General features: G+C 65.5%; 42 protein-coding genes, 4 pseudogenes and 1 riboswitch. Of the genes and pseudogenes, 20 read left to right on the top strand and 26 right to left on the bottom strand.

All coding sequences use genetic code 11. From position 1 onward, the window contains the following. Positions 1–370: 370 nt before the first annotated feature. The 4 genes from WS75_RS18895 to fae form a co-directional block, all read right to left on the bottom strand. Positions 371–1,705: an MFS transporter gene (locus WS75_RS18895; protein ID WP_257129409.1), complete on the bottom strand. Its 1,335-nt coding sequence runs from the start codon at positions 1,703–1,705 to the stop codon at positions 371–373. A 167-nt stretch (positions 1,706–1,872) separates the two neighbouring features. Continuing rightward, complete coding sequence (locus tag WS75_RS18890; RefSeq protein ID WP_059682045.1) at positions 1,873–3,324, bottom strand: NAD-dependent succinate-semialdehyde dehydrogenase; 1,452 nt, start codon at positions 3,322–3,324, stop codon at positions 1,873–1,875. A gap of 30 nt (positions 3,325–3,354) precedes the next feature. Then, entirely contained in the window at positions 3,355–4,377 is a 1,023-nt protein-coding gene (locus WS75_RS18885; protein ID WP_059682043.1) for an aldo/keto reductase, read from the bottom strand. Positions 4,378–4,417: 40 nt separating this feature from the next. Beyond that, positions 4,418–4,942, bottom strand: a complete 525-nt coding sequence (gene fae, locus WS75_RS18880) for a formaldehyde-activating enzyme (RefSeq protein WP_059682040.1) — start codon at positions 4,940–4,942, stop codon at positions 4,418–4,420. Positions 4,943–5,370: 428 nt separating this feature from the next. Here fae and WS75_RS18875 point away from each other — a divergent pair, with 428 nt between their 5' ends. The 3 genes from WS75_RS18875 (at position 5,371) to WS75_RS18865 (ending at position 7,550) form a co-directional block, all read left to right on the top strand. Beyond that, positions 5,371–6,282, top strand: coding sequence for a LysR family transcriptional regulator (locus WS75_RS18875; RefSeq protein ID WP_059682037.1), 912 nt, complete (start codon positions 5,371–5,373; stop codon positions 6,280–6,282). A gap of 209 nt (positions 6,283–6,491) precedes the next feature. Further along, the gene (locus tag WS75_RS18870; protein WP_059682035.1) at positions 6,492–6,842 is read left to right on the top strand and encodes a hypothetical protein; all 351 of its coding nucleotides are present in this window, start codon (positions 6,492–6,494) and stop codon (positions 6,840–6,842) included. A 147-nt stretch (positions 6,843–6,989) separates the two neighbouring features. Then, positions 6,990–7,550, top strand: coding sequence for a hypothetical protein (locus tag WS75_RS18865; RefSeq protein WP_059682032.1), 561 nt, complete (start codon positions 6,990–6,992; stop codon positions 7,548–7,550). Here WS75_RS18865 and WS75_RS18860 read toward each other — a convergent pair whose 3' ends face one another. Then, entirely contained in the window at positions 7,551–8,426 is an 876-nt protein-coding gene (locus WS75_RS18860) for a LysR family transcriptional regulator (protein ID WP_059605089.1), read from the bottom strand. It lies immediately after the preceding gene. Between the two features lie 160 nt (positions 8,427–8,586). Between WS75_RS18860 and WS75_RS18855 the strand changes: the two genes are divergently transcribed. Both WS75_RS18855 and WS75_RS18850 read left to right on the top strand, forming a co-directional pair. Continuing rightward, the gene (locus WS75_RS18855) at positions 8,587–9,906 is read left to right on the top strand and encodes a DUF3422 family protein (protein ID WP_059682029.1); all 1,320 of its coding nucleotides are present in this window, start codon (positions 8,587–8,589) and stop codon (positions 9,904–9,906) included. Between the two features lie 43 nt (positions 9,907–9,949). Continuing rightward, positions 9,950–10,153 (top strand): hypothetical protein, encoded by a 204-nt coding sequence (locus WS75_RS18850; protein WP_059682058.1) that lies wholly within the window; start codon positions 9,950–9,952, stop codon positions 10,151–10,153. Positions 10,154–10,229: 76 nt separating this feature from the next. Here WS75_RS18850 and WS75_RS18845 read toward each other — a convergent pair whose 3' ends face one another. The 8 genes from WS75_RS18845 to WS75_RS18810 all read right to left on the bottom strand — a co-directional run bounded on the left by WS75_RS18845 (position 10,230) and on the right by WS75_RS18810 (position 18,484). Beyond that, positions 10,230–12,242 carry a phospholipase effector Tle1 domain-containing protein gene (locus WS75_RS18845; RefSeq protein ID WP_059682027.1) on the bottom strand — a complete coding sequence of 671 codons (2,013 nt, stop codon included), beginning with the start codon at positions 12,240–12,242 and terminating at the stop codon, positions 10,230–10,232. 15 nt (positions 12,243–12,257) lie between these two features. Next, on the bottom strand, positions 12,258–12,713 hold the full coding sequence (locus tag WS75_RS18840) for a DUF3304 domain-containing protein (RefSeq protein ID WP_059682024.1): 456 nt from the start codon (positions 12,711–12,713) through the stop codon (positions 12,258–12,260). Positions 12,714–12,730: 17 nt separating this feature from the next. Continuing rightward, positions 12,731–12,985 carry a hypothetical protein gene (locus WS75_RS18835; RefSeq protein ID WP_306453407.1) on the bottom strand — a complete coding sequence of 85 codons (255 nt, stop codon included), beginning with the start codon at positions 12,983–12,985 and terminating at the stop codon, positions 12,731–12,733. Between the two features lie 425 nt (positions 12,986–13,410). Further along, a complete protein-coding gene (locus WS75_RS18830; protein ID WP_059682020.1) occupies positions 13,411–13,866 on the bottom strand; it encodes a DUF3304 domain-containing protein in 456 nt (151 codons plus the stop codon). Between the two features lie 149 nt (positions 13,867–14,015). Next, positions 14,016–14,471: a DUF3304 domain-containing protein gene (locus WS75_RS18825; RefSeq protein WP_059682017.1), complete on the bottom strand. Its 456-nt coding sequence runs from the start codon at positions 14,469–14,471 to the stop codon at positions 14,016–14,018. Next, the gene (locus WS75_RS18820; RefSeq protein WP_082729653.1) at positions 14,465–14,869 is read right to left on the bottom strand and encodes a DUF3304 domain-containing protein; all 405 of its coding nucleotides are present in this window, start codon (positions 14,867–14,869) and stop codon (positions 14,465–14,467) included. Before WS75_RS18820 ends, WS75_RS18825 begins: the two co-directional genes overlap by 7 nt. Before the next feature lie 16 nt (positions 14,870–14,885). Beyond that, positions 14,886–15,917, bottom strand: a complete 1,032-nt coding sequence (locus WS75_RS18815; protein ID WP_257129407.1) for a DUF4123 domain-containing protein — start codon at positions 15,915–15,917, stop codon at positions 14,886–14,888. Positions 15,918–15,931: 14 nt separating this feature from the next. Continuing rightward, the gene (locus WS75_RS18810; protein ID WP_059682012.1) at positions 15,932–18,484 is read right to left on the bottom strand and encodes a type VI secretion system Vgr family protein; all 2,553 of its coding nucleotides are present in this window, start codon (positions 18,482–18,484) and stop codon (positions 15,932–15,934) included. 167 nt (positions 18,485–18,651) lie between these two features. Between WS75_RS18810 and WS75_RS34635 the strand changes: the two are divergent. Both WS75_RS34635 and WS75_RS18800 read left to right on the top strand, forming a co-directional pair. Further along, a pseudogene (locus tag WS75_RS34635) lies at positions 18,652–18,930 on the top strand (putrescine ABC transporter permease PotI); the annotation flags it as partial. A gap of 62 nt (positions 18,931–18,992) precedes the next feature. Continuing rightward, positions 18,993–19,427, top strand: a complete 435-nt coding sequence (locus WS75_RS18800) for a GNAT family N-acetyltransferase (protein ID WP_059682009.1) — start codon at positions 18,993–18,995, stop codon at positions 19,425–19,427. Between the two features lie 16 nt (positions 19,428–19,443). On the opposite strand, the gene WS75_RS18795 is transcribed toward WS75_RS18800, so the two are convergent. Next, positions 19,444–20,340, bottom strand: a complete 897-nt coding sequence (locus WS75_RS18795; protein WP_059682052.1) for a LysR family transcriptional regulator — start codon at positions 20,338–20,340, stop codon at positions 19,444–19,446. A gap of 122 nt (positions 20,341–20,462) precedes the next feature. Here WS75_RS18795 and tam point away from each other — a divergent pair, with 122 nt between their 5' ends. Continuing rightward, complete coding sequence (gene tam / locus WS75_RS18790) at positions 20,463–21,248, top strand: trans-aconitate 2-methyltransferase (protein ID WP_059682006.1); 786 nt, start codon at positions 20,463–20,465, stop codon at positions 21,246–21,248. Positions 21,249–21,289: 41 nt separating this feature from the next. Here the strand turns inward: tam and WS75_RS18785 are convergent, their stop codons facing one another. The 3 genes from WS75_RS18785 to WS75_RS35110 all read right to left on the bottom strand — a co-directional run bounded on the left by WS75_RS18785 (position 21,290) and on the right by WS75_RS35110 (position 25,598). Next, a complete protein-coding gene (locus WS75_RS18785) occupies positions 21,290–21,880 on the bottom strand; it encodes a GNAT family N-acetyltransferase (protein ID WP_059682004.1) in 591 nt (196 codons plus the stop codon). Positions 21,881–22,483: 603 nt separating this feature from the next. Further along, on the bottom strand, positions 22,484–24,934 hold the full coding sequence (locus WS75_RS18780; RefSeq protein ID WP_059682002.1) for a phosphocholine-specific phospholipase C: 2,451 nt from the start codon (positions 24,932–24,934) through the stop codon (positions 22,484–22,486). 361 nt (positions 24,935–25,295) lie between these two features. Further along, entirely contained in the window at positions 25,296–25,598 is a 303-nt protein-coding gene (locus WS75_RS35110; RefSeq protein ID WP_059681999.1) for a glycine betaine ABC transporter substrate-binding protein, read from the bottom strand. Positions 25,599–25,740: 142 nt separating this feature from the next. Here WS75_RS35110 and WS75_RS18770 point away from each other — a divergent pair, with 142 nt between their 5' ends. Beyond that, positions 25,741–26,553, top strand: a complete 813-nt coding sequence (locus tag WS75_RS18770) for a class I SAM-dependent methyltransferase (protein ID WP_059681997.1) — start codon at positions 25,741–25,743, stop codon at positions 26,551–26,553. A gap of 157 nt (positions 26,554–26,710) precedes the next feature. Further along, positions 26,711–27,115, top strand: a complete 405-nt coding sequence (locus WS75_RS18765; RefSeq protein WP_059681995.1) for a nuclear transport factor 2 family protein — start codon at positions 26,711–26,713, stop codon at positions 27,113–27,115. 72 nt (positions 27,116–27,187) lie between these two features. Here WS75_RS18765 and WS75_RS18760 read toward each other — a convergent pair whose 3' ends face one another. The 3 genes from WS75_RS18760 to WS75_RS18750 form a co-directional block, all read right to left on the bottom strand. Beyond that, positions 27,188–28,669: an aldehyde dehydrogenase family protein gene (locus tag WS75_RS18760; RefSeq protein WP_059681993.1), complete on the bottom strand. Its 1,482-nt coding sequence runs from the start codon at positions 28,667–28,669 to the stop codon at positions 27,188–27,190. Positions 28,670–28,691: 22 nt separating this feature from the next. Further along, positions 28,692–29,642 carry an agmatinase gene (speB, locus tag WS75_RS18755; RefSeq protein ID WP_059681990.1) on the bottom strand — a complete coding sequence of 317 codons (951 nt, stop codon included), beginning with the start codon at positions 29,640–29,642 and terminating at the stop codon, positions 28,692–28,694. 165 nt (positions 29,643–29,807) lie between these two features. After that, positions 29,808–30,698 carry a helix-turn-helix transcriptional regulator gene (locus WS75_RS18750; RefSeq protein ID WP_059681988.1) on the bottom strand — a complete coding sequence of 297 codons (891 nt, stop codon included), beginning with the start codon at positions 30,696–30,698 and terminating at the stop codon, positions 29,808–29,810. A 196-nt stretch (positions 30,699–30,894) separates the two neighbouring features. Here WS75_RS18750 and WS75_RS18745 point away from each other — a divergent pair, with 196 nt between their 5' ends. The 3 genes from WS75_RS18745 to WS75_RS18735 all read left to right on the top strand — a co-directional run bounded on the left by WS75_RS18745 (position 30,895) and on the right by WS75_RS18735 (position 34,004). Further along, on the top strand, positions 30,895–31,239 hold the full coding sequence (locus WS75_RS18745) for a cupin domain-containing protein (protein WP_059681985.1): 345 nt from the start codon (positions 30,895–30,897) through the stop codon (positions 31,237–31,239). Between the two features lie 240 nt (positions 31,240–31,479). Next, positions 31,480–32,946, top strand: coding sequence for an NAD(P)/FAD-dependent oxidoreductase (locus WS75_RS18740; protein WP_059682050.1), 1,467 nt, complete (start codon positions 31,480–31,482; stop codon positions 32,944–32,946). A gap of 137 nt (positions 32,947–33,083) precedes the next feature. Beyond that, a complete protein-coding gene (locus WS75_RS18735) occupies positions 33,084–34,004 on the top strand; it encodes a LysR family transcriptional regulator (RefSeq protein ID WP_059681983.1) in 921 nt (306 codons plus the stop codon). Positions 34,005–34,031: 27 nt separating this feature from the next. Here WS75_RS18735 and WS75_RS18730 read toward each other — a convergent pair. The 3 genes and pseudogenes from WS75_RS18730 to WS75_RS18720 form a co-directional block, all read right to left on the bottom strand. Then, positions 34,032–34,208 (bottom strand): annotated as a pseudogene (locus WS75_RS18730) (MFS transporter); the annotation flags it as partial. A gap of 17 nt (positions 34,209–34,225) precedes the next feature. Beyond that, positions 34,226–34,594 (bottom strand): hypothetical protein, encoded by a 369-nt coding sequence (locus tag WS75_RS18725; RefSeq protein WP_059681977.1) that lies wholly within the window; start codon positions 34,592–34,594, stop codon positions 34,226–34,228. A 21-nt stretch (positions 34,595–34,615) separates the two neighbouring features. Continuing rightward, the gene (locus WS75_RS18720; RefSeq protein ID WP_059681975.1) at positions 34,616–34,972 is read right to left on the bottom strand and encodes a winged helix-turn-helix transcriptional regulator; all 357 of its coding nucleotides are present in this window, start codon (positions 34,970–34,972) and stop codon (positions 34,616–34,618) included. Positions 34,973–35,109: 137 nt separating this feature from the next. Here WS75_RS18720 and gstA point away from each other — a divergent pair, with 137 nt between their 5' ends. Then, a complete protein-coding gene (gene gstA / locus WS75_RS18715; protein ID WP_059681972.1) occupies positions 35,110–35,748 on the top strand; it encodes a glutathione transferase GstA in 639 nt (212 codons plus the stop codon). A gap of 18 nt (positions 35,749–35,766) precedes the next feature. On the opposite strand, the gene WS75_RS18710 is transcribed toward gstA, so the two are convergent. After that, the gene (locus WS75_RS18710; protein ID WP_059681970.1) at positions 35,767–36,777 is read right to left on the bottom strand and encodes a sodium:calcium antiporter; all 1,011 of its coding nucleotides are present in this window, start codon (positions 36,775–36,777) and stop codon (positions 35,767–35,769) included. A 108-nt stretch (positions 36,778–36,885) separates the two neighbouring features. Next, positions 36,886–37,044: riboswitch (yybP-ykoY riboswitch) on the bottom strand. A gap of 16 nt (positions 37,045–37,060) precedes the next feature. Beyond that, a pseudogene (locus tag WS75_RS18705) lies at positions 37,061–37,507 on the bottom strand (histidine kinase dimerization/phospho-acceptor domain-containing protein); the annotation flags it as partial. Between the two features lie 290 nt (positions 37,508–37,797). Between WS75_RS18705 and WS75_RS18700 the strand changes: the two are divergent. From WS75_RS18700 to WS75_RS18690, 3 genes are all read left to right on the top strand, one after another. Beyond that, a complete protein-coding gene (locus WS75_RS18700; protein WP_059681965.1) occupies positions 37,798–39,609 on the top strand; it encodes an ExeM/NucH family extracellular endonuclease in 1,812 nt (603 codons plus the stop codon). Positions 39,610–40,417: 808 nt separating this feature from the next. Continuing rightward, positions 40,418–42,268: a S10 family serine carboxypeptidase-like protein gene (locus WS75_RS18695; protein ID WP_059681962.1), complete on the top strand. Its 1,851-nt coding sequence runs from the start codon at positions 40,418–40,420 to the stop codon at positions 42,266–42,268. A gap of 44 nt (positions 42,269–42,312) precedes the next feature. Next, positions 42,313–42,741: a hypothetical protein gene (locus WS75_RS18690; RefSeq protein WP_059681960.1), complete on the top strand. Its 429-nt coding sequence runs from the start codon at positions 42,313–42,315 to the stop codon at positions 42,739–42,741. 145 nt (positions 42,742–42,886) lie between these two features. Here WS75_RS18690 and WS75_RS18685 read toward each other — a convergent pair whose 3' ends face one another. After that, positions 42,887–43,912 (bottom strand): helix-turn-helix domain-containing protein, encoded by a 1,026-nt coding sequence (locus WS75_RS18685; RefSeq protein WP_059681958.1) that lies wholly within the window; start codon positions 43,910–43,912, stop codon positions 42,887–42,889. 261 nt (positions 43,913–44,173) lie between these two features. Here WS75_RS18685 and WS75_RS18680 point away from each other — a divergent pair, with 261 nt between their 5' ends. From WS75_RS18680 to glyA, 3 genes and pseudogenes are all read left to right on the top strand, one after another. Then, complete coding sequence (locus WS75_RS18680; RefSeq protein ID WP_059681957.1) at positions 44,174–45,421, top strand: D-arabinono-1,4-lactone oxidase; 1,248 nt, start codon at positions 44,174–44,176, stop codon at positions 45,419–45,421. A 33-nt stretch (positions 45,422–45,454) separates the two neighbouring features. Then, positions 45,455–46,234, top strand: a complete 780-nt coding sequence (locus WS75_RS18675; RefSeq protein ID WP_059681955.1) for an SDR family NAD(P)-dependent oxidoreductase — start codon at positions 45,455–45,457, stop codon at positions 46,232–46,234. Between the two features lie 320 nt (positions 46,235–46,554). Then, positions 46,555–47,018: pseudogene (glyA, locus tag WS75_RS18670) on the top strand (serine hydroxymethyltransferase); the annotation flags it as partial.

Genomic DNA, 47,018 nt, shown 5'->3' with positions numbered 1-47,018 from the left:
GTTGTTCCGATGCCTGAGGTTAACAGCTCGTCGCGAAAGTTAACAGCCCCAAGGGGCCATTTTGAAACCGTCTCTTACGGTCGCTGTATCTGTCAACGATCGCTACCGAGAACGGAGATCGGCACGATCGTTGACGACGCGAGGCATGCGGTTTCTTTCCGTCGCTACCGGTCTGAGCGGGCTCGCCAACCCCGCCTTCTCGCCGCGAACACGAAAAACCGCCGACAAGCATGCAAGAACCCGGCCTCGGCCGGGTTCGTTCAAATCGTATTCCGCATCACCGCGGCGCACGCGCTGTGCGTCGATGGTGTGTCGATGCGAAAGCGCTTGAGCGCGACGCCGCGGGCAAGCACGAAGCCTGCCTCCATCGTCAATGCCCCGACGCCTCCTCCAGCGTCAGGTGCTTCGTCTCCGGCGCCCACGCGATCGACACGATCATCCCCACCAGCAGCACGCCGGCCAGCGCGAACATCGTCGCGTGAAAGCCGAGCGTCGCGATGCCGACCGGCAGCAGGAACGTGCCGATCGCCGAACCGAGCCGGCTGCACGCGATCGCCAGCCCGACGCCGCTCGCGCGCACCTCGGTCGGAAAGCACTCGGGCGGGAACACGCCAACGAGGTTGCTGAACGCCGACATCGTCAGCGTGAAGATCGCGAACGCGACGATCATCGCGAGTGCGGCCGACGACGGCAGCACCGCCAGCGCGACGAGCGACGCGCACGTCACCGCGAACGAGCCGATCAGGAAGCCGCGCCGCGACAGCCGGATCGTCAGCCAGATGCCGATCAGCGCGCCCAGCACGAGGAAGCCGTTCAGCAGCAGATCCGCGCCGAAACCTTCGGCGAGGCCGATCGTCTTCAGGATCGTCGGCAGGAACGTGTAAATCGCGAAATACGGAATCACGAGACACACGAAAAACGCGCAGTTGAAGATCGTCCGGCGGATCAGGTCGCGGCGGAACAACCGCGCGAAGCCGCCATGCGCATGCGGCTCGGCCGAGCCGTCGAGCATCACGTGCGGCCCGAAATGCTTGGCGACGATCGCGCGCGCCTCCTGCACGCGGCCCTTGCCGAGCAGCCAGCGCGGCGATTCGGGCGTGCCGATCCGCAGCACCAGCACGATCAGCGCGGGCAGCGCGGCCGACGCGAGCAGCCAGCGCCATGCGTCGGGCGCGGCGTCGCTGTATGCGAGGCCCAGCACGTTCGCGGCGACATAGCCGATCGTCCAGATCACGCTGAACGAACCGAGCAGCGCACCGCGATGCTTGCGCGGCGAGAATTCGGCGAGGATCGCGTGGCCGACCGTGAAGTCGCCGCCCATCCCGAAGCCGATCAGCAGGCGCAGCACGCACAGTTCGAGCGGCGAGCTCACGAAGAACTGCGCGAACGCGGCCGCGGTGATGATCACGAAACTCGTCAGGAAGATCTTCTGCCGGCCCATCCGGTCGGACAGCCAGCCGAACACGAGACTGCCGAAGAAGATGCCGATCAGCGCCGAGCTGCCGATCATCCCCATCCAGAACGCGTCGATCGGCATCTGCCGGCCGAGTGCGGCGAGCGCATAGCCGATCGTGCCGAGCGTGTAGCCCTCGGTGAAATGCGCGCCGAACGTCAGGCCCGCGATCTTTATGTGGAAACGGTTGAGCGGCACGTCGTCGAGCGCGACGGGGCGGTGCGGCGCATCGGCGCCGCGCGACAGCGGCAACGCGCGCGCGGTGCCGGATTGAACGTTGGCTTGGGTCAAGCTGCCTCCGGATTGGTATGCATGCGGCGCGCGGGCGTCGTGCGACGTCGCGAGAGCCGTGTGTTGCGCCGCGCGGCCGGGCGGCGCGCGGCGCGGATCGACCGCGGAGAGCGGTCAGCGGTCAGCGGTCAGCGGCCGAGGCCGGCCATCAGCGTGTACTTGAGTTCCACGTATTCGTCGAGGCCGTACTTCGAGCCTTCGCGGCCGAGCCCCGATTGCTTGACGCCGCCGAACGGCGCGACTTCGGTCGAGATGATCCCGTCGTTGACGCCGACCATCCCGCTTTCCAGCGCACCCGACACGCGCCACGCACGGCCGAGGTCGCGCGTGTAGAAATACGCGGACAGCCCGAACGGCGTGTCGTTGGCCGCGGCGATGGCTTCGTCCTCGGTCGCGAAGCGGAAGCAGCCGGCGACGGGGCCGAAGGTTTCCTCTTCGGCGATCAGCATGTCGGGCGTCATGCCGGTCAGCACGGTCGGCTCGTAGAACGTGCCGCCGAGCGCATGGCGCTTGCCGCCGACGAGCACGTTCGCGCCCTTCGCGGTGGCATCGGCAACATGCCGCTCGACCTTGACGAGCGCCGCTTCGTTGATCAGCGGCCCCTGGTCGACTTCACCCGCGAGCGCATTGCCGACGCGCAGCTTGCGCACGGCGTCCGCGAGCTTGCGCGTGAACGCGTCGTACACGCCGTCCTGCACGAGGAAACGGTTGACGCACACGCAGGTCTGCCCGGTGTTGCGGAACTTCGATGCGATCGCGCCTTCGACCGCCGCATCGAGATCGGCATCGTCGAACACGATGAACGGCGCGTTGCCGCCGAGTTCGAGCGACAGCTTTTTCAGCGTGTCGGCCGACTGCTTCGCGAGCAGCTTGCCGACCCGCGTCGAGCCCGTGAACGACAGCTTGCGCACGACGGGCGAACTCGTCAGCGTTTCGCCGATCGCGACCGCATCGCCCGACACGACGTTGAACACGCCGGCCGGCACGCCCGCGCGCTCGGCGAGCACCGCGAGCGCGAATGCCGACAGCGGCGTTTCCTCGGACGGCTTCAGCACCATCGTGCAGCCGGCCGCGAGCGCGGGGCCGGCCTTGCGCGTGATCATCGCGAGCGGGAAATTCCACGGCGTGATCGCCGCGACGACGCCGACCGGCTCGCGCGTGACGACGATCTGCGAATTCGGCTTCGGGCTCGGGATCACGTCGCCGTACATGCGCTTCGCTTCTTCCGCGAACCATTCGAGAAAGCTCGCCGCGTACGCGACTTCGCCGCGCGCTTCCGCGAGCGGCTTGCCCTGTTCGAGCGTCAGCAGCTCGGCGAGTGCGTCGCGGTGTTCGAGCATCAGTTCGCCCCAGCGCTTCACGCGGGCGCCGCGCTCTTTCGCGGTCAGCGCGCGCCACGCGGGAAAGGCGCGGGCTGCCGCATCGATCGCGTGCTGCGTGTCGTCGGCGCCGCCTTTCGCGACCTTCGCGATCGTCTCGCCGGTCGCCGGGTTCAGCACCGGATAGGTCGCGTCGCTCGCGCCGTGCGATTCGTGCCATTCACCGCCGATGTAATGGCCGGTCCTCAGAAATTCGTTCATCGTCTGTTGTTCCTTCAGTGCCTCGATACTTCAGTCCGCCGCGAAACTGCCCTGCGCCGGGCGCGACTCGCGCGCGATGCGCTTGCCGGCCGTGTAGTCGTTGATCAGGTCGCACGGCGTGTAATTGCGTTCCAGCTCGTACAGTTCCTCGTCGGTGAGCTGCGTTTCGAGCGCGCCGAGCGCGCTGTCGAACTGCGCGACGGAATCCGCACCGACCAGCATGCTCGCGATGCCAGGCCGGCTCAGCACCCACGCCTGCGCGATCTGCGCGGGCGGCACGCCGCGCCGCTTCGCGACCTTCGCGACCGATTCGGCGATCGCGAGCGACGACGCATCGCCATACATCTGCGCGGTGAAGAAGTCGGTCTGGTTGCGCGTCGATTGCGGCTCGCAGGTGAGCAGGCCGCGCGCGAGCGGGCTGAACACCGACACGCCGACGCCCTGGTCGATGCAGTACGGCACCATCTCGCGCTCTTCCTCGCGATACGCGAGGTTGAGCTGCAGCTGCATATTGATCGGCTTGTCCCAGCCGTTGCGCTCGCACGCCTGCATGATCTTCGCGAACTGCCACGTGTACATCGTCGATACGCCGATGTAGCGCGCCTTGCCCGCGCGCACGATGTCGTGCAGCGCGCTCATCGTTTCCTCGACGGGGGTGTTCACGTCGAAGAAGTGCAGCATGAAGATGTCGACGTAATCCATCCCGAGCCGCTTCAGCGACCCGTCGATGCCGTCGAGCACGTGCTTGCGCGAATGGCCGCCGGCGTTCGGATAACTGCCCATGTCGTAGCCGACCTTGGTCGTCACGACGAGCTCCTCGCGGCGCGCGTTGCGCTTCAGGATGCGGCCGACCACTTCCTCGCCGACGCCCGTCGAATAGAAATCCGCGAGATCGATGAAGTTGACGCCGGCGTCGAGCGCGCGGCGCACGATCGGCTCGCTCTGCGCTTCGTCGAAGATCCACGGCTTCCATTCGGGGGTGCCCATGTTCATCGTGCCGAGACACAGGCGGGACACCTTCAGGCCGGACTGGCCGAGGCGGACGTATTCCATGCTTCCTCCTGATGCGGCCTTGCCGGCCGTTCGTTGTCTGTCAGTTCTTTTTCGGCGTGTAGAACGGGTTCGACACGTCGCGCGCGGCGGCGAACACCGCGTCGCGATGCGGCAGCCCTTCCATCGCGGCGACGATCGCGTTGCGGCACGCGCGGTAGTTGTTCTCGAACACGGCGTCGAGATCGTCGGTCTGCGGGTTGACCCAGTTCGCCGATACGACGACCCAGTCGTTCTCCGCTTCGGGCGGCAACGTGCCGTTCTCGAGCGCTTCGGCCACGGCCTTCGCGATGCCGGCCTGCGATGCGCCCCACGTCGCGTTGCCGTGGAAGTCGCTGGCGATCTGCGCCTTGTTCACGTACAGCGTGAGCGGCTTGGTCGGCACGCCCGGCTGTGCGATCACGACGAACGGCGCGTGGCCGGCCGACGGCGTCGCGAGCGCGGTCGCGAAGGCCTGCCCGGCCGGGCCGTTGCGCGGGCCGACCAGCACGTTGATGTGCGCGAGGTTGACGCCGGGGCCTTCGAAGCCTTCGCCGATGTAGAGCTGCTTGGGTTGAGATGCGGTCATTGCGGTGTCTTGTCGATGAGGTTGGGTGTGAGGCGATTGTGGTGGGCCGCTCGGCGGCCGGTGAATCGATGTTTCCTGATCGGGCTATGAGTTTTCGTCGTCTCCGGGAAAGCCCTTGGCCCGGCGCGCAAACGCCCGCCAGGCGTGCCGCGGCCGCCGCCGCGACGGCATGCGGGGCGGGATCGGCGGACGGTTTTTCGCGTGCAGGCTCCGGGTTTGTCATACCCGGGCAAGGGTTGGAGGGCCGAGCGCATCTGGACAACAATCGGCGTACTCCGAGCCCTATCTTTCGTCTTCCCATTTCTTTTCGAAAGCGAGTAATTCCGATGGCTGCCATTGAGAAACCTGTCGCTTCGCGCCAGCCCCCCCGAGCGGGGCACGCCCCCAAGGGGACTTCCGCCGGGGCGGAAAGCCTGGGGCGGCCCGGCGTGTTCTCGAAGCCGGACTGGTCGAAGCTGACTTCGCTCGATCCGGAGCTGATCCGGGCATTCGTCGCCGTCGTCGAAAGCGGCGGCTTCACCGCGGCGGCCCGGCAACTGCATCGCACGCAGTCGACGATCAGCCTGCGCATCCGCACGCTCGAGGAGCGGCTCGACACACACTTGTTCATGCGCAACAGCCGGCGGCTCGAACTGTCGCGCGATGGCGAGAATTTCCTGATCCACGCGCGGCGGATCATCCAGGTGCAGAACGACGCGATCATCGCGTTGAAGCAGACGAGCAGCGACCGCGGCATCGTGCGTTTCGGATTGCCCGAGGACTACGCGGAGCTGTGGCTGCCCGACCTGCTGAAGTCGTTCTATGCGCTGCGGCCGGGCGCGCGCCTGCACGTGCATTGCCGGACGTCGCTCGAACTGCTCGAACGGCTGCAGGCCGGCGAGCTCGACGTCGCGCTCGTCGTTCGGCATGGGCAGAACGCGGGCGGGCGGCTGCTCGGCCGTCACGACGTCGTGTGGGCCGCGCACCGGGATTTCGCGCTCGGCCCGCATGCGTCGGTGCCGCTCGCACTGTTTCCCGAGACATGCTGCTACCGGCAGCGCGGGCTGCAGGCGCTCGCGACGGCCGAGCGGCCGTATCACGTCGTCTATACGAGCCAGAGCCCGACCGGCATCAAGATCGCGGTGAACCACGGCGCGGCCGTGACGATGATCGATCGCTGCACGCTGCCCGAGAACTGGCGCGTGCTCGATGACGCGGACGGGCTGCCGCCGCTGCCGGCGGCCGATCTCGAACTGCATCGCTCGCCCGGCATCTGCGACCCGCTGACCGACGACCTCGTGTCGCTGATCGAATCGATGGTCGACGAGCGGCGGCGCGCATCGCTCGAGGCCTTCGCGTAGCCGCGGAACCGGGGCGATCGGGACGCGGGCGAGCCCGACGCGAAGGGCGCGATCCTGGCGCGTGTTCGTCCACCGTGCGGCCCGCTGACGGCGGGCCGTGGCCCGCATGCCGTTTTTTGCACTGCGGCGCCGTTTTTTTGCATGACGTTTATGCGGTCTCTTCTAAGCTGGGCATGTGTCGAACAGCCGAGACGGCTTCCGTCCGCTCCATGACCTTCATTCATCCCGTTCCCGCCTTCGACGTCGCCGGCCGCCAGTTGCACGCCGGCGCACGCGACAACGTCATTCCGTTCCCGCCTGCGCGCCCGCGCCTGCAGTTGCCCGTTACGCTGAAGGCCGACTCCGGTGAACCTGCACGCGCCCGCCTCGCGGCGTTGCTGCATTCGCCGCTCGGCGTGTATGTCGTCAGCGCGCGCGCCGTGCGCGACGTGATCCATGTGCGCTTCGAGATCGCGCCGGAGGATCTGGACTTCACGCTGCACATGCTGATCGCCCAGCAGACCGATGCGGTGATCGGGCCCGTCGCGCGCCGGTTGCGCATCGGGCCGCAGGCCCGGTGAGGCGGGAACGGTTATTGCGCATGCGTTGCGTATTGCTCGATTGATTCGCCGCCGGATCGCCGGTCGCGGTGCTGTCCGCCCGCCTGCCGGCGGCGGATGTTCGTGCGCCGCGTCTCGCGCGGCGCCGATTCTGAATACGGAGTGTCCATGTACTTCACGGAAGAAGTGCGTCTCGCGCGGCCGGCAAACCGCCGCGTGCGGACGGCGTCGCTGCCGTCGGGCCGGCAGCTCGCGCGGCAGCTCGTGACGACGGTCCGCGTGGCCGAAATGCTGCTGCATCAGGCGATCGTCGTGCCCGACGGGCATCAGTGGTCGGTCGACACCGAGCGTGTCGACGCGGCCGGCGGGCCGCTCGCGGCCTGGGAGACCTGTGTGACGTTGCGGATCGGCAAGGTGTTCGCGCCGACGGTCAGCCCGGCCGGGCGGGTCAACGATCCCGATCAGGTCTCGGTCGAGATCCGTCTCTGTCTGCCCGAGCAGGCGTACCTGGACGAGCGGCGCGTGAGCATCTTCGGCCGCCGTCACGGCAACCGGTTCGGCGCGACGCTGTCGGTCACGTCGGGCGCGCAGTGGGGCGGGCAACGTGCGGAGCATGTCGCGCCGGAACACGCGCACGTGCGCGGCGATACGCTCGAAGCACTCGTCGATGCGGTCGCGGCGAACGTCAACGCGGCGCTGGCCGCGGCGGGATTCGGCGCGACGCGCTGATCACGCGTCGGCGGTTTGCCCGGTTTGCCGCTGCAGGTCTTCCATCAACTGCTCCGCGAGAAAGTCGCACGGTGGGCGCTTCGATTTCGTGCTGCGCGCGAGGATCAGCTCGAGCGGCGGCAGATCGGGCAGCCCGTGTGAGCGGCCGAGCATCGACAGCTGCGCGGGGATCGCGCAGCGCGCGAGCGGCGCGACCGCGAGGCCGGCTTCGACCATGCTGAGCAGCCCGAGCAGGCTCGGGCTTTCATAGGAGGTGCGGTACGGCACCTTCGCGCGTTCGAGGCTGCGGATCGCGTTCTCGCGCGCAACGCTGCCCGGCATGAACACCGCGATCGGCAGCGGCCGTTCTTCCCACACGCGCGGCCCGTTCGTCATCGCGGCCCACGCCATCGGCTCGTGGCGGATGAAGTCGCCGGTCAGCCCCTTGATGCGCGTGCCGCACACGAGATCGACGGTGCCTTCCTTGATCAGCGGCGCGAGCGCGCTGCTCGGCAGCCCCATCACCTGGATCTCGACCTTCGGGTAGGTCGCCGAGAATTTCTTCAGGACCGACGGCAGCAGCGACGACGCATAGTCGTCCGGCACGCCGATCACGACCTTGCCGGTCACTTCCGGCCGCACCACGGCCGCCCACGCCTCGTCGCGCAGCGCCAGCATTCGTCTGGCGAATCCCAGCAGCACCTCGCCTTCGCGCGTCAGCACGATGCTGCGCGGCTTGCGCACGAACAGCGGCCGGCCGATCGCGTCTTCCAGGCTCTTGATCTGCATGCTCACGGCCGACTGCGAGCGGTTCACCGCTTCGGCGGCGCGGGTCATGTTGCCGGTTTCCGCGACGGCGACGACGGTGGCCAGCACGTCGTGATCGAGCATCTTCATGGGTATCAGGAAAACTGAACGTAACGATCAGCATTATGCGTTTTTATTGTCGCTGTGTGTCTGCCATAGTGGCATCGAGCCTGCCGTATCGTTCGATGCGGTGCGGCCAACACGCCGGCGAGCCCGGCACGCAGCGTTGAACAGGAAGAGTGGTGTACCAATGATGGATCATCCGTTGCGCGCCGCGCTGGCCGCGGAATTGCATGCCCGGCCGTTCCTGCGGCTCGCCGAAGCCGTGTCGCTCACGCATTACGCGATCTACGCGGACGGCCAGCCCGATATCCACGAAACGCTGCTGCACGCGCTGTGTCGCGATACCGGCATTGCCGTGCCGCAGGACGGTGCGACCCACTATGCGGTGCAGTCGCCGTGCGGCTGGCATCTGAAGTGGGAGCGGCACACCGAATTCTCGACCTTCACGTTCGTCGCGCCGCGTCGCGACACCGGCTACTTCGACGATCTCGCGATCGAAGGCATTCCGGCTGCGTGGTTCGCGCGGCTCGCGGGCATCCGCTTCGTCGCGGTGCGCATGGAGCTGCTGACGGGCGACGCCGCGCGGCTCGTGTGCGGCGACCTGCGCCGCTGGATCGACGGCCCCGCGCTCGTCGGCAGCAACGTGCTCGGCGGTGGCAAGGTGTACTGCGACTGGCACGTGCGTGACGACGGCTTCATGCGTTTTCTCGTCGTCGACGAGGATTTTCGCGAGGAGCAGGGCGGCCGACTGCTGCAGCGCCTGTATGAAATCGAGACGTACCGCATGATGGCGCTGCTCGCATTGCCGGTCGCGCGGCGGATGAGCCGCGAGCTCGACGAGATCCACGCGGCGCTGCATGCGCTGATGCAGCGGATGGACGCGAGCGGCGCCGACGGCGACGACACGGCCTTGCTCGTGAAGCTCACGCATCTCGCGGTGCGGGTCGAATCGCTGTCGGGATCGGGCGCACGTTTCAGCGCGTCGCGTGCGTACGAAAAGCTCGTGCTGGCGCGCATCCACGAATTGCGCGAGGAACGCATCGAAGGGATGCCGACGATCGCCGAGTTCATGGAGCGGCGCTTCGCGCCGGCGATGGAAACCTGCCGCAGCGTGTGGGCGCGTCACGAGCAGATCGCCGCGCGGATCGCGCGAGCGGTCGACCTGCTGCGCACGCGCGTGAATCTTGCTCAGGAAAAGGACGTGACGCGCTTGCTGGCCGGCATGGAGCGCACCGCGCGCAATCAGCTTCACTTGCAGCACGCGGTCGAAGGGCTGTCGGTGGCGGCCATTTCGTACTACGTGCTGTCGCTCGCGACCGCGGCGTTCAAGGCCCTGCACGTGATGAATCTGCCGGTCGATCCCGAACTGGCGGAAGGCCTGCTGATAGCGCCGGTCGTGTTCGCGGTGATTCACATCACGCGGCGCACGCGCGCGCAGCTGGCGCGATCGGAGGCGGCGCACGACGGCATGCCGGTTCAGTCGGCGGCATTGAAGCAAGTTGGTTAGAACATCGAAAACATAAACAGATAAAACAGGTAAAGGAGTGGAGATGACTTTTTCGCAGAAGCAACCGGGGTTTTACAGCGGTTTCGATGCCGCGTTCGACGAACCGGCACCGGATGAGCCGGGCGCGCCGGAAGCGCCGCGCGTGACCTCGTATCAGGCCGTGCTGCAGGAGCCGATGACGTCGCTCGTCGGGAATACGCTCGACCGGCCGGACGTCGCGGCGGTGGCGATTCTCGGGTACAACTGACGCGGGGCCGGATGCGGTTGGCGCCCGGTCGCATGTGCGGCCGGGCGGGCTTGCTGATCGGCGTGGTGTGTACTGCTCAATCGCCGGAGAGGTCGCCGATCGACGCGCCGTGCGGAATCTGGCCGGACGTGACCTGCCTGACGTATTCGTCCTGCGCATCCTTGATGTTCTTCGATACGTTGCCGAGGACTTTTTTCACGTAGTCCTTCGCGGCGTCGGTCTGGCGTGCGATCCAGCCTTTCTCCTCGATTTCGCGCAGTTGCATGAATACGCCGTCGCCGAGCGACACGTTGTTGAATGGCGTGATCGTGTTGTGTACGAAGTTGTCGAAGAACGCGATGACTTCCGGTGACAGTTTTGGCGGGTGCACCCATGCGGTGGCCAATGCGCGCACGGTCTTGTCCGAGATGTCGTCGACTGTCCGGCGTTCGCCGAAGGTGAACTGCGGGACTTTGGAATTCGGATCCTGGCTCTTGTAGTACCAGTCCCGGCCCTCATAGTTTGGCAAGCCGCCGCCGTGCGGGAAGACCGCGTTGTAGACGTCGGCGTCCACGGTGTTGATGAACAGGCTGTTGCCGGTGCTTTCGTGCGCGGTGCGATCGTGGACGTAACGTGCCCATGACACGAACAGCTTCTGGTGCTCGAGAAAATGCGTTTCGAGCGGGCCGCTCGATTTCGGCAGCATCGCGGTGTAGGCCGCGAAGAGGTCATTAGCCGTGAGATTCTTGCCGTTGACGTTGACGGTTTTCTGGAAATCGAATTCCTTTGCCGCGGTAGGGCGTTTGTCGCGCATCTGTGAAAGCGGGAGAAACGGTACGCCGGCCGCCCACGCACGATCGAGCATGTTGCGTGCCGACACACGCGCCAACTCGGCGGACTTGTTATCCTCTCCCTCGCGAAATCCTCCGCCAACGTCGGATTGACTGCCGGGATAGACGATTTCAAGCAGGTTTGCGTGATCGGACGATTTTCTCGGCGAATCGAGATTCTTGTAGAAGCGCAGTTCTGTCGCCGCGACGTGATGAACGATCGACTTGAATTCCTTCTGTATGTCGTACTCGCCGAGCGACTGTTTGGCCAAGCCAATGAACATGCTAAGCCCCTTGATACTGAAGCTGACGGCTTTGCCTTCGCCTGGAATGACGCCAAGCACTGGGGAAACTACCTTGGTAAAAACCGAATCTGCGAAAGACGTCGACACGCAATCGAAGAGGCCCATGAAATCAAATTCCACGGGAATCCCGTCATACGTCACCTGGCCGTTCGCTTGCTTGCATACCTTTCCGATCAGTTCGTTTGCAAATTTTCGGGCTATGGTGCCACCGCGATCGTAGCCGAAGATCGCTACGCGGATCCGCAGAATTTTACGAGGATCGGAATCGCGTGCATCCAGTACGTTTTGCTTGAAGTCAGCAACCGCCTGCTTTACACGGATGTCGAAGCCGGTTCCCATATATCCGGCACTGAACTCGCTGTCGCGGACAGGCTGATAAGAGTCCGCGGCGATGCTTACACCAGACGAGACCAGTTCGGGTCCCAGTTTTTTCAGAGAAAACGAGTCTTTTATATTGTTTTTCGCTGTAGTGCCAGCGGCAGCGGTACCTTCGAGAATCGCGGATCTGGCTCGGGTCAGTAGACCTTTGTCGCCGGCGTCGTTCATTGCCCGTTTTCGGATATCGTCGGCGACGGCCTTGGCAGGCCCTTTCAGAAACTTGTCGCTCGCCATCTTCTCGGCGGTGGACGCGATGTCGCTTGCCACCTTCTTGCCGGTGCCGACCGTCTGGTTGGCAAGGTCGCGGCCCATCCCGTCGTAGTACATCTTGTAGATGCCGCGCTCATCGTTTGTTTCTTCATGTGCATTGAACAGTCGAAGGATATTCGACGGGTGATCGACATCCTTTAGCCCTTGCGCAAATCCATCAAAAAAGAAGGATTGGTAGATGTCCTGATGGCAGCGAAAGCAAGGGCTTGGCGGTTCGGGGGGAAGCTGCGCGCTGACGCTCGCTGCGCGCGATGCACGGGAGGCACCGGAGGCGGAATCGGATTGGCTTGAGTTGGCGCTTTGGGCAGGACTGGTTTCGTTCGACATGCTGCGCTCGCTATCTTAGTTTGCGTTCGGGATGTTTGACTCGATTCGACGTTCGACCCACTGCGCCTCAATCTTTCGATCGGGCAGAAAATGAAATGCGATATACCCGCCATGCTTGTTTGGCAGAGGGGGAACGGGAATGTCGGTTTCGTAAACCTCATTCGGCACATTCTTTTGCGCCTGCTCTTTGGTCAAGTCATAGATGATCTTGATATGCCAGGTCTTTTTCCCTCGAGGGACATCCATGCAGCATACGATGCCACCGCCTCCTTGGGATTCGTGCGCATATGATCCCCCTGCGCCGAAATCGTCGATCTGAAAGCTGTAGATGCTTCGATCCGTGTGGTTATAGCTAATGACCCGATACGGTCCGTATCCTCCTGTCTGCGCATGCACCCACCACGCCCCGCCGAGCAGGAGCACCGCGACGACGATCGGGTTGCGAATGAGACGGCGAAGAAAATTCAGCATGTCGATGTTCCTGTCATTCAGTTCGTCGTGGACGACGCGTTGCTCGTGGAATTCGGGTTGCGCGGACCGGTCGGGTATTCGACCCATTGGGCTTCGATCTTGCGGTCGGGCAGGAAATGGAACTCGATATAGCCGTCGCGTTTGGTTGGCAGCTTCGGAACGGCAATGTCCGTCTCGTAGATTTCCGGCGACAGATTCCTGGCATCTTCTTCAGGCGTCAGGTCGTATGTGACCTTGAGGTGCCAGGTTTTCTTGTCGCGCGGCACCTCCATGCAACAGGCCATGCCTCCACCGCCGCCGTCATTGCCTGCTGCCGCTCGGCCGCATAATCCGCCAGCGGATGCCCATCCAGCAACTCCGTCCACACATCCGCAGCGGCACCACTATCGCTTGCAGCCTTCTTGAGCGTGCCGACCGTCTGGTTGGGTAAATCACGGCCCATGCCTGCATGGTATGTTCGATAGATTCCGGTTGAATTGTCGCTTTCCATGTGGGTCTTATACAGGCGCGCGATATTCGAAGGGTTATCGTCGTCGAGGCTCTGTCCGAAGCCGTCAAAGAAGAAGGACTGATAGATTTCCTGGTGGCAACGAAAGCATGGGCTGGGAGGCTCGGCGGGAAGCTGTGTACTGACGCTGGCCGCCCGGGCGTGGCGCCCTGGGCGGGGATTGTGTCGTTAGGCATGCTTTCCTCCCGGTTACTGCAAGTTCGGATTGTGAGGGTCAGTCGGCAGTTCGGCCCATCGCGCTTCAATTTTCTGTTTCGGCAAGAAATAGAATTCGATGTATCCGCCGTGTTTGTTTGGCAAAGAGGGAACCGGGATATCTGTTTCGTATACGTCGTTCGGCAAATCTTTTTTGTACTGCTCCTGGGTCAGTTCGTAGACGATCTTGATATGCCATGTCTTTCTGTTTCGTGGCACGCTCATGCAACATACCGTTCCTCCGCCTCCGCCGGATTCATGTGCGTTGGAACCGCCGGCACCGAAGCCATCGATCGTGAAAAGCGCAATGCTTCGATCTGTATAGTTGTAGCCCGTAACGCGATAAGGACCGTAGCTCGTTGTCTGCGCATGCACCCACCACGCCCCGCCGAGCAGGAGCACCGCGACGACGATCGGGTTGCGAATGAGACGGCGAAGAAAATTCAGCATGTCGATGTTCCCGTCATTCAGTTCGTCGTGGACGACGCGTTGCTCGTGGTATTCGGGTTGCGCGGACCGGGAAGCTGTGTAATGACGCTGGCCGCCCGGGCGTGGCGCCCTGGGCGGGGATTGTGTCGTTAGGCATGCTTTCCTCCCGGTTACTGCAAGTTCGGATTGTGAGGGTCAGTCGGCAGTTCGGCCCATCGCGCTTCAATTTTCTGTTTCGGCAAGAAATAGAATTCGATGTATCCGCCGTGCTTGTCAGGAAGCGGCGGAATAGCAATGTCCGTCTCGAAGATGTCGTTGGGAAGGTTGTTTTTGTATTGTTCTTGAGTCAGCTCGTACTTGAGTTTGATGTGCCAGGTTTTCTTGTCCCGAGGTACATCCATGCAGCATACGGTTCCACCGCCACCGCCTGGCTTGTGCGCACGCACGTTACCTGCGCCAAATTCGTCGATCTTGAAACTGTAGATACTGCGATCGGTGAAGTTATAACCGATGACGCGGTACGGGCCGAAATCTGTGGTTTGCGCATGCACCCACCACGCACCACCGAGCAGCATCACGGCGATCGCGATCGGGTTGCGAATGAGACGGCGAAGAAAATTCAGCATGTCGATGTTCCAGTCATTGAGTTCGTCGTGGACGACGCGTTGCTCGTGGTATTCGGGTTGCGCGGACCGGTCGGGTATTCGACCCATTGGGCTTCGATCTTGCGGTCGGGCAGGAAATGGAACGCGATATAGCCGTCGCGTTTGGTTGGCAGCTTCGGGACGGCAATGCAACAGGCCATGCCTCCACCGCCGCCGAATTGACGGGCGTGCACACTGCCGTCACCGAAACCGTCGACTACGAAGTTGTACACATCCAGATCGGTGTAGTTGAAACCCGCGACGCGATACGGCCCGTCGCGCTCGGCATGTGCCTGCATACCCCAAAAGCCGTCAGCGATCGCGATCCCTATCCCTATCGCAGCCGCCCGGCGAACCACCCGACGCATTCCCCTCAACATCCGCCTCTCCCGCCACTCAATCGGCTTCGGGCTGCGCATCCACCGCCGCCGTCATTGCCTGCTGCCGCTCGGCCGCATAATCCGCCAGCGGATGCCCATCCAGCAACTCCGTCCACACATCCGCATCGACAGCCGCAAGGGTGTCCGACAATGGCGGCGGATCGTCCCCGCGCGCCGCAATCTCCTCGGCGATCGCCGGATGCACGTCGAACGCCGGATGCACGTTCATCCCGACCAGCACGAAATACGCGAGATCGTTCTCGTTCGCGAGCCCGTAACGCTCCCGCGCCCGCGCGACCAGATCCTTCACATAGCGAATGCCCCAGCGGTCCGGCACGGCCGACATCGGCGGCAGGAATTCGTCTCGCAACTGGAAATAGAGCGTTTCCGCGAACCCTTCGCGCGCGAGCGCGTCGTACTGCGCGTCCGTGAACACGATCGGCGTCGCGGCGGGCGCGGGCAGCGGCCCATGTTCCTCGCCCGCCACCGCCTCCCACGGATCGAACCGGTAACGCAGCTCGACGAATGCGGCCAGCAGTTCGCGCCGGTGCGCAGGCGTCAGGACCGGCACGAGGATTTCGAGGATCGACGGATCGTAGTAGCGCAGCAGCGCTTTGCGCGTATCGGGCAACGTCGCCTCGGCAAGCGGGTGCAGATAAGCGGCGAGCTCGGGCAACGCATGGCCGGTCGCGAGCCAGACGACGAGATCCGACTCGCCGCCGGCGTTCAACAGGTCGAGCATCGTCGCGCGCGATGCGTCGTCGTCTATGGTCAGGTCGAGCAGGAACGGGCCGATTTCAGGCCGCGACGCCTCGAGCATCGTGGCGGGATACAGCGACTGCCACGCGACGCCCCGCGCTCGGGCCGCATCGAGCATCGTGTCGTCCAGCGCGCCGTCGACGAGCGCCAGCAGGCCCAGCGGGCGCGTGTGAGCGGCTTGCCGCGTGCGATGCCAGTCGCGCAGGCCGTCGTGCCGCTGTGCGGCGGTCGTGCGTGGCCACTGCGCCGGCAGCGGCAACGCGCGCGTCAGATCGTGAAACGGTTTCATGGAGGCGGCGGATTTCATGTGCGGGGCGTCAACGCGGACTTCATTTTCGCAGCGCTGCGCCGGCATTCCGAACACACGCCTTCGGGCAGGCGCGGCAGTGGGTAGTCGGTACTGGCCGGGCCCGAGAAGCTGTGGTTGCCGCCCTTGAAATCCACCTTGCCGGGCGCGTGGATCTCGATGTTGCCGTTGCCGATGCGGATATACGCGCCGCCGGACGTCAACAGGATCGGCTGCTTTGACGCGAGGTCGATCTGCGCCGTGGCGGCGACGATCTTCACGGTTTTCTGCGCGGTGAGTTCGACATCGTCGTCGTGCGCGCGGATCTCGATCTTGCCCTTGCCGGCGAACAGCTTCATCCCGGCGTTCTGCGCGAACAGGCTGATCGACGAGATCACGCTCGCGACCAGCGATTTCCCCGCCGCGATGTGGGTGTTCTGGCCGCTGACGACGTTGACATGCCGGTCGGCAACCATCTGCAGCGATTGCTGGCTGGCCATCCCGATGCCGGCCGGGCTGCCGAACAGCATCACGGGCTGCGTGAACGCGTTCACGTTGCCCGTGCCGCCGCCTGCCGTGCGTCCGCCCGATGCGGTACCGGGCACGCTCTGCTGGGTCGCGTCGGTGAACGTCTTCAGCGCGTCGCGACCGGGTTTCAGCGTGTCGGCCTGATGCGTCTCGCTCACGTCGGACAGCGATTCGAGCAGGCTTTCGCCGCCGACGAGCTGTTGCTGCGTCTCGCGCACGTCGAGCGGCTGGCTCGACACGGTCTGCGGATGCGTCGTGACGTACAGGCCCTGGTTCGCGCGCACGGCGCCGTATGCATCGGTCCTCAGGTCGAAGCCGCTGCCGACGTACGCGCCGCGCGTGTTGCCGGACTGTTCGATCAGATAGCCGACATGCAGCAGGCTGTTCGCGGTGCTGCTGTAGAGCTGTGCGCGGTTCTGCCCGGTCGCGTCGTCCATCACGAGCTGGTTGTAGCCGCTGCCCGCGTATTCCTTCGAGCGGAAGCCGGACAGCAGCCCGTTCGAGTGCCACTGCGGTTGGGTCGCGCCGTTGTAGAGCCGTGCCGTGACGATCGGCCGGTCACAGTCGCCGGACATCCAGTCGACGACCACTTCCTCGCCGATGCGCGGCACGTGCACGCTGCCGTACCCGCCGCCCGTGTCCGACGACGCGACGCGCAGCCAGCACGACGCGCGCTCGTCGCCTTCGTTCAGGCGATCCCAGTGGAACCGGACCTTGATCCGGTTCAGTTCGTCGGTATGCACTTCCTCGCCCTTCGGCCCCGCGACGGTCGCGGTCTGCAGGTGCATCTCGGGTTTCGGATGCTCGAACGGGCTGCGGAACGGCACCGTCTGGCGCTGCGCTTCGATTTCGACGAGATAGAAACCCTCGCTGCCGTCGGCGTGGCGCACGGTCATCGCGCCGGCCGCGTCGCCGAGCTGCGCCTTCATCGCGTCGAACTGCGCAGCCAGCCCGTGCGGAAAATGCGTCGGCGTGGCCGGGATGTTGTTCCTGATCCACCAGACCGTCTCGACGACGGCGAACCGGTTGCCGTCCTGTTCGGCGGGCGGATGGGCAGGATGGTCGGTCAGTTCGAACACCCGGCCCGCGTCGATGCCGCGCATGCCACCGATCCCGTGAAACCGCTTCGCGCGCGATTCCCATTCTTCCATCCGGATGGTCGAGTGGCGGTTGCCGTCACCTTGCGCGCCGTATGTATAGGCGCCCGTGTACGTGTAGACCTCGGCCTGGTCCGGCAGGTCGCCCTGGTTCGGCCTGGCCGGGATGTCGGTGCCTTTCGGATTGAGCGCGGAGCCGGGCGACTTGTAGTCGAACGTGCGCGTCGTGTAACGGCTGCTTTGCAGTGTGCGCGTGCCTGACCACTGGATCAGCGCCTGGGTCTCGTCGCCGGCGGCCGCGCGCTGGAATGGCACGCGCGACGGTACCGCGGCGGGCAGCGAGTGGAGCGAATCGGTGATCACCAGCGTGTGGTGGGAGCCGTCCGGGGCCTGCTCGAAATAGCCGAACAAGCCTTCGTCCTCGAGCAGGCGATGGACAAAATTCCAGTCGTCCTCGAATTGCATGCAGAACGAACGGTTTCGCAGCGGCGCGGAGAGTGAAAAACGGAACATCCCGCCGGCTTGCGGATGCTGATTGAATACGTCGGTAATGATTTCGTCGGCAGTGCGGTCCTGCCAGATGCGCTGGTCGCGGCGATACCGCAGGAAGCCGAGCCACGACATGAAACGGATCTGGTATGCGGTGATGCCGCCGTCGAAGCCGAGCCGGCGTGCGGTCTGCACGTAGCCGTGCCACGGCAGGCAGGCGTCGCCGTGCTGTTCGACCCATAGCGTGACGGGCTGCGCGATCAGCTTCGTCAGCTCGATGTTGTCGCGGGTCGAGACGGCATCGACCGTCATCGTGAATTCGCGGCCGAGCCGCGACGCGCCGTGAACTGTCTGGGGCAGCAGCACGTTCTGGCCCAGCGGTGTATCGAGCCTGAGCAGGCGACCTTGTTGAAACAAGCCGCCGCCGATTGCGCGAACGAGTTCTTGTGAATTCATCGTCGTGGCCCTCTTGGATCGAGAACGATGAGTGGGCGTCTCTCTCGCCGGATTTATCGTAGGAATGCTCTCGGTTGGCGATTCTACCGGATAAATCGGAACATTTCGGCATCCGGGTGGCTGCTTGTATATGGGGACATAGTCGGCTGGCTGAGTGCTTCGTGGTGACGCTGCCGCTGGTCGTGTTCTCGCGCGTGCGGCTAGAGCCGAATCCGGAGATGAACGCGCCGGCGACGCGGTTCATCACGGCGGTGACGATCGGCGTGAACGTCGTGAACCAGATGCCGATCGCGCACGAACGGTGCGGGGTGGCCGACTTGAAGGCGGCGTTCGCGGCGGCTCGAGCGGGCTCCCGGCGTCACGAAACGGCGGGTGCCGGATGTGCCCGTCGTTTGGATGGTCGTCAAGATCGGCACAGTCTCGCGCCGTCGGCGAACGCGCTATAGTCGTGCGACGCCCGCCGCGAACCCTGCACGTTCGGCGGCTCATTCACGCACGTCTCCATTCCATGACCGCGCATCCCGCCGTTTCCCTTCAGCTCACCGACACCGAACAACCGGCTGCCCGCGATTTCATCAGCCGCAAGCTCGGCGAATTCAACCACGCGATGACGGGCCGCAGCGACTCGGCGGCGCTCGACGTCTACGTGACCGATCCCGCGACCGGCGAGGTCCTGGGCGGGCTCACCGGCCGAACCTCGCTCGGTCTCTTCTTCGTCGACCTCTTTTACCTGCCCGAATCGCTGCGTGGCGGCGGCTTCGGCAGCCGGCTGCTGCGCGAGGCTGAAGCGGAGGCGAAGCGGCGCGGATGTGCCCGCGCGGTGCTGTACACGATTACGTTCCAGGCGCCGGATTTCTACCGGAAGCACGGGTACGAGGTGTTCGGCGAAGTGCCGTGCGAACCGGAAGGGGCGGCGCGCGTGTTCATGGTCAAGACGCTATGAACGACGTTGCCTGACGTCACCGGCCCGGCGTCGCGCGCTCGACAATCATGTCGTACAGCGCCTGCGCTGCGGGCGACAACTGCGCGGCCCGGCGCTTGACCAGCACGAGCGTGCGCGACACCGACGGCTCGACGAGCTCGATCGTGCGGATCATCGGATACGCGTTCTTCTGGATCGCGAGCTTCGGCACCACGGCCGCGCCGAGGCCTTCGGCGACGAGGCCGAGCGCGGTCGAACTGCGCTGCACTTCGTAGAACGAATGCAGCGTCACGCCGCTCGTCTTCAACGCACCTTCGAGCAGCCCGCGATTGCCGCTCACTTCGCCAGCGAAGATCAGCGGATGCGGTTGCAGTGCGGCCCAGCGGATCCGCCGACGCTTCGCGAGCGGGTGATCGTCGCGGCAGACGAGCACGTACGGATCATGCGTGAGGGGCACGCTGACGAGTTCGGGGTGCTGGTCGCCCGCGATGCTGATCCCGAATTCCGCTTCGCGGCGCAGCACGGCCTGCAATACCGACGCCGACGCGTGGTCGAGAATCTTCACGCGATCGTGCGGCCGGTGCCCGGAGAACGCACGCAGAATACGGGGGAGATACTGGACGCCGACCGTCGGTACGCACGCGATCGTCACGTCGCCGCGCTGGCTCAGGCCCGTTTCGCGGATTTCGGTCAGCGCATCCGACAGCTCGTTCAGCAGCCGGCGCGCCTGCGGCAGGAAACGCCGGCCGATTTCGGTGAGGGTGGTGCGGCGTGTCGTGCGCTCGATCAGCGCGACGCCGAGAAACGACTCGAGCTTGCGCAGCCGTTGCGTGATCGCCGTTTGCGTGACGTGCAGCGTGTCAGCCGCCTGCCTGAAGCTGCCGCCGTCGGCGATCGCGACGAAAGCCTGGACACCGAGCGTATCGATTTTCATCAGAAACATGAATCAATAACGATATTAAATTCATTTTACTGAAGAACAGCGAGATCGCAGAATGCGCTGCATCGATGGCTGTCGCTATTCCGACGCCGTTCACGCCGACCAGGAGGCATACCGTGACGACCCCACTCGATCAATACGCGAACCAGTACGTGCGATTCGAAGACGAACGCACGCGGCCTGTGCGCGACCTGTTGGCCGCGGTGCCGGATACGCGGATTCATACCGCGATCGACATCGGCTGCGGACCCGGCAATTCGACCGAAGCGCTGATCGCGCGCGCACCCGACGCGACGGTTCGCGGGATCGACGCGTCGCCGGACATGATCGCGGCCGCGCGCAAGCGCTTGCCCGCGTTGCGTTTCGATCTCGCGGATGTCTCGGCCTGGGACGATCCGGGCGGCTACGACCTGATTCTGTCGAACGCGGTGCTGCAATGGGTGCCCGCGCACGACACGCTGTTTCCGTCGCTCGTCGGCCGGCTCGCGCCGGGTGGCCATCTCGCGGTGCAGATGCCCGACAACCTCGACGAACCCGCGCACCGGCTGATGCGCGAGGTCGCCGCGGCCGGGCGATGGGCGGACAAGCTCAAGGGCGCGGCGCGCACCGAGCGGTTCGACGCACGGTATTACTACGCGCTGCTGTCGCCGTTGTGTTCGCGGGTGGATGTCTGGCGCACGACTTACTACCATCCGTTGCGCGGCGGGGTCGATGCGGTCGTCGAATGGTTCAAGGGCAGCGCGCTGCGGCCGTTCCTCGCGGCGCTGGACGAAAGCGAACGCGACGCATTCGTCGCGCGCTATCGTGACGCGCTCGCTGGTCCGCACGGCTATCCGCTGCTCGACGACGGCACCGTGCTGCTGCCGTTCCCGCGCCTGTTCATCGTCGCGACGCGCAAGTAACGCGAAAGCAGGACCGGGGCGGTGCGGCGGCCGGTCGTCGGTCAGGACAGCGGCCGCATCGATTCCGGATCGACCGTCCGGCTCTTCGCGGACTGCCCGTCACGCAGATCCTTGTACCAGAAGAGGGCGACTTCCCCGTCATTCGCGCCGTCGGCGTACAGGAAGCGGTCGTGGCCGCCGATGACGAAGCCGGCGCGCGCGTACGTGCAGCAGGCCGCGACGTTGTTCGCCTGCGTTTCCAGCCGCATGAAGCCGAACCCGCGGTTGCGCGCCCATGCTTCCGCGGCCGCCAGCAGGAACTGGCCGATTCCTTGCCGCCGGCAACCGCGGTCGACCGCGAGTTCCGCGATCTCGGCCATCCCGTTCCAGCTTTCGGTGATCGCGACGAATCCCGCGAGGCGCCCGCCCGCGCTGGCGCGGAACAGCGCGGTGCCGCCGGACGCCTCGCGCGCCCAGCCGGCCGGGTCGAATCCGTAGTCCTTGCGCCGCACGGGCAGCGCGCGCAAATCGAGCAGATCCTGGTACGGCGCATTCAGCTCCCACGCGATCTCGAACGAAAAGTCGCATCCGTTCAGTTCGTCGGCGGGCAAATCGACCGCCTGTTCGATGCTGATGTGCTCGGCTCGGTCCATGTGTCGGTGTCCTGTCTTCAGCGGGATTGCCGGGTATTCCCCCGGGGCGAGCGCCGCCGCCTTGCGGCGAGCCGGATCGCGCCCGTTCCTGATTCGAATTGCTGCGCTCGCACAATGCTTCCCTTCGCGGCGCGGTTCAACGCTCGATTATGCGGGATATCGGCGGCGGCGCCGCACCTGGAACGGGTATGCAACCACACCATGCTTCGGCACGAACGCGAGATAGTCGGTGGTGCGTATCGAAACGACGATCGACCGCACCGAGCCACATTCACCGGCACGGGAGCACCATGTTGAATTCGACGCAGCGGGAAGCCGTCGGCGAAGCGTTTTCGCTCGACGTGATGCGGCATGCAAGAACGATGACCTGACAGGCCGTCGACACGATCGCCGATACGGGGCATCGCGTCCGCGATTTTCCGCACGCGATCGACAAGGCCCGCAATCTTGGCGATTTCGACAGTGCTCCGGCCACCGGGCCGTGGATCATGGAAATCCGAAAACGCGCATCCGACACGGCCGTTCGGCGCGCTCGACGAAGACGGGCTGATGCGAGCCCCAGCCGAGCGACGCGCGCCGTGAGCGCGCGTCGCCGGCTGCTCGTCAGATGCTGATCGCGACCGGGCCCGCCAGCGGCGTGTAGCCGTCGTCGAAGAGGAACCACGCATCGTACTGGCCCGACGCCAGCGCGCTGTTCGCCGTGGACGAGAAGAGCAGCGAGCCCGTGCTCTTCGGCAGATACGCCCACGACTTGTAGCCGCCCTTGGTCGGCTGCGCGCCGCGCGGGTAGATGCCGACCCAGTTCTTCGGGCTGTGGCGCCAAGGCGGCACGACGTAGTCGAACCGCAGCGTGCCATACGACGACCCCTGCGACGACAGCGCGGGCACGAACTTCCCGTTCGTGTTGCCAATCGCCGAATCGGTCAGCAGCGCGCCCGCTTGCGCCTGCACGCAGCCGGCCACGCGGCGCAGGAAGTTCGGATCGTTCGCGTCGCGGATGCTCGCGTCGTACCAGCCTGCGTCGCCGTACCACGTGACGGCCTGCGTCGCGCCGGCCGGCACGCTGATCGACTGCGGCGTGTTCATGCCGTACGCGTTGTCGACGAGCTGGAACGTCGTCGGCCTCGATCCGGCGGTGTTGTCGAGCGTGATCTGCACGTTGCCGTTCTGCACGTCATAACAGAGGCTCACTTCGGCCGACGAACCGGCATTTCCCGACGCACCGACGTTGCCACGGAACGTCTGCAGGAATCCGTTCGGCCCGTAGACCGAATAGTCGTAGCCGCCGGCCGAATTCAGCGCGAGCGAATCGGACAGGGTCGTGCACGCGTTCGCGCCGGCGCCGATCGTGTATTGCCGCGGGATCGTGCTGGTGCCGTCGACCCACGCCTGCAGATGCACGCCAGCCGTGCCGGTATTGGTCATCGTCAGCGCGAGCGTCTTGCCGGACCGGTTGACCTTGCCCTGCACGAAAAACTCGTACGGCAGCCGGCATGCCGCATTGCGGCCGGTCGTTTGTGCCGGCACCGCCGTGGTGGTTGCCGGCGGGATGATGACCGTCCAGCCGTTCGGGTCCATGTGGCTGGCCGGGCTCGGGATCGCGGGCACCGTCTGGTCGGGATTCGTGAAGTCGAACGCCGACGTGAGATCGCCGCACACGGTGCGCCGCCACGGCGTGATGTTCGTTTCCTGCAGCCCGAAGCGCGTTTCCAGAAAGCGGATCACCGACGTGTGATCGAACACCTGCGAGTTGACCTTGCCGCCTTTCGACCACGGCGAGATCACGAACATCGGCACACGCGGGCCGAGGCCGATCGGCACGTCGCCGTTGGCCGAACCGTCGGACGCCGCGCCGCTGCTGCCGACGAATTCGGCCGCGGTCGAGACCGTCGACAGGCCGGTGCCCGCGTATGCGCTGGATGGCACGGCGGGCGGCACGTGATCGAACAGGCCGTCGTTCTCGTCGTACATCACGAGCAGCACCGTGCTGGCCCAGACCTTCGGATTCGACGTCAGCACGTTGAGGACGTTGCTCACATACCATTCGCCGCCGCTCGCGGCCCACGATGGATGTTCGCAGTACGCGTAGGGCGCGGCGATCCACGATACCTGCGGCAGCGTGTCGTTCGCGACGTCGGCCTGTAACTGGCTGAACAGGCGCGTGTCGTATTCGGTGCCGCCACCCGTCGGGTCGATTTGCGTGCCGTTGAGCGCCGGTGCGAGCGGATCATTCGCGCCGAGGTTCTGGTATTGCCTGAAGTTGAGGATGACGTTGTCACCGTAGTTGCCGTTCCACCAGAGATCCTTGCTGGAGCCGTTGTATTCGCCGTAACCGTGAGCGGCATCGAGCCCGTTGCCCTTGTCCTGATAGAACTTCCACGTGACGCCGGCTTCATTCAGCCGTTCCGGCATCGTGGTCCAGCCGGTGCCGGTCATCGTGTTGGTCGTGTACGGCGTGTAGCCGGGCACGTTGCCGCAGCAACCGGTCCACAGATACAGGCGGTTCGGGTCGGTCGGCCCGAGCATCGAGCAGTGGTAGCTGTCGCACACGGTGAAGGCGCTCGCCAGCGCGTAATAGAACGGGATGTCGTTCTGCGTGAAGTAGTACATCGTGCCGCTGGTCTTCGCGCCGGCCCAATTGTCGTAGCGGCCGTTGTTCCATGCGCCGTGCGTGCCGTTCCAGCTGTGGTCGAGGTCTCCGTAATAGGTGTCGCCATTCGCGCTGCCGGGCGGCGGCGACGGGTTGAACGGAAACACGTACGACAGCAGCCACGGCTGGCGCCAGACCGGATACCCGCTCGAGATCACGACGGGGCGCGGATCGCCGAAGCCGCGCGCGCTGCGCAGCGTGCCGAGGTAGTGGTCGAACGACCTGTTTTCCTGCATCAGGATCACGACGTGCTTCACGTCCTGGATCGTGCCGGTGACGGTTGCCGCCGGAATCGACTGCGCGCGCAGGATGCTCTCGGGCAGCATGCCGGTGACTGCCGTGGCGCCCGCGAGCTTCAGCGCATCGGCCAGGAACTGACGTCGTGTCGTGGATTTGTTTTGCATGTTCGCTCTCTGTCATGAATGGCCGGACGGACTGGCCGGACGCCGCCGCGCTTCAAACGCCGCGCGTTGCAATGGCAGTCGCGCCGGACAAGGGCAGGTGCCCGTCAGTGGCAAGCCGTGGCGCAATGCAGGACAGGCGCGGCGGCCGGGCCCGATGCCGATGCGCGGTTCGCGGCGAGGTTGCCGGTCGCGCCGGAATCGCCATCGCCGCAACCGGCCAGCGTGCAGAGGAGGGCGATCACGAAAGCGCCGCGCCAGTGCGGAAAATGACTTTCCTTACCGGCACGCGGAGCGGGGTTGTCGCGACTCGATTCGAGTCGGATTCCTGAGCGATTGACGTGCGTCGTTCCTGTTCCTGCTTTCATTGCACCTCCAGAAATGAAATGAACAGCGGAGAATAGCGCCGAATCAGAACAACTTCATGACAGGCCATCCGCGTGTGCCGGCGCCATGCGACAGCCTGGCATCGGGATTGGTCCGGATCCGCGTGATTCATGATCGGCACCATCAGCTGGTTTTCTTCGTCGGTCGTGAATTTCAGGTTGGTCAGCAGGCGGCCGACGTTCGGGCAGCGCTCGAGGTAGCCGGGCGTGACGAGCGTGTAGACCTTCGCAGAGCCGTAGTTCGGGCCGAACACGCCGTCGCCGCCGCACGCCGTTTTCAACGCCTATCATGTATGAAGCCTGTTCCGCGTTCGACATGCGCGGCCGCCCGAGACGGCGCATGTCGAACGCGCAAGGGCGTGGTCTGACGTATGCCGAAACGGACGCGCAACCGCGTCACTCGACGTTTGCAGGGAGAGCGCGATGACCGATCGCGACAAGGTGTTTTCAGGCTCGATTCCCGCGTTCTACGACACGCTGATGGTTCCGCTTATCTTCGCGGAATATGCGGCCGATCTGGCGGAGCTCGTCGCCGCCTTCGCGCCTCGCTCGGTGCTCGAGACCGCCGCCGGCAGCGGCGTGGTCACGCGGGCGCTTGCGTCACGGCTCGGCCCCGGCGTGCGCTACGTCGTGACGGACCTCAACCAGCCGATGCTCGACTACGCCGTCACCAGACAGGGGGCCGACAGCCGTATCGAATGGCGGCAGGCGGATGCACTCGCGCTGCCGTTCGAGGACGCGTCGTTCGAGGTCGTCTGCTGTCAGTTCGGTGCGATGTTCTTTCCCGACCGGGTCGCCGGCTACGCGGAGGCGCGGCGCGTGCTGCGGCCGGGCGGGCGTTTCGTCTTCAGTGTCTGGGACCGCATCGAGGAAAACGTCTTTGCCGATGAAGTCACCCAGGCCGTCGCGGCGCTGTTTCCGCACGACCCGCCGCGATTCCTCGCCCGCACGCCGCACGGCTATCACGATGTCGCCCTGATCCGGGACGATCTGCGCCGCGCGGGTTTCGCCGACGTCGACATCGCGACGCGCGAGAAGGCAAGTCGCGCGACGGCGGCACGCGATGTCGCCACCGCGTATTGCCTGGGAACGCCGCTGCACGACGAAATCGTCGCGCGCGATGCCGGCTTGCTTCAGCTCGCCACGGATCGAGCAACCGCGGCCATTGCCGAACGTCATGGCGACGGGCCGGTGGTCGGCAAGATTCAGGCGCACGTCATCGTGGCGTCGGGTTAGCCCCGCTGTCGACTGCTCATACGGAATTCACGCCGCCCGATTGCTGGAGAACACCCATGGGTGCCGCCTCGCGGTTCGACTATGCTGAGTTGTCTGCGGCTCGAATTCCGCGCCGCGACGCGGCGAACCGGCGAACCGATGAAGGCGGGAGGGTGCGATGAGCGAACCAGACAATGTGCAACTCGTGCAGCAGGCATACGCGGCGTTCGGCAGGGCCGACATCGACGGCATTCTGCAGACGCTTTCCGAGAGTATCGACTGGTTCATCCCGGGGCCGGCCGACGTCGTTCCGTTCGTCGGCAGAAGACACGGGCCGCAGGAGGTCGCGGCGTTCTTCGCGGCGCTGGCGTCGACGCAGACGGCGGAGCGCTTCGAGCCGCTCGAGTTCATCGCCAGCGGCAACCGGGTCGTCGTGCTCGGCACGCAACGCTGGCATGTCCATGCCACCGGCCGCACGTACGAAGACGACTGGGCGCATCTGCTCACGATCGAAAGCGGGAAGATCGCGACGTTTATCGAGTATCACGATACCGAGGCCGAAGCGGCGGCACATCGACCGTGACGACGCCGTATTCGCGCACGGACATCGTCACCATCGGAAGCGTGCGTCGCATGCTTCGGCCGGCCGCCCCGGTCAATCGATCGCGCGCATCGCGTGGCGCAGTTCCTGGTAGCTGCGCAGGCCCGTCACGCCGAGTTCGCGTCCGATCCCGCTGAGCCCGAAGCCGCCCCAGCACACGTGCGGGTAGATGAGCTGCGATGCGTTGATCCACACGAGCCCGGCGCGCACGCGTGCCTGGAACTGCTTCGCGATTTCCGCGTCGCGCGTCACGACGGTCGCGACGAGCCCGTAGCGCGTGTCATTCGCGAGCGCGATCGCCTCGTTGTCGGTGCGGAACGACTTCACGCACGCGACCGGGCCGAACACCTCGTCAGTCCACAGCAGGTTGTCGACGGCCGGTTCGGCGACCACGACCGGCGCCATGAAGAAGCCGTTGCTGCCCCCCTCGGCGACGCACCCGCTGAACGCGACGCGCGCGCCTGCCGCGATGCCTTGCTCGAGCATCGCCTCGACACGCGTGCGCTGCGCGGCCGAGATCAGCGGCCCCATCGCGACGTGTTCGGCGGAAGGCGGTGCGACGACGAGCGCGCGAACGGCCGTCTCGAACGCGGCCATGAAGCCGCGGTACACGCTGTCGTGCACGAGAATGCGCGCGGTGGCCGAGCACATCTGGCCCGCGTTCGTGAACGCACCGGCCACCGCCAGCGACACCGCGACCTCAAGATCGGCGTCGTCGCGCACGATCAGCGACGACTTGCCGCCGAGTTCGAGCGTCACGCGCTTCATGTCTTCGGCCGCGGCCTGCATGACCCTGCGGCCGGCGGCCGTGCTGCCGGTAAACGAGATCTTGTCGATCAGCGGATGCGCGGTCAGCGCCGCGCCGACTTCCGCGCCGCCGTTGACGACGTTGACGACGCCGTCCGGCACGCCGGCTTCGGCGATCAGGTCGAGCAGTGCGTGCTCGGTCGGCGACGTCAGTTCGGACGGCTTCATCACGACCGTGCAGCCTGCCGCCAGCGCGGGCGCGAGCTTCCACGCGGTCGTGACCATCGGGAAATTCCACGGCATGATCAGCGCGGCCACGCCGACCGCATCGTGAAAGCGTTCGGCCGCGACGGTGTCGCTCGGCAGCGCGACCGGCTCGGCCGCGAACAGCGCAGGGTTCTCGCACAGTTGCGCGTAGTACGCGAACGTCGCGGCGACGTCGCAAACGTCGGCGTCGGCCTCGAACGGCGGCTTGCCGCTCACCTGCATCTGCAGCGCCGCAAGGCGTTCGCGGCTGGCGTCGACGCGCGCGGCGATCGTCGCGAGCAGGCGGCCGCGCTCGGCGGGCGGCGTGTCGCGCCAGCCGGCGAACGCGTCGCGCGCGGCGCGGACCGCGGCGTCGACGTGCGCAGCCGTCGCGAATTCCTGCCAGCCGATCGTCTCGCCGGTCGACGCATTGAAGATCGGCGCGCCGGCTTCAGCGGAATGCGTGCGCACGGATCGGCCGGCGATGCGCGCGGCGGGCAGCACGGTGGCGGTGGCGCCAGGGGAAAGCTCAGCGGTGGACATGAAGGTTTTCCTGTCGATCGGGTTAGCGGCAGGCGACGCCCGGCATCACGCAGAGCATCTCGAACGCGAGGTTCGCGCCGACGAGCGCGGTGGTGCCGGTCGGATCATACGGCGGCGACACTTCGACGAGATCCGCGCCGACGATGTTCAGCCCCTTCATCCCGCGAATGATCTCGAGACCCTGCTGCACCGACAGCCCGCCGATTTCCGGTGTCCCGGTGCCGGGTGCGAACGACGGATCGAGACCGTCGATGTCGAAGCTGAGATAGACCGGCGTGTCGCCGATGCGTTCGCGCACCTGCGTCATCAGCGGCGCGAGCGACTTGTTCCAGCAATCCTCCGCCTGCACGACCGTGAAGCCCTGCTGGCGGCACCAGTCGAAATCGTCCGCGTGGTAGCCGGTGCCGCGCAAGCCGATCTGCGTGACCTTGTCGCATTGCAGCAGGCCGTCCTCCACCGCGCGGCGGAACGGCGTGCCGTGCGCGATCTTCTCGCCGAACATCGTGTCGTTCACGTCCGCGTGCGCGTCGACGTGCACCACGGCGACCTTGCCGTACTTCTTGTGCAGCGCGCGCAGGATCGGCCATGCGATCGTGTGGTCGCCGCCGAGCGTGATCGGCCGGCAGCCGTTCGCGACGATCTCGTCATACGCTTCCTCGATGCGGCGCACCGAATCCTTCAGGTCGTACGGATTGGTCGCGACGTCGCCGATGTCGGCGACCTGCAGCGAATCGAACGGTGCCGCGCGCGTGGCCATGTTGTACGGGCGAAGCAGCACGGATTCGGTGCGGATCTGGCGCGGGCCGAAGCGCGAGCCCGAGCGGTTCGACGTGCCGAGGTCCAGCGGCACGCCGACGAAGCACACGTCGAGGCCGTCGGTCGTGTCGGCCTGCGGCAGGCGCATCATCGTGGCGATGCCGCCAAAGCGCGGCATCTCGTTGCCGCCCATGGGTTGGTTCAGTTCGCGTTGCATCGGGCCGTCTCCTCTTTCTGGTGAAAAGCGATCGGCCGATGGTAGAGGAGAACGCGCACGCGAAGATCTTGAAGTCGCAACGTTTACATCGACGGCGCTCGATGCGAGTGGCGCCGCCGCATCGACGCAGCGTGACCGTCGGCGGACGGTCGGCGTCGGACCGGATCAGCGCGCGATCGCGGGCGGCGGCGCGCCGTCGCCGTCGTGCGCCGCGGCCGCGCGAAACGCCGGCGCGGCCGAGCCCCATGCGGCAAGCTCGCGCTTCGTACGCACACCGAGCTTCGCGAACGCGCGCTTCACGTACGACTCGGCCGACGCGACCCGCACGCCGAGGATGTCGGCGGTTTCCGGCACGGTCTTGCCGGAGATCAGATGCTTGCAGGTTTCGTATTCGCGCTTCGACAGCTTCACGCCGTCGGCCGCGATCCGCGCATCGAACTGCGCGAGCGGATGCACTTCGGGTGTCGGATGCGCGACGCGCCGCGCGGCGGTGGTCGACGCGTGCAACTCGAGCAGCGGGAACAGCACGTCGCTGACGTTGCGAAAGCGGTTCATCTCGGCGAGCGTGAACGGCGGGCGATCACGGCCGCGTTCCAGCGCGATCGAAAGCTGCGCGTAGCGGGTGCCGCGCGCGAGCACGCATTCGTGGCCGATACGCACGTCGTCGAACAGCCGCTGGCGGAATTCGCCGGGCGGAATCGCCGCGATATCGCGCACGACCAGCATCGTGCCCGTCTTGCCGCGCAGCCCCGCGAACAGCGGGTCGCTGTCGAGAAAGCGCTCGTAGTAGAGCGTCATCACGTCGGAGATCTCGGCGGTCGCGGTGCCGATGCCGCTGCTGCCGATCCATTCGCAGCGGTAGCCGGTGGGCATCGTGCCGTCGACGCGCGAACGTTCGACGTGCGCCACGTCGAGCGGTACCACGTCGTTCAGCAATTGCGTGAGGCGCGGCACGAAGTGCGGCGTGCCGACCGTTTCGATCAGCTCGCCCAGCGCCTTGAACGACACGACGAAGCGGTCGGTGTCGCGGTCTGAGGGGTTCACGTTGAGCAGCATGCGGTTCCCCGGTGAAAAGCGGCGGCGATTTTAGCGTCCGAAGTCCGAAACGTCATTAGGGGGAAATGCGGTATGGCGTCCTGCGACCTTGCGCACCGCGGAAAACGCGACTTGTCCCCCCCGAAGGGGGGCATACCGGGGCAGTGTAAATGAGTAACTTTGTCTCTGCTTTTCAATTCAGAGACGAAAGATTCAGATGACCAAACTGATCAAGGACATCCTGCCGCTCGGCGCAGGCATTGGCGAATTCACGAAGCTCGACTTCGGGATGGACGAAAGCGACTGGCGCGCGGCCGAAGGCAAGAGCGGCAGCTACCTCATCGGCTGGTGGGAAGGCAAGGTCGGCTCGGTGGAGTTTCCGGAAACGGCGGCGGACGAGGCGGTGTGGCTCGTCGAGGGCCGGATCGCGCTGACCGACGTGGAAGGCAACCGGAAGGAATTCGCGCCGGGCCAGGGCTACCTGCTGCCGGCCGGTTTCGCGGGCCGTTGGGAGACGATCGAGGACGCGAAGAAGTTCTACGTGCTGCTCGAGAAGTCGTGATGCGAGCGACCGCCGCCCGGGTGTCGTCGTCGGATTGACGCGGGCCCGCCGGCGGTTGCGTTTTCGATCGACCGCAAGCGAAGTCCGTCGCGCTTTTGCCGACAGGACGCATCGCGACTTGCGGTGCATGCGCCGCACGTCGCCATCGGCGGAATCGATGCGATCGGCGAAATCGGCGAATGCGGCACGCCGCGCACGCTCGACATGCGCGGGCCGCGATCACGTGGAATGGCTGGGATCATGGAAATGGAAGTCAACGAAGCAACACGGGCCGCACCGGCGCACGCGCACGCACACGCCTTGCGTCGCGCACCGGTCGCACTGAGCGCCGCCGAGGCGCTCGCGCATACGAAGCTGTTCCCGTACTGGCTCGACAACCCGGCCGCACCGGCCACCGAGCCGGAACTCGTCGGCGACGCGACGGCCGACCTGCTGATCGTCGGCGGCGGCTTCACGGGGCTGTGGGCGGCCGTGCAGGCGAAGGAGCAGATGCCGCACCTGAACGTGGTGCTGATCGAGGCCGGCAAGGTCGCGCATGGCGCATCGGGCCGCGCGGGCGGGATCATCTCGACGTCGGTGATGCACGGGCTGCCGAACGCGGTGCGCGTATTCCCGAACGACATCGCGCAGCTCGAGGCTTTCGGCCATCGCAACCTCGACGGCTTCGAGGAAACGCTGAAGCGCTACGACATCGACGCCGACATCGAGTGGAACGGCGAGATGACGGTGGCGGTCGATCCCGAGCACCTCGCGCATCTGAAGGGCGATTACGACCTGCATCGCGAATACGGACACGACGTCGTGCTGCTGAACCGCGACGAAACGCTCGAACAGCTGAACTCGCCGCTGTTCGCGGGCGCGCTGTGGTCGCGCAACCGCAGCGGCATCGTGCATCCGGCGAAGCTCGCGTGGGGGCTCAAGCGCGCGGCGCTGTCGCTCGGCGTGAAGCTGTACGAACACACACCGCTCACCAAGGTGACGGACGAAGGCGGCACGGTGTACGTGAAGACGCCGAAGGGCAGCGTGCGCGCGCCGCGCGTCGTGTTCGGCAGCGGCACGGCGAAGGTCGGCATTCCCGACATCAACCGCCGCGTGATGCAGGTGCGCGACCACGTGCTCGCGACCGAGCCGCTCACCGACGAACAGCTCGCGCGGATCGGCTGGAAGAATCGCCAGGGCGTGTACGACACGCGCACACAGCTGAACTATTTCCGGCTGACGAAGAACAACAACATCATCTTCGGCGGGCTGGTCAGCTATCACTTCGACGGCGATCCCGAGCCGCACCAGGACGGCGAGCGCGAAACCTACTACCGGCTCGCGGAGGCGTTCCATCGCACGTTCCCGCAGCTTGCCGACGTGCGCTTCTCGCACGCGTGGGGCGGCCCGATCGACTACTGCTCGCGCGGCTCGGTGTTCGCGAAGCGCTACCTCGGCGACAAGGCCGTGTTCGTCGCCGGCTACACGGGTTTCGGCGTCGCGGCGAGCCGGTTCGGCGCGTTCATGGGGCTGAACATCCTGTTCGATCGCGACAGCCCGGAACGCAAGCTCGACATCGCGAACCAGAGCCCGAGCTACATCCCGCCCGAGCCGATGCGCTGGGTCGCCGCCAAGATCACGTTCCACGCGTTCGATGGCGCGGATGCCGAAGGCGGCTGGAAGCGCGCGTGGATAAACGGGATCAAGGCGATGGGCTTCCCGATGTAAGCGACGCGCGATGTCCGCGAGCGACGCGTATGGCGCGTGCCGTTGCCGATGGCGGCGCGCGTCCGGCAAGGTGCATCGGTAAAGACGGCCGGTGTCGCGCCGGCCCGACAACGCGCTCAGGCGCAGCAGCTCGAAGCATGTTTTCGAATACAACCGATCTCGATCTCCGGCTCATCCGGGTCTTTCTCGCCGTCGTCGACGCACGCGGCATCACGGCCGCCGAGGCATCGCTCGGCGTGCGGCAGTCGACGATCAGCACGCAGCTGTCCGCGCTGGAAGCGCGCGTCGGTTTCAAGCTGTGCGATCGCGGCCGCGGCGGCTTTCGGCTGACGTCGAAGGGCGAACGCTTCGTGGCCACGGCACGCACGCTCGTCGCGGCGACGTCCGAGTTCGTCGCGCGCGTGCGCGACATCGACCGCAAGCTGGTCGGCACGCTGTCGATCGGCCTGATCGGGCAGGCGCCGCTCGTCGAAAACGCGCGCCTGGCGGATGCCATCGGCGCGTTCCGCAAGCGCGACCAGGCCGTCACGTTCTCGATGAAGGTCGCGTCGCCGCAGGAACTCGAGGAAAGTCTCGTCAACAACCAGCTCGATCTCGCGATCGGGTATTTCTGGCACCGCGTGCCGGGGCTCGACTACACGCCGTTGTTTACCGAGGAACAGGTGATCTACTGCGGGCGCGGCCATCCGCTGTTTCATGCGTCACGGCCGGTGTCGGCCGACGACCTGCAGGCGCACGACTGGGTATGGCGCACTTATCCGGTGCCGGAGGAGCAGTATCCGCTGCCGGAGCGGCGCGTGACCGCGAGCGCGGACAGCATCGAGGCCGCGACGATCCTGATCCTGTCGGGCGGCCATCTCGGCTATCTGCCCGCGCATTACGCGGAGCCGTTCGAGCAGCGCGGGCTCGTGAAGGCCATCGGCCGCACGACGCTCAGCTTCGACGTGCCGCTGCATCTCGCGATGAAGCGCAGCGCGAGCGACAGGCCGATCGTCGACGCGTTCTGCGAGGATTTGCTGCGCGCGTTCAACATCAAGGCGGTCGCGCTCGCCGCGTAGCGCGGCACCTGCTCACGCGTCGATGCGGTCGACCTTGCCGACCCGCAGCCCGATCACGATCGGTGTCGCGATCGCGGCCAGATCGCCGATGAGATTGAACACGCCGCCCGTGAGGCCGAGCAGCCGCGCGGGTGCGAGGCCTGACACGAGCGGCCATGTGATCGATGCGAAGCCGTTGCCGAAGAACGCGATCGTCATGAACGCGTGCCGGGCACGGCGGGTTACGTGCTTGCGCTGTCGTCGCGATATCCGCTCTTGCCGTCGAAGATTTCCTTGAGCGCGGCACGCAGCGCGACCGGATCGTGCTCGCCGGGCGCGAGATGAATCACGTAATGCGTGTTGCCGTCGAGACGCGCTGCGGTGCGCTCATCGAGCTCGACTTCGATCGTGTCGCCCGTGAGGCGCACCGTCAGATCCTTCACGTGCGCGGTGAGCTGGTCGAGCACCATCACCTCGATCGACGTTTCCTCCGGAAAGCGCAGCAGCGAGAAGCAATAGTTCTGCGCCGCGTCGTGGCAATAGATGTTCGCGAAACTTTCGTCGTCGTCGATGTCGGACGTTGCCGCGCCGACGGTGGCATGGAGTTCCATGATGTTTCTCTCGATGAGGGGTTATCGGGGCAGCGCGGCTTCCGCTTCAACCGCGCAGTGCGCATCGCGAGTCTTCAGCCACAACCCGAACTCGCGCATGACGTCGACGACGGGCCGCAGTCGGTCGCCGTCCGCGGTCAGATCGTACTCGACGCGCACCGGCACTTCCGGATACACCGTGCGCCGCACGAAGCCGGCGTCTTCGAGCGCGCGCAGATCGAGCGTCAGCATGCGCTGCGAGATGCCCGGCATGTCGCGGCGCAGGTCGCTGAAGCGCTTCGGCCCGTCGAGCAGATACGACACGAGCAGCAGCCGCCAGCGGCCGCCGAGCAGGCGCATCGCTTCTTCCACCGAACATCCTGTCGCACTCGTTTTCATACTGCTGAACCCCGGTAGGTAACTTTTTTGTGACTACGGCACAAACGACTGCCTTCTTCTCAGCGCTGCGCCGATGCGAGATATTAGCGCCCGCGTCGCGGCGAATCGAGAGTCGAACCACCCAACCAAGGAAACACATGAAGCTCTATCACGCTCCCGGCAGCTGTTCGCAGGCGATTCGCATCGTGCTGCGCGAAGCGGGCGTCGATGCGAAGATCGTCACGGTCGACGCGCGCAAGCACCGGATCGAAGACGGTCGCGACTATCACGACGTCAACGAACTCGGCTACGTGCCGCTGCTCGAACTCGACGACGGCTCGATGCTGCGCGAAGGGCCGGTGATCGCGCAGTATCTCGCCGACCTGCGCCCCGACGCGGGGCTCGCACCCGCGTACGGCACGCTCGCGCGCTACCGGCTGATGGAGTGGCTGAACTTTCTCGGCACCGAGATCCACAAGGGCTTCATCCCGCTGCTGTACGCGGTGCAGGCGGGGAAATACGTCGACCCGGCGCGGCAGAAGCTCGACAGCCGCTTCGCATGGATCGACCGCCAGCTCGACGGCAAGACCTTCGTCACGGGCGACACGTTCACGATCGCCGACGCGTACCTGTTCGCGCTGACGGGTTGGGGCAAGGCTGACTGGATGGGTTCGGTGTACCACGCCGACATCGACTTGAGCCGGTACACGAACCTGCGCGCGTGGTACGAGCGGGTGCGCGCGCGGCCGGCCGTGCAGCAGGTGCTGCAGGCCGACGCTCGGCCCGATGTGGCGTGATCGAAGCGCGTCGCGCAGTCAGCGCGTCAGCGTCACGAACAGATAGCCGACATACCCGGCCCCGTTTGCCAGCAACGCCCAGATCGCGAGCCCGCTCGCGCGGGCATTGACGCGCAGCCACACCGCCGCCGCGAGCGTGATGATCACACCGGTCAGCACTTCGGGGCGCGGTTCCCACGGCGTGAGCATGATGCCGATCGCGGGCAACAGTGTGCCCTGGAACACCATCGCACCGGTGATGTTGCCGAACGCGAGCGTGTCCTTCTTGCGGCGGATCCACAGCACGCTGTTGACCTTTTCCGGCAATTCCGTCGCGATCGGCACGATGATCAGCGACAGCAGCAGCGCGGAGATGCCGAGCAGGTGCGACACACCCTCGACGCCGTGAATGAAGCCCTTCGCCCCGCCGACGAGCAGCGCGACACCGAGCGCGAGTTGCAGCGCGATGGTCGCCAGGTTGGTCGGCAGCCCGATGCGCGACAGGAACATCGCGTGCGGCGCCTCGGTGCCGTGCCCGGCATCGACGAGGAGCGTTGACGCGCGGAACGTCATCAGGACGTACAGCACGTAGATGCCGACCAGCATCGCGGCGAGCAGCGCGCGGACCGCCCACACGTGATGCGGAACGAACATCGCGATGGTGGCGAGTGTGAATGCGGCGATGAAATAGTTCAGGTCGCGCACGAAGCCGGTGCGCTCGGGCGCGATCGTGCCGGTCACTCCGCGTGAGCGGATCACCGCGAGCGCCATCAGGAAGGTCGTCAGCGTCGCGAGCATCAGCGGCGCGCCGAGAATCGCGCCGACGCCGATTTCCTCGTTCACGGCCGCGTTCGACGTGCCGCCCGCGAGCGCGAGCAGCGGCACCATCGTTTCGGGAAGCGCGGTGCCGACGGCGGCGAACAGCGAGCCGGTCACGCCTTCTGAAATCTTCAGCCGCTCGCCGAGATGTTCGAGCGCATTCGTGAAGAGTTCGGCGGCGACCAGGATGACGATCAGCATGAGCGCCAGTTCGACGAGCATCAACGTCATGCGGCACCTCCGCAGGCAGGCACGCAGGCAGTGGCGGAACGGACGCAGCGAACGAAACGCAGGGGGAAGTCTGGAAGGAACATGGGGGCTCCGTGGTCGGACGTGGACGAACCATGACGCATCTGCCGACGTCCGACCAGGAACGACGCGATGCGTCGATGGTCTCGCCAGACCGATTTGGCCGAACGCGCCACGGCCGCAGGCCGAGTGTGTTGACGCGTTCGCTTTCCGGGGATGGAAAGCAGGCTACTCCCCAAAGACGAAGGGCAGTCTAGCCGAGCCGGCTGCTTTCGGCAAGCGCCTGGAAATACGACGCGAGCCGGCGCAGCTCGTTGCCGGCGTCGAGTTCGGCGGTCTTCAGGCGCTGCCGCGCGTTGTCCGTCCGATTGCCCGTGCGCGCGAGAAACAGCATGTTCTCGATCATCCGCTGCAACCGTTCGCATTCCTTGATGTTCGAATCGATCAGCGCTTCGTATTGCTCGGTCGTGCGGGCACGCGACAGCGTGACCTGCGACGCGCTGATCACGTTCGCGAGCGGCGCGCGCATGTCGTGCGCGAGATCGGACGAGAACTGCGACGGCCGCACGAATGCGCGCTCGTGCCGGTCGAGCATCCGGTTGACCGATGTGGCGAGCTCGCGCAGCGCGATCAGGCCGCTGCGCGCACCGAGGCGCGCGGTCAGGTTGTGCGCCTCGATGCGCGACGTCTGCCGGCCGGGCTGTTGCGATGGTGCGGGGTGGTGTTGCGGATCGAGGCGGTTGTGCCGGCCGCCGTGCTCGCGTCGAGCGCGTTGCCGGGGACAGTTTTGCGCCACGGTCGGCAGGCGAAGCCGGTATCGGGAAATCGTCGGAACAGCGGGGGTTTTGATCGGAGGATTTCGCGCTTTCCGACCGTGAGCGCGAGGCTGATCGCCATCGTGGCGCGATGCCGGAATATTACATCCATCTATCTTCTGGTTACTAAAAACTGTCACCGAGTGCCGCTAAGCTTTCGCTATCCTCACAACCGGGATTCCCCGTCATGCGCTCGACAATCCGCCTGTTTGCCCCGCTATTGCTGCTGCCCACGCTTGCCGCACCGGTCTTCGCCGCCACCGCCGCTCCCGTCAGTCCGAACTGCGGCGGCAGCGCGACGCCGATCGCCGACATCCAGGGGCCCGGCGCGCCGTCGCCGCTCGCCGGCCAGAACGTGTCGATCGAAGCGGTCGTCACCGCCGATTTCGGCGGCACGGATGGCTTCGGCGGCTTCTTCGTCCAGCAGGCCGACGCGCAGCGCCGCAACCAGCCTGGTGTCTCCGAAGGCCTGTTCGTCTATGCGCCGAAAGTGCGCGCGAAGGCCGGCGATCTCGTGCACGTGACGGGCAAGGTCGAGGAAAAATACGGGCAGACGCAGCTCACGCTGTCGGGCGCGATCGCGGTGTGCGCGAACAACCAGACGGTCACGCCGGCGACGCTCACGCTGCCGGTCGACAACCCGAACGCGTTCGCCGCCTATGAAGGGATGCGCGTGCGCCTGCCACAGACGCTCACCGTCACCGAGAATTACGAACTCGGCCGCTACGGCAGCGTGTTGCTGAGCAACGGCCGCCTGCGCACGCCGACGAGCGTGGTGCCGCCGTCGCAGGCGCAGACGCAGATCGATGCGAACGCACGCAACCGGCTGGTCCTCGACGACGGCTCGAACAAGCAGAACCCGGCGAGCGTGCCGTATCCGGCGCCGGAACTGTCGGCCGCGAACACGTTGCGCTCGGGCTACACCGTGCGCGACGTCGAAGGCGTGCTCGAGGTGCGCTACGGCGCATGGCGCGTGCAGCCGCTGCCCGGCGCAGCGGCGCCTGCTTTCGACACGCGTTCGAACCCGCGCACCAACGCACCGGCGCGCGATCCGAAATCGAACCTGCGCGTCGCGTCGTTCAACGTCCTCAACTACTTCAACGGCAACGGTCTCGGCGGCGGCTTCGATGATCCGAACAACCGCGGCGCGAAGAACTACCAGGAATTCCAGCGCCAGGAAGCGAAGATCGTCAGCGCGCTGAAGGCGCTCGACGCCGACGTGATCGGCCTGATGGAAATCCAGAACAACGGCTACGGCGAACTGAGCGCGGTGCGTCAGCTCGCGGCGAAGCTCGGCAGCAACTGGCGCGTCGTCGATCCGGGCACGTCGCGCCTCGGCGGCGACGCGATCGCGGTCGCGATGATCTACGACAGCCGCGCGGTCGAACCCGTCGGCCGCGCGTCGACGCTCGCGATCGACGACAAGAACCGCCAGCCGCTCGCGCAGTCGTTCCGCCGGATCGGCGGCAAGCAGGCGTTGACGATCGCAGTTAACCACCTGAAGTCGAAGAACTGCCCGGACGCCGCGAACGACGACCTCGACCAGGGCGACGGCCAGGGCTGCTGGAATCCGACGCGCACGCGCGCGGCCGCGAAGCTGGCCGACTGGCTCGCCGGCACCCCGACGGGCGTCGCGGGGCAGGGCACGCTGCTGATCGGCGACTTCAACAGCTACACGTATGAAGACCCGATCCGCCTGCTCGAATCGCGCGGCTACCGCAACCTCGTGTCGCGCTGGATCGGCGCCAATGCGTACAGCTACGTGTACAACGGCGAAGCCGGCTACCTCGATCACGCGCTCGCGTCGCTGCCGCTCGCATCGCACGTGAAGGCCGTGCACGAATGGCACATCAACGCGGACGAGCCGATCGCGCTGCAGTACACGCTCGCGTTCAAGTCGGCGGAGCAGCAGAAGACGTTCTACGCGCCGGATGCCTATCGTTCGTCGGATCACGATCCGGTGCTGATCGATATCGCGCTGCCGGGCGGCGGGCGCTGATCGCTGACTCGCGTGTCTGAAGTACGGCGTGCGACGTTGTCCCACGTCGCCGCGCGGGCGGTGCTTGTGCCGCTCGCGCTGCCTCTCTCCCCCTCGGCCGTCACGTACCCGATTCGCGATCGCCGCGATGCGATCCCGAATGCGCGGCGCGAATGACGGCTTCTTCATGGCGAATGCCCTCGCATTACGCATCAATGCCGTTTGGCGAACTCCGCGGTTTCATTCCGATGTCGGGTAAATAATTCCATTGCGTGTCCGGGAGATAATCGGAATCGGTATTTTTTGGACAATGCCAATTTTTATTCAATGAATCGCGCTAATCGATTTGGGATAATTAAAATGAAAGAAAAATCCTGTCGATTTGAAGGGTGTCCATGCGCCATGTCGAAGCCTGGAAGGGGTGTTCAACATGCGAAAACGCCGCCGCATTCCACTAAAAACGACTCATATAACAAACCACGGGCGAACAATCGTGTTTTCTTTCAAATGCCAAACACTGATCGCCGTTTGCATCATAAGAGATTTTTTAATATCGGAATGATCTTTGACAACGCGGCGCAGCACCGCCTATTTTTGTGATGTCGTAAATTTTGGTAATACGATAAGTCGTCGAAACTGCAAGGGGGCGGCGTTACCCGCATCATTCTCCGCCAGCAGTTTGCTGTGTCTGTATCAAGTTCAGTCTCTCGAAGAAATCCAGTCCCCAACCGCCGTCTGCCGATCGTGCAACGCGAGTGGCGGGTATGCCTGCGCGTTTTTCGCCGGCGATGGCGGCCCGTGTGAAGCGGTATCCGACCCAAGGACAGAGATGAAACCAGACAGGAGCAGTACCGGCAGCCGCCGCGCGCGTCGCGGCCGGCTGGCCGGGCTAGGCGCATTGACCGTCGTGACGCTCGTGCTCGCGGGCTGCGGCGGCGACGATTCTTCGTCGGTCGGCGCGTCGAGCCTCGCGCAGGCCACCGCCAGCCAGCAGGCCAGCGCGCAAGCGGCGGCCGGCAGCCAGTCGCCGGCGGCGAACCAGCCTTACGTCGACCCCGTCGCCTATTCGATGAACGCGACCGACGGCCTCGCGGCCGCGCAGGTCTCGGAGAAGGCGGCGGTGATGCATTACCAGTGGAAATCCGGCGGCACGACGGTCAGCTACACGACGACCACGGGCCACCTGACCGCGCAGGACGCGAACGGCAACGCGGAAGCGTCGATGTCATACGTCGCGTACACCGCGCCGAGCACGAACGGCAAGCCACGCCCCGTCACGTTCGTCTATAACGGCGGCCCCGGATCGTCGTCGATCTGGCTGCGCCTCGGCTCCTTCGCGCCGACGCGCGTCGCCACGCCCGATCCGCTGCTCGGCAACAACTGGCCGAACTATCCGCTCGTCGACAACGCGGAAAGCCTGATCGACACGACCGACCTCGTGTTCATCGACCCGCCGGGAACCGGGCTGTCGGAAGCCGTGCTGCCGAACACCAACCAGAAGTACTGGGGTTCGGACGCGGACGTCAACATCATGCGCGACTTCATCCAGCGCTACCTGAACGTCAACAGCCGCGGCACGTCGCCGATCTACCTGTACGGCGAATCCTACGGCACGCCGCGTACCGACATGCTCGCGCTGGCGCTCGAATCGGCCGGCGTGCACCTGACGGGGATCGTGCTGCAGTCGTCGATCCTGAACTACTTCGCCGATGCGGTGGAAGCGGTGGCGATCACGCAGTCGACAGAAGGGCTGCTGCTCGAGACCGATACCGTGGCCGGCTACCTGCCCGGCTATGCAGCGGTAGCGGCGTACTTCAACCAGGTGTCGCCGGCGCCGGTCAACCCGTATCTGTATGCACTGCAGACCGAGTTGTTCACGACGCTGATCTACAACCAGTTGCAGCAGTACTCGCAGTCGTGGGTGCTAAGCCAGCTCGGCATTCCGGATGCGCTCGGCACGCCGGTGTTCCCGAGCGATGCGACGCTGAAGCTGTGGTCGCTGCCGTCGAGCCTCACGCAGCAGGCGCTGCGCGGCTACTTCAACGCGAATCCGTTCGGCACGAGCCTGCTGCCCGGCACGACGATCGGCCGCTACGACGGACGTGTGTCGTTGCCGAACTCGGATCCGCGACTGCAGACGGACGGCGATCCGTCGGACATCCTGATCTCGCAGCCGTTCACGAACGCGCTCGCGACGCAGATGCCCGACTACCTCGGCTACACCGCGCCGAACGCGACCTACCTGCCGCTGAACGACAACATCATCCAGGTGTGGGACTTCTCGCATGACGGCCAGCCGATGCCCGACTCGATCCCGGATCTGCTCGGCGCGCTGCAGCTCAATCCGAAGCTCCGGGTGCTCGCCGAGAACGGCCTTCACGATCTGGCGACGCCGTTCTTCAACACCGAGAAGCAACTCGCGCGGCTGCAGACCGTGAAGGGCTTGAACCCGAAGCTGCAGGTGAACTTCTTCCCGGGCGGGCACATGACGTATCTGGATGACGTGGCCCGTCCGCAGATGAAGCGCGACCTGAAGATCTTCTATCAGGGCGGGCGGATTCCGACCGCGCTGACGCTGCGCACGCTGCCGCCGCCATGGCCGGACGAGAATCCGGCCGGCACGCCGACCGGCAGCGTGCCGGGCGCGACGGCCGCGACGACGCTGGCGGTGGCACCGTAAACGACGGACTCCTTGCGAAAAGGAACCCTCTATTCATCCATTGAATGCGAGTGATCATGTCCCTAATCAACTTGATGCGGCGTATGTCTGCGTTGATCGTCCTCGGTGCCGTGATGAGCAGCGCCCATGCACTGCCGCCGCAGGCGGTGGCACCGGTGAAGCTGCCGCCCGGCGGGCACGGCGTCGACGGTCCGTTCTTTCCTTCGACGCGCGTGGCGCCGGTATTGCCGTCGACCGGCGCGACGCTGCAGCAGCAGGCGCAGCGGCGCGTCGACGCCCGGCTCGGCGGCAACACGGTGCTGAGCAACGGCGCGGCGGTGACGAAAGCGCAGGCGCAGAGCAGCGGGCTGGGCTTCGTCGCGAAGCACTTCGACGAGATCGATGCGAAACACACCGGTCGCGTGACGATGAGCGATGTGCGGCAGTTCATCCAGCAGCGGCAGGTGCAGGCGGAGCAGGATCAGCAGGAGTGACGGTATAGCGAGGTCGTGCGCAGGGTGGTGGCCGGTGCCGGCCGCCCCCTGCTGCTGCGGCCCGCTTTCAACCCGCCGCGGCGCATGTCCGGCCGCGGCTTTCGTCATGGAAGCTCGGTTCATGCGCAGGCAACGCGAGGCCGCGTCACGTATCGCGTGATCGATGTTCGGCTTCCCGGTGCGCGTAACGCCGCGCCGTCGCCGACGGCAACTCGCCGAACATCGCTCGGTAGTCCTGCGCAAAGCTGCTCAGGTGCCAGAAGCCCCACTTCGTCGCGGCCGACGTCACGGAGCCGCCGAGCCGCAGCTCGCGGCGAACGTGATTCAGCCGGACGGCGCGCAGATAGGCGATCGGATTCAGGTTGAGCGTGTCGTTGAACGCGTATTGCGCGGTACGCCGGCTGATGCCGAGCTGCACGCACAGTTCGGCGATCGACAGCGGACACGTCGACGCATCCTGCAGCCGCGCCTGCACCGCGTTCACGAGCGACCAGTACTTCGTCCGCCGCGTCGCGAGGGCGTCCGCGTCCGGCGCGGGCATCGTCATCGCTTCGGAAATCGCATACAGCACGGTCCGCTCGAGCAGTTCGATCCGCGCCTGCGTCGTCACGTCCTCGATCGGCGTGCTTTTCGCGGCCGCGGCCATCGTGTGGCGCAGCAGGTCGCGCAAGCGGTCCGCCACCTGGGTCGTCATCGGGATCAGCGGCGCGAAGGTACGCGCGCGCAGCGACGCGGCGAGCGTGCGCATCGCCTCCGTCGACAGCTTGTCGGGTTCGATCTCGACGTTCACGAGCACGTGCCGGTCGGGCGAATAGAACTCGAACACGGGCTGGCTCGAGAACACGTGCAGGCTGTCGCGCCCGCTCTTCTCGCCGCACATGCGTGCATGACCTTCGAGTTCCAGAGGCACGGCCACCGCGATGCGGTCGGACGGCACCGCGCCCTGCTGCAGGATCACCTTGTCGAGGTCCTCGACCAGGAGCCGGATGCCGCCGAGCGACACGATGGACGACGAGCCATGAAACAGGCCGCCCGAGATCTGCGTGTAGTTGAGATCCCAGCCGTCGAAGATTCGCGCCTGTTCCTCCACGTCGGTGAACGCGCAGAACGCCACCGTTCGTGCAAACGGCGGGGCGCCAGAAAAATCGCTCGGATCGGCGGACGGCGTCATCGGTGTCGGGAAGGGGCGGGCCGGATCGATGCATTGTAGCCGCTGCACGAGCCGGTCAAAAACCCCGCTGGCCCGATTCCCCGAAGAAACCCTCGCTTGCCGAAATCCGATAGTGAAAAGCCGGCCGGCGCAATACCTTTGGCACGAACGGAACACAACGCATCGCATCGCGCCGGCGCCGGGAGCCTCCCGCTTCGTTGCCGGACGAACCGAACACGGCTGCCGGCGTGGGACCGGCGGCACACTTCTGGAGAGACGTCGATGGAGCTTCCACGTGGCGGATTCTGGCGGAACTGGGTGGGCAATCAGTCGTGCGTTGCCGCGCACATCGCGTCGCCGACCAGCGAGGCGGAGATCGCCGAACTGGTGCACGCGGCGACGAGCCAGGGCAAGAACGTCCGATGCTCGGGATCGGGACATTCGTTCACGCCGGTCGTCGCGACGAGCGGCCTGCTGCTGTCACTGAAGGACCACCAGGGCATCGTCGCGGTCGACGAGCAACGAAAACGCGTCACGGTGAAGGCCGGCACGCGGATCAACGCGGTGACGCGTCATCTGAAGGACATCGGCTTCTCGCTCGTCAACCAGGGCGACATCGATTCGCAAGCCATTGCCGGTGCGCTCGCAACCGGCACGCACGGCACGGGGGTGACGCTGAGCAATCTATCGTCGCAGGTCGTCGGGATGCGGATCGTTCGCCCCGACGGCTCGATCATGGAGGTGAGCGACAGGCAGGACCTCGACCTGCTGCACGCGACGCAGGTGAACATCGGCCTGTTCGGCGTGGTGTCGGAGCTGACGCTGCAGGTGACCGACGCGTTCTGGCTGCACGACCGCGTGTGGCGCGAGGACTTCGAGGCGCTGATGGAAAAGTACGACGACCTCGCGGCCACGCACCGGCATTTCGGTTTCTTCTGGTGCCCGACGTCCGAAAGCCGCCACCTGTACTGCCTGCCCGACACCGCGAAGGTGTCGAACTCGAAGAAAGACTACGACGTGTGCGAAATCAAGGTGATGGACATCACCGACGAACGCACGTTCTTCGAAAGCGAGCACGAGAAGATCGCTTACAGCGCCGAGGTCTATGCGATTCACTACGTCGCGAACTTCCACGAACTCGAATACGCCGTGCCCGCCGAACACGGCAAGGAAGCGCTGCGCCGCGTGCGCGACCTGATCCTCACGAAGCATCGCGACTGCATCTTTCCGGTCGAGTACCGCTTCACCAAGGGCGATCCGGCGTGGATCAGCCCGTTCAACAATCAGGACAGCGTCACCATCTCGTGCTCGGGCGGGCCGAACGGCGTCGACTACTGGCCGTTCCTGAAGGACGTCGACGACATCCTGCGCGATTACGGTTCGCGTCCGCACTGGGGCAAGCTCCATTTCACGAACCGCGATGACGTGGATCGCTGGTTCCCGAAGGCCGAAGCATTCCGCGAACTGCGCCGCAGCGTGGACCCGGAAGGCCGTTTTCTCAACGATCATCTTCGGACGCTGTTCAGCTGAACGGTCCGAACGAACCAGACTGGAGAGCGACGAATGAATGCCAAGATTGACGGGCGCCTGGCCGGCAAGGTCGCCATCGTGAGCGGCGGCGCGGGCGGATGCGGCGGCGCCGCGTCCGAACTGTTCGCCGCGCAGGGCGCGAAGGTGGCGATCATCGACCGCGACGGCGACGCGGCCGAAACGCTCGCGTCGCGGCTGCGCGATGCCGGCTTGCAGGCGATGGGCGTCGGCGCCGACGTGTCGAAGCAGTCGGACGTGCAGGCGGCGGTCGACGCGGCGCGCCGGCAGTATGGCAATGCGGACATCCTGTTCAATCACGCGGGCACGCTGATCGTCAAACCGTTCCTCGACATCGAGGAGTCGGAATGGGACTGGCTGATGGGCGTGAACGTGAAGAGCATGTTCCTGATGACGAAGGCGGTCCTGCCGCAGATGCTGGAAAAGGGGCGCGGCAGCATCGTCTGCACGTCGTCGATCTCGGCCGTCTTCGCGACGCCCGGCGAGGTGCTGTATGACGCGACCAAGGGCGCGTGCCACATGTTCGCGCGGGCGATCGCAGTCGAGTACCGCGACCGCGGCATCCGCTGCAATGCGCTGGCGCCCGGGTTCATCCGCACGCCGCACGGGATGCGCGAGCTCAAGGATCTGCAGGCGATGGGCGTGGACGCGACCGAAGCGGCTATCGCGGTGCAGCAAGGCCGGCTGTGCGAGCCGTCGGAAGTCGCCGCGGCCGCGCTGTTCCTGGCGTCAGACGAATCGAGCTTCGTCAACGGTACCCATCTGTTCGTCGACAACTGTTTTTCCGCTGTTTAGGCCCCGATACTCGCAGGAGGCCGAAGGGCAGGCGCGAATTCTCCAGGAGCGGCAGGTCCCGTCGAAGGTTCCGCAGCGATGCGGGCCTTCGATTTTTTTTGCCGGTTCGCCGCGCGATGCGTCCTAGCGGATTGTCGTAATCCTTCTATCTGAACGAATTTGCGTCTGCTGGAATGGCAATGCCGAATCACCGTTCAGCCGGCATCGCGAGGCGGCATGGTTGATGACGTTATCGAGCGCCGCTCCGGCGCTCGGCTTCGCGGGTCCGGGCAAGTCCGGCATACCAGGGTCAATCCATCACTTTCTTTTGATCAATCATCATGTTCAATCGCACTACCAGCACCGTCGCCAACGTCGATCCGGAACTCTGGACTGCCATTCAGGACGAGAACCGCCGCCAGGAAGAGCACATCGAGCTGATCGCGTCGGAAAACTACACGAGCCCGGCCGTGATGGCCGCGCAGGGCTCGCAGCTCACGAACAAGTACGCGGAAGGGTATCCGGGCAAGCGTTACTACGGCGGCTGTGAATACGTCGACGTGGTCGAGCAGCTGGCGATCGACCGCGTGAAGCAGCTGTTCGGCGCGGAAGCGGCGAACGTGCAGCCGAACTCGGGTTCGCAGGCGAACCAGGGCGTGTTCTTCGCGATGCTCAAGCCGGGCGACACGATCATGGGCATGAGCCTCGCGCACGGCGGCCACCTGACCCACGGCTCGCCGGTGAACATGTCGGGCAAGTGGTTCAACGTCGTGAGCTACGGCCTGAACGAAAACGAAGACATCGA

Origin of the sequence: Burkholderia sp. FL-7-2-10-S1-D7, assembly GCF_001524185.1 — a bacterium.
GTDB lineage: Bacteria > Pseudomonadota > Gammaproteobacteria > Burkholderiales > Burkholderiaceae > Burkholderia > Burkholderia diffusa.
This window is presented reverse-complemented; position numbering and strand designations above follow the sequence as displayed.

Excerpts from the sequence above, each read along its gene's own strand:
- WS75_RS18890 (WP_059682045.1), bottom strand. The coding sequence starts at position 3,324 with ATGAACGAATTTCTGAGGACCGGCCATTACATCGGCGGTGAATGGCAC.
- WS75_RS18885 (WP_059682043.1), bottom strand. The coding sequence starts at position 4,377 with ATGGAATACGTCCGCCTCGGCCAGTCCGGCCTGAAGGTGTCCCGCCTG.
- fae (WP_059682040.1), bottom strand. The coding sequence starts at position 4,942 with ATGACCGCATCTCAACCCAAGCAGCTCTACATCGGCGAAGGCTTCGAA.
- WS75_RS18870 (WP_059682035.1), top strand. The coding sequence starts at position 6,492 with ATGACCTTCATTCATCCCGTTCCCGCCTTCGACGTCGCCGGCCGCCAG.
- WS75_RS18865 (WP_059682032.1), top strand. The coding sequence starts at position 6,990 with ATGTACTTCACGGAAGAAGTGCGTCTCGCGCGGCCGGCAAACCGCCGC.
- WS75_RS18860 (WP_059605089.1), bottom strand. The coding sequence starts at position 8,426 with ATGAAGATGCTCGATCACGACGTGCTGGCCACCGTCGTCGCCGTCGCG.
- WS75_RS18855 (WP_059682029.1), top strand. The coding sequence starts at position 8,587 with ATGATGGATCATCCGTTGCGCGCCGCGCTGGCCGCGGAATTGCATGCC.
- WS75_RS18850 (WP_059682058.1), top strand. The coding sequence starts at position 9,950 with ATGACTTTTTCGCAGAAGCAACCGGGGTTTTACAGCGGTTTCGATGCC.
- WS75_RS18845 (WP_059682027.1), bottom strand. The coding sequence starts at position 12,242 with ATGTCGAACGAAACCAGTCCTGCCCAAAGCGCCAACTCAAGCCAATCC.
- WS75_RS18840 (WP_059682024.1), bottom strand. The coding sequence starts at position 12,713 with ATGCTGAATTTTCTTCGCCGTCTCATTCGCAACCCGATCGTCGTCGCG.
- WS75_RS18835 (WP_306453407.1), bottom strand. The coding sequence starts at position 12,985 with ATGGAGGTGCCGCGCGACAAGAAAACCTGGCACCTCAAGGTCACATAC.
- WS75_RS18830 (WP_059682020.1), bottom strand. The coding sequence starts at position 13,866 with ATGCTGAATTTTCTTCGCCGTCTCATTCGCAACCCGATCGTCGTCGCG.
- WS75_RS18825 (WP_059682017.1), bottom strand. The coding sequence starts at position 14,471 with ATGCTGAATTTTCTTCGCCGTCTCATTCGCAACCCGATCGCGATCGCC.
- WS75_RS18820 (WP_082729653.1), bottom strand. The coding sequence starts at position 14,869 with ATGTTGAGGGGAATGCGTCGGGTGGTTCGCCGGGCGGCTGCGATAGGG.
- WS75_RS18815 (WP_257129407.1), bottom strand. The coding sequence starts at position 15,917 with ATGAAACCGTTTCACGATCTGACGCGCGCGTTGCCGCTGCCGGCGCAG.
- WS75_RS18810 (WP_059682012.1), bottom strand. The coding sequence starts at position 18,484 with ATGAATTCACAAGAACTCGTTCGCGCAATCGGCGGCGGCTTGTTTCAA.
- WS75_RS18800 (WP_059682009.1), top strand. The coding sequence starts at position 18,993 with ATGACCGCGCATCCCGCCGTTTCCCTTCAGCTCACCGACACCGAACAA.
- WS75_RS18795 (WP_059682052.1), bottom strand. The coding sequence starts at position 20,340 with ATGAAAATCGATACGCTCGGTGTCCAGGCTTTCGTCGCGATCGCCGAC.
- WS75_RS18785 (WP_059682004.1), bottom strand. The coding sequence starts at position 21,880 with ATGGACCGAGCCGAGCACATCAGCATCGAACAGGCGGTCGATTTGCCC.
- WS75_RS18780 (WP_059682002.1), bottom strand. The coding sequence starts at position 24,934 with ATGCAAAACAAATCCACGACACGACGTCAGTTCCTGGCCGATGCGCTG.
- WS75_RS18770 (WP_059681997.1), top strand. The coding sequence starts at position 25,741 with ATGACCGATCGCGACAAGGTGTTTTCAGGCTCGATTCCCGCGTTCTAC.
- WS75_RS18765 (WP_059681995.1), top strand. The coding sequence starts at position 26,711 with ATGAGCGAACCAGACAATGTGCAACTCGTGCAGCAGGCATACGCGGCG.
- WS75_RS18760 (WP_059681993.1), bottom strand. The coding sequence starts at position 28,669 with ATGTCCACCGCTGAGCTTTCCCCTGGCGCCACCGCCACCGTGCTGCCC.
- speB (WP_059681990.1), bottom strand. The coding sequence starts at position 29,642 with ATGCAACGCGAACTGAACCAACCCATGGGCGGCAACGAGATGCCGCGC.
- WS75_RS18750 (WP_059681988.1), bottom strand. The coding sequence starts at position 30,698 with ATGCTGCTCAACGTGAACCCCTCAGACCGCGACACCGACCGCTTCGTC.
- WS75_RS18745 (WP_059681985.1), top strand. The coding sequence starts at position 30,895 with ATGACCAAACTGATCAAGGACATCCTGCCGCTCGGCGCAGGCATTGGC.
- WS75_RS18740 (WP_059682050.1), top strand. The coding sequence starts at position 31,480 with ATGGAAATGGAAGTCAACGAAGCAACACGGGCCGCACCGGCGCACGCG.
- WS75_RS18735 (WP_059681983.1), top strand. The coding sequence starts at position 33,084 with ATGTTTTCGAATACAACCGATCTCGATCTCCGGCTCATCCGGGTCTTT.
- WS75_RS18725 (WP_059681977.1), bottom strand. The coding sequence starts at position 34,594 with ATGGAACTCCATGCCACCGTCGGCGCGGCAACGTCCGACATCGACGAC.
- WS75_RS18720 (WP_059681975.1), bottom strand. The coding sequence starts at position 34,972 with ATGAAAACGAGTGCGACAGGATGTTCGGTGGAAGAAGCGATGCGCCTG.
- gstA (WP_059681972.1), top strand. The coding sequence starts at position 35,110 with ATGAAGCTCTATCACGCTCCCGGCAGCTGTTCGCAGGCGATTCGCATC.
- WS75_RS18710 (WP_059681970.1), bottom strand. The coding sequence starts at position 36,777 with ATGACGTTGATGCTCGTCGAACTGGCGCTCATGCTGATCGTCATCCTG.
- WS75_RS18700 (WP_059681965.1), top strand. The coding sequence starts at position 37,798 with ATGCGCTCGACAATCCGCCTGTTTGCCCCGCTATTGCTGCTGCCCACG.
- WS75_RS18695 (WP_059681962.1), top strand. The coding sequence starts at position 40,418 with ATGAAACCAGACAGGAGCAGTACCGGCAGCCGCCGCGCGCGTCGCGGC.
- WS75_RS18690 (WP_059681960.1), top strand. The coding sequence starts at position 42,313 with ATGCGAGTGATCATGTCCCTAATCAACTTGATGCGGCGTATGTCTGCG.
- WS75_RS18685 (WP_059681958.1), bottom strand. The coding sequence starts at position 43,912 with ATGACGCCGTCCGCCGATCCGAGCGATTTTTCTGGCGCCCCGCCGTTT.
- WS75_RS18680 (WP_059681957.1), top strand. The coding sequence starts at position 44,174 with ATGGAGCTTCCACGTGGCGGATTCTGGCGGAACTGGGTGGGCAATCAG.
- WS75_RS18675 (WP_059681955.1), top strand. The coding sequence starts at position 45,455 with ATGAATGCCAAGATTGACGGGCGCCTGGCCGGCAAGGTCGCCATCGTG.